This window comes from Salegentibacter profundi (assembly GCF_054121475.1).
Genome location: NZ_JBSYGG010000009.1, coordinates 1 through 57671, shown reverse-complemented (window position 1 = coordinate 57671; position 57671 = coordinate 1). Strand labels below are relative to the sequence as shown.

The 57671-nt window shown below is 38.0% G+C and carries 47 protein-coding genes (1 of these 47 running past the window's edge); 15 read left to right on the top strand and 32 right to left on the bottom strand.

Annotated features, from left to right (window positions below; genetic code table 11):
* From ACW6NC_RS11860 to ACW6NC_RS11830, 7 genes are all read left to right on the top strand, one after another.
* Positions 1-421, top strand: partial view of a sigma-54-dependent transcriptional regulator gene (locus ACW6NC_RS11860; RefSeq protein WP_457866292.1) — the end only. Its footprint begins 899 nt before the window's first position; only the last 421 of its 1320 coding nucleotides appear in the window; the start codon falls outside the window, past its left edge; its stop codon occupies positions 419-421.
* Between the two features lie 335 nt (positions 422-756).
* Positions 757-2037, top strand: coding sequence for a Glu/Leu/Phe/Val family dehydrogenase (locus ACW6NC_RS11855; protein ID WP_457866291.1), 1281 nt, complete (start codon positions 757-759; stop codon positions 2035-2037).
* A gap of 27 nt (positions 2038-2064) precedes the next feature.
* Positions 2065-2490: a GreA/GreB family elongation factor gene (locus tag ACW6NC_RS11850; RefSeq protein WP_457866290.1), complete on the top strand. Its 426-nt coding sequence runs from the start codon at positions 2065-2067 to the stop codon at positions 2488-2490.
* A complete protein-coding gene (locus ACW6NC_RS11845; RefSeq protein WP_457866289.1) occupies positions 2477-2896 on the top strand; it encodes a hypothetical protein in 420 nt (139 codons plus the stop codon). The genes ACW6NC_RS11850 and ACW6NC_RS11845 overlap by 14 nt, the downstream gene beginning before the upstream one ends.
* A gap of 267 nt (positions 2897-3163) precedes the next feature.
* Positions 3164-3664, top strand: coding sequence for a VOC family protein (locus tag ACW6NC_RS11840; protein WP_457866287.1), 501 nt, complete (start codon positions 3164-3166; stop codon positions 3662-3664).
* Between the two features lie 740 nt (positions 3665-4404).
* Positions 4405-4794 carry a response regulator gene (locus ACW6NC_RS11835; protein ID WP_457866286.1) on the top strand — a complete coding sequence of 130 codons (390 nt, stop codon included), beginning with the start codon at positions 4405-4407 and terminating at the stop codon, positions 4792-4794.
* A gap of 352 nt (positions 4795-5146) precedes the next feature.
* Complete coding sequence (locus ACW6NC_RS11830) at positions 5147-5950, top strand: response regulator transcription factor (protein WP_457866285.1); 804 nt, start codon at positions 5147-5149, stop codon at positions 5948-5950.
* A gap of 67 nt (positions 5951-6017) precedes the next feature.
* Here ACW6NC_RS11830 and ACW6NC_RS11825 read toward each other — a convergent pair whose 3' ends face one another.
* From ACW6NC_RS11825 to ACW6NC_RS11815, 3 genes are all read right to left on the bottom strand, one after another.
* The gene (locus ACW6NC_RS11825; protein WP_457866283.1) at positions 6018-6707 is read right to left on the bottom strand and encodes a M48 family metalloprotease; all 690 of its coding nucleotides are present in this window, start codon (positions 6705-6707) and stop codon (positions 6018-6020) included.
* A gap of 28 nt (positions 6708-6735) precedes the next feature.
* The gene (locus tag ACW6NC_RS11820; RefSeq protein WP_457866282.1) at positions 6736-7104 is read right to left on the bottom strand and encodes a hypothetical protein; all 369 of its coding nucleotides are present in this window, start codon (positions 7102-7104) and stop codon (positions 6736-6738) included.
* A 375-nt stretch (positions 7105-7479) separates the two neighbouring features.
* Entirely contained in the window at positions 7480-8955 is a 1476-nt protein-coding gene (locus ACW6NC_RS11815; protein ID WP_457866281.1) for an exonuclease domain-containing protein, read from the bottom strand.
* Positions 8956-9266: 311 nt separating this feature from the next.
* Here ACW6NC_RS11815 and ACW6NC_RS11810 point away from each other — a divergent pair, with 311 nt between their 5' ends.
* From ACW6NC_RS11810 to ACW6NC_RS11800, 3 genes are read left to right on the top strand one after another with little or no spacing between them, the layout of a single operon-like run.
* Complete coding sequence (locus ACW6NC_RS11810) at positions 9267-9587, top strand: ArsR/SmtB family transcription factor (protein WP_457866280.1); 321 nt, start codon at positions 9267-9269, stop codon at positions 9585-9587.
* Entirely contained in the window at positions 9584-10087 is a 504-nt protein-coding gene (locus ACW6NC_RS11805; protein ID WP_457866278.1) for an SRPBCC family protein, read from the top strand. The genes ACW6NC_RS11810 and ACW6NC_RS11805 overlap by 4 nt, the downstream gene beginning before the upstream one ends.
* A gap of 4 nt (positions 10088-10091) precedes the next feature.
* Positions 10092-10469 (top strand): DoxX family membrane protein, encoded by a 378-nt coding sequence (locus tag ACW6NC_RS11800; protein WP_457866277.1) that lies wholly within the window; start codon positions 10092-10094, stop codon positions 10467-10469.
* Positions 10470-10816: 347 nt separating this feature from the next.
* Here the strand turns inward: ACW6NC_RS11800 and lpdA are convergent, their stop codons facing one another.
* From lpdA to ACW6NC_RS11770, 6 genes are all read right to left on the bottom strand, one after another.
* Entirely contained in the window at positions 10817-12223 is a 1407-nt protein-coding gene (lpdA, locus tag ACW6NC_RS11795) for a dihydrolipoyl dehydrogenase (RefSeq protein ID WP_457866276.1), read from the bottom strand.
* 18 nt (positions 12224-12241) lie between these two features.
* Positions 12242-13615, bottom strand: coding sequence for a 2-oxo acid dehydrogenase subunit E2 (locus ACW6NC_RS11790; RefSeq protein ID WP_457866275.1), 1374 nt, complete (start codon positions 13613-13615; stop codon positions 12242-12244).
* A 10-nt stretch (positions 13616-13625) separates the two neighbouring features.
* A complete protein-coding gene (gene aceE / locus ACW6NC_RS11785) occupies positions 13626-16292 on the bottom strand; it encodes a pyruvate dehydrogenase (acetyl-transferring), homodimeric type (RefSeq protein WP_457866274.1) in 2667 nt (888 codons plus the stop codon).
* Positions 16293-17058: 766 nt separating this feature from the next.
* Complete coding sequence (locus ACW6NC_RS11780; protein ID WP_457866272.1) at positions 17059-17697, bottom strand: class I SAM-dependent methyltransferase; 639 nt, start codon at positions 17695-17697, stop codon at positions 17059-17061.
* 131 nt (positions 17698-17828) lie between these two features.
* Positions 17829-18860, bottom strand: a complete 1032-nt coding sequence (locus tag ACW6NC_RS11775) for a hypothetical protein (protein WP_457866270.1) — start codon at positions 18858-18860, stop codon at positions 17829-17831.
* Complete coding sequence (locus ACW6NC_RS11770; protein WP_457866269.1) at positions 18853-19824, bottom strand: ribose-phosphate diphosphokinase; 972 nt, start codon at positions 19822-19824, stop codon at positions 18853-18855. The genes ACW6NC_RS11775 and ACW6NC_RS11770 overlap by 8 nt, the downstream gene beginning before the upstream one ends.
* Before the next feature lie 500 nt (positions 19825-20324).
* Here ACW6NC_RS11770 and ACW6NC_RS11765 point away from each other — a divergent pair, with 500 nt between their 5' ends.
* Complete coding sequence (locus ACW6NC_RS11765) at positions 20325-21497, top strand: ATP-binding response regulator (protein WP_457866267.1); 1173 nt, start codon at positions 20325-20327, stop codon at positions 21495-21497.
* Between the two features lie 321 nt (positions 21498-21818).
* On the opposite strand, the gene ACW6NC_RS11760 is transcribed toward ACW6NC_RS11765, so the two are convergent.
* A complete protein-coding gene (locus ACW6NC_RS11760; RefSeq protein WP_457866266.1) occupies positions 21819-23363 on the bottom strand; it encodes a Fic family protein in 1545 nt (514 codons plus the stop codon).
* Positions 23364-24618: 1255 nt separating this feature from the next.
* Here ACW6NC_RS11760 and ACW6NC_RS11755 point away from each other — a divergent pair.
* A complete protein-coding gene (locus ACW6NC_RS11755; protein WP_457866265.1) occupies positions 24619-24828 on the top strand; it encodes a hypothetical protein in 210 nt (69 codons plus the stop codon).
* Between the two features lie 284 nt (positions 24829-25112).
* Positions 25113-25262 carry a hypothetical protein gene (locus ACW6NC_RS11750; RefSeq protein ID WP_457866263.1) on the top strand — a complete coding sequence of 50 codons (150 nt, stop codon included), beginning with the start codon at positions 25113-25115 and terminating at the stop codon, positions 25260-25262.
* A 1093-nt stretch (positions 25263-26355) separates the two neighbouring features.
* Here the strand turns inward: ACW6NC_RS11750 and uxuA are convergent.
* From uxuA to ACW6NC_RS11690, 12 genes are all read right to left on the bottom strand, one after another.
* Positions 26356-27537, bottom strand: coding sequence for a mannonate dehydratase (uxuA, locus tag ACW6NC_RS11745; RefSeq protein ID WP_457866262.1), 1182 nt, complete (start codon positions 27535-27537; stop codon positions 26356-26358).
* A gap of 18 nt (positions 27538-27555) precedes the next feature.
* Positions 27556-28404 carry an SDR family oxidoreductase gene (locus ACW6NC_RS11740; protein WP_457866260.1) on the bottom strand — a complete coding sequence of 283 codons (849 nt, stop codon included), beginning with the start codon at positions 28402-28404 and terminating at the stop codon, positions 27556-27558.
* Positions 28405-28665: 261 nt separating this feature from the next.
* The gene (locus ACW6NC_RS11735) at positions 28666-29952 is read right to left on the bottom strand and encodes a TRAP transporter large permease (protein WP_457866258.1); all 1287 of its coding nucleotides are present in this window, start codon (positions 29950-29952) and stop codon (positions 28666-28668) included.
* Positions 29952-30419 (bottom strand): TRAP transporter small permease, encoded by a 468-nt coding sequence (locus ACW6NC_RS11730; protein WP_457866257.1) that lies wholly within the window; start codon positions 30417-30419, stop codon positions 29952-29954. Before ACW6NC_RS11730 ends, ACW6NC_RS11735 begins: the two co-directional genes overlap by 1 nt.
* Before the next feature lie 6 nt (positions 30420-30425).
* Positions 30426-31421: a TRAP transporter substrate-binding protein gene (locus ACW6NC_RS11725; protein ID WP_457866256.1), complete on the bottom strand. Its 996-nt coding sequence runs from the start codon at positions 31419-31421 to the stop codon at positions 30426-30428.
* An 18-nt stretch (positions 31422-31439) separates the two neighbouring features.
* On the bottom strand, positions 31440-32468 hold the full coding sequence (locus ACW6NC_RS11720; RefSeq protein ID WP_457866255.1) for a sugar kinase: 1029 nt from the start codon (positions 32466-32468) through the stop codon (positions 31440-31442).
* A 21-nt stretch (positions 32469-32489) separates the two neighbouring features.
* The gene (locus ACW6NC_RS11715; protein WP_093411156.1) at positions 32490-33161 is read right to left on the bottom strand and encodes a bifunctional 4-hydroxy-2-oxoglutarate aldolase/2-dehydro-3-deoxy-phosphogluconate aldolase; all 672 of its coding nucleotides are present in this window, start codon (positions 33159-33161) and stop codon (positions 32490-32492) included.
* Between the two features lie 16 nt (positions 33162-33177).
* Entirely contained in the window at positions 33178-34218 is a 1041-nt protein-coding gene (locus ACW6NC_RS11710; protein WP_457866254.1) for a PfkB family carbohydrate kinase, read from the bottom strand.
* 36 nt (positions 34219-34254) lie between these two features.
* Positions 34255-35658 carry a glucuronate isomerase gene (gene uxaC, locus ACW6NC_RS11705; protein ID WP_457866253.1) on the bottom strand — a complete coding sequence of 468 codons (1404 nt, stop codon included), beginning with the start codon at positions 35656-35658 and terminating at the stop codon, positions 34255-34257.
* A 427-nt stretch (positions 35659-36085) separates the two neighbouring features.
* Positions 36086-36232 carry a hypothetical protein gene (locus ACW6NC_RS11700; protein ID WP_457866251.1) on the bottom strand — a complete coding sequence of 49 codons (147 nt, stop codon included), beginning with the start codon at positions 36230-36232 and terminating at the stop codon, positions 36086-36088.
* A gap of 589 nt (positions 36233-36821) precedes the next feature.
* Complete coding sequence (locus ACW6NC_RS11695; RefSeq protein WP_457866250.1) at positions 36822-38162, bottom strand: Gfo/Idh/MocA family protein; 1341 nt, start codon at positions 38160-38162, stop codon at positions 36822-36824.
* Positions 38152-39537, bottom strand: coding sequence for a 3-keto-disaccharide hydrolase (locus ACW6NC_RS11690; RefSeq protein ID WP_457866249.1), 1386 nt, complete (start codon positions 39535-39537; stop codon positions 38152-38154). Before ACW6NC_RS11690 ends, ACW6NC_RS11695 begins: the two co-directional genes overlap by 11 nt.
* Before the next feature lie 538 nt (positions 39538-40075).
* On the opposite strand from ACW6NC_RS11690, the gene ACW6NC_RS11685 reads away from it, so the two are divergent.
* A complete protein-coding gene (locus ACW6NC_RS11685) occupies positions 40076-41110 on the top strand; it encodes a LacI family DNA-binding transcriptional regulator (protein WP_457866248.1) in 1035 nt (344 codons plus the stop codon).
* A gap of 238 nt (positions 41111-41348) precedes the next feature.
* Here ACW6NC_RS11685 and nagA read toward each other — a convergent pair whose 3' ends face one another.
* From nagA to ACW6NC_RS11640, 9 genes are all read right to left on the bottom strand, one after another.
* Positions 41349-42533, bottom strand: coding sequence for an N-acetylglucosamine-6-phosphate deacetylase (gene nagA, locus ACW6NC_RS11680; protein WP_457866246.1), 1185 nt, complete (start codon positions 42531-42533; stop codon positions 41349-41351).
* A 113-nt stretch (positions 42534-42646) separates the two neighbouring features.
* The gene (locus tag ACW6NC_RS11675) at positions 42647-44149 is read right to left on the bottom strand and encodes a sodium:solute symporter family protein (protein WP_457866244.1); all 1503 of its coding nucleotides are present in this window, start codon (positions 44147-44149) and stop codon (positions 42647-42649) included.
* Positions 44150-44293: 144 nt separating this feature from the next.
* The gene (locus ACW6NC_RS11670) at positions 44294-45325 is read right to left on the bottom strand and encodes a Gfo/Idh/MocA family protein (protein WP_457866242.1); all 1032 of its coding nucleotides are present in this window, start codon (positions 45323-45325) and stop codon (positions 44294-44296) included.
* A gap of 152 nt (positions 45326-45477) precedes the next feature.
* The gene (locus ACW6NC_RS11665; RefSeq protein WP_457866241.1) at positions 45478-46218 is read right to left on the bottom strand and encodes a glucosamine-6-phosphate deaminase; all 741 of its coding nucleotides are present in this window, start codon (positions 46216-46218) and stop codon (positions 45478-45480) included.
* A gap of 103 nt (positions 46219-46321) precedes the next feature.
* On the bottom strand, positions 46322-47560 hold the full coding sequence (locus ACW6NC_RS11660; protein ID WP_457866239.1) for a Gfo/Idh/MocA family protein: 1239 nt from the start codon (positions 47558-47560) through the stop codon (positions 46322-46324).
* Between the two features lie 6 nt (positions 47561-47566).
* Complete coding sequence (locus ACW6NC_RS11655) at positions 47567-48880, bottom strand: Gfo/Idh/MocA family protein (protein ID WP_457866238.1); 1314 nt, start codon at positions 48878-48880, stop codon at positions 47567-47569.
* A gap of 14 nt (positions 48881-48894) precedes the next feature.
* On the bottom strand, positions 48895-50277 hold the full coding sequence (locus ACW6NC_RS11650; RefSeq protein WP_093411113.1) for a 3-keto-disaccharide hydrolase: 1383 nt from the start codon (positions 50275-50277) through the stop codon (positions 48895-48897).
* Positions 50278-50315: 38 nt separating this feature from the next.
* Positions 50316-51770, bottom strand: a complete 1455-nt coding sequence (locus ACW6NC_RS11645) for a RagB/SusD family nutrient uptake outer membrane protein (RefSeq protein WP_457866235.1) — start codon at positions 51768-51770, stop codon at positions 50316-50318.
* Positions 51771-51782: 12 nt separating this feature from the next.
* The gene (locus ACW6NC_RS11640) at positions 51783-54998 is read right to left on the bottom strand and encodes a SusC/RagA family TonB-linked outer membrane protein (protein ID WP_457866233.1); all 3216 of its coding nucleotides are present in this window, start codon (positions 54996-54998) and stop codon (positions 51783-51785) included.
* A gap of 301 nt (positions 54999-55299) precedes the next feature.
* On the opposite strand from ACW6NC_RS11640, the gene ACW6NC_RS11635 reads away from it, so the two are divergent.
* The gene (locus tag ACW6NC_RS11635) at positions 55300-56385 is read left to right on the top strand and encodes a LacI family DNA-binding transcriptional regulator (protein WP_457866232.1); all 1086 of its coding nucleotides are present in this window, start codon (positions 55300-55302) and stop codon (positions 56383-56385) included.
* Positions 56386-56921: 536 nt separating this feature from the next.
* Here ACW6NC_RS11635 and istB read toward each other — a convergent pair.
* Positions 56922-57659 (bottom strand): IS21-like element helper ATPase IstB, encoded by a 738-nt coding sequence (istB, locus tag ACW6NC_RS11630; protein ID WP_457866388.1) that lies wholly within the window; start codon positions 57657-57659, stop codon positions 56922-56924.
* Positions 57660-57671 lie beyond the last annotated feature (12 nt).

The window sequence follows — 57671 nt, the reverse complement described above, 5'->3', positions numbered from 1 at the left end:
TTTTTACAGGCTTAATGTAGTGGATATCAGCATTCCTCCATTAAGACAACGAAAAGAAGATATCATTCCACTTGTGAATATTTTTTTAAAAAAATATAAAGGAGAATACGGAAAAGCCGATCTGGAAATAAGTTTGCGTGCAATGCAAATCCTTGAGAAGTATGACTGGCCAGGTAATGTCCGTGAATTGGAGAATGCCATAGAGAGAACGGTAATCCTAAGTGAAAACCTCATTGATGCCACGCAACTGCCTTCCTGGGTCAAACATCAGTTACCACCGAAAGAAACCAGATCTTTAAAATTAAAAGAAATAGAAAAAGACCATATCCTAAAGGTCCTGGCCATGACTAAACAAAATAAAACTAAGGCTGCAGAAATTCTCGGCATTGATCGGAAAACATTACGTGAAAAGCTTAAGTAAATTCCGGGGTATTTCTCTCCACGTGGTACAAAACGTACCAGTGCTTTTTTAAGCATCAAAACAGAAATATTTCCTAAGAGTCTTATTTTAAGACAACTATCCCTTACCCCTTTCTTTATTTTTCCATAGGGCACAGGCTTTGAATTAAGTGGTCTAAATAATTAGACAACCTATGAATTTGACTGAAATCACCCGAGAAAAGCGTATAGAGAAGCCCCCAAAACCGGGGAATGACCTACTGAAGAGCTTATGTTTCAACTGTGACTTGAGACATCACTGCACCTGGAAAGAAACCAGGAAATTATACTGTGAACATTTTCAATAAATACTAAAATATGACAACTATAAAAAAAAGGAATAAGCAAAATATGTATGAGACGGTCCTCAACCAATTTAATAAGACCGCTGATATCATTAATTTGAATCCTAATATCCGAAAGATCCTGGGAATTACCAATAACGAAATTATCGTTCATTTCCCTGTCAAAATGGACGACGGAACAATCGAGGTATTTACCGGCTACAGAGTCCAACATAATAATGCCCTGGGACCATATAAGGGTGGGCTGCGCTATCATCCTACTGTAGATGTAGATGCGGCTAAAGCCCTGGCGATGTGGATGACATGGAAAACCTCTCTTGCAGGTCTTCCTTACGGAGGAGCAAAAGGTGGAATTCAGATCGATCCCAGATCTTACTCAGATGCCGAGCTTGAAAGGATCACCCGAAGATTTACCTACGCCCTGGGTGAGAATATCGGGCCAGAACATGATATTCCTGCTCCAGATGTCAATACCAATGCCCAAACTATGGCCTGGATTGCTGACACTTATATGTCTACAATCTCAACTTCGGAAAGATCTCAAAATCAACACGTGGTTACAGGAAAGCCTGTGGGCTCAGGTGGGCTTGAAGGAAGAGATCGTGCCACCGGATTTGGAGTTTATCTTACCATTAAGGAAATGGTGAAATCCCAAGGGGAAAACCTTGTCGGTAAAACATTCATTGTTCAGGGATTTGGCAATGTTGGATATTGGGCATCCAGGTTTTTAACCGAAGATGGGGCGAAACTAATTGCCGTTCAGGATGCCCACGCCACCCTTTATAACATTCAAGGCATTGCTGTTGAAGAATTATCACAACACTCCAGCCCCCGGAAAGGTTCCATAGAAGGATTTTCAGGTGCTAATGAAATTGATCCCGAGAGCTTTTTCGGTCTGGAGTGTGATATTCTTATTCCTGCAGCCCTAGGAAATCAAATTACCGATGACAATGCTTATATGATCCAGGCTAGTATCGTTGCTGAAGGTGCTAATGGCCCTACCACCTCTGAAGGAGAAAGAATTCTACTTGAAAAGGGAGTGACCATAATTCCGGATATCCTCTGTAATTCAGGTGGAGTCATTGGAAGTTATTTTGAATGGTTGCAGAACCGTAATGGGGAACTCTGGGAACTCGAGGAGGTGATGAGCAAATTGGAAAAAAAGATATTGCAGGTATTTGCCAAAGTACAGGCCGAGGTAAAACGCTCCCAAAGTGACTGGAGAACCGCTGCCTATGTAAAGGCTATCTCCAGGATAGAAACTGCCTACAAACAAAGAGGGATATTTCCTTAAAAGCGGATATTAATTTTAAAATAAAAAATGATGAAATACGGTGTTATAATTATTGAGAAGAGGGAGAAGGAACTACTTAACCGTATAATCTCTATGGCGCAATATTATAAAGATGAGAATTATAAAAATTCCATCCTAAAATTAAGTGAGGAATTAAAAAATGCACGGATTCTAAACCCTAAGGAAATGCCTGATGATGTAGTACGGTTTAACTCAGTAGTTAGCATCAGTACCCCGTTTAGTGTCCACAGGGAATACCAGATCGTCACCCCGAAAAAAAGCGATATAAGAGCGAATAAAATTTCCATTCTGGCCCCTATGGGATTGGCTTTATTCGGTTATGCCAAAGGAGATACCCTTACGTGGAATTTCCCAACAGGAGAAAATTTGATTACTATCGATGATGTACGTCAGGATGTAGTAAAATTAGAAACAGAAAATGATGATAGATAAATTTGAGGAACACTTTGATGACCAGGAAGTGCAAAAATTAAGCATTGAAACGGAGACTTTAGATTGGGAAGCACGTCTTAAAACGATAACTATTGAAGCAGGATTTTTTTTAAACCTCCTTAATACAGAACTCAGTGAAAATCTTAAGCTTAGGATTAATCTTGAAGACTCCAGATATCTAAAAAACCAGCTCAATAACATAAGAGAAATCAATGACTTACACCTTAAAACCCTTAAGGAGCATAAAATAAAACAAGAAGGCAAAAAGGAATGTGATGATGTGCAGTGTGAAAATTTCTATCTAAAAGATCACCTGATCTTCAAGCAAACCCTTTCCAAACATTTTAAGGTTTTTCGGGAATTGAAATTCCTGGTTTACCGATATATCGAATTTAATTTCCAGTAATCTGGTGGTGTTTGTTTTAAAAAGGTCGGTTAGCGTGCTAACAATCGGCCTTTTTTTATCAAATTGGATTGGCCACTGTCCCTGAGTAAGGGACGGTTGTTGGTTTTAAAGCCCAATCTCCACCCTGGCAGGGAACCTGATAAAAAATCCTTGGATGTTGCTTTAAATTCAACCTGGATCATTATGGCATTCTCGGGCCCGTTCCTCCCTCTAAGAATCCAAAAAATCCATTATATTTAAATATTCGTATGACTTAAAGCAGTAATTATGGATCTGGACACCACTTATACAATTCCTGGTATCACCAGGATCGGTCACGTCCACCTTAAAGTGGCAGACCTTCCACGCTCATTGGAATTCTACTGTGGACTTTTGGGATTCGAAGTTACAACAAGGTTTGGAAAAGACGCTGCATTCATTTCTGCGGGAGGCTATCATCATCACATCGGATTAAACACCTGGTACAGTAAAAATGGAGATCCGGCACCCAGTAACACGACCGGACTCTTTCATACGGCCATCCTCTATCCAACACGAAAGGATTTAGCAAGGATTCTTGATCGACTTCATAAAGCGAATTATCCATTAACAGGAGCCTCGGATCATGGAGTCTCCGAAGCCCTCTACCTTGATGATCCCGATAAAAATGGCGTTGAGCTCTACTGGGATAAGCCCAAGGAGCAATGGCCTAAAACCAGTGATGGCTCTATAGAGATGTATACAAAACCTCTTGATCTCCATGCGCTCCTAAAGGAATTAGAAGAATAACAAGAGCCTTAAAGGTATTTCTTTTTCCTTAGATGCAAATCAAGCAGGACAGACTAATCCAATGTTATGAAAACGCCAGTAACAATAAAAAATTCATGTACCAATGCCCACATTAATTATTCTATCCGTATTCAAAGACCAGTTCCAAATAAAAATTTTTGAAATTAGCATTTGCCTATCCCAGCGCAAACTTTTGTTCGGTCTCTGGTTCTAAACCATGAGCCAGGGCAGAGAAAGCTTCTGTACTTAAAAATCCAGACTCCAAAATTCATCAATGCCTTTAGCCCATACCAATACATCTCGTAACCTATAAGGAAATGCTCCTTAAATCACTGTTCGATTCGGAACCTGTAAAAAAACGTCAAAAATCCAGTATTGGGTAGAGCTTCGACTTGTTAAATAATCCTGAATTCATCCGTTCCTATAGTGTCAAAAAGCTCCTTAAAACGGTATCCAGTCCCAAACCTGGAATTTAAGACTGAGGGGAATAATATTGATAAAGTGACTTAATTCAATATGTTGATGTCATCAAGCCCTTCTCTCTACCAACCCCTGTTACCCACCCCTGTGTCCATATTATAGTTTTCCAGGAGGGTCGACTCGATAAAAAGAAAATTTTATCGTCAAAAAAAAGTTTTATTTTAAAATTGTAGGACTTATCTTATTTTTGTTAATTTAACAATCCGAATAAAAAATCTAAATTATTTACACCTAACCTTTATATCAAGCCCTAAATTTTTATGAAGATTCTTTTAGTTGATGATGATCCAGTATGTCATCTAATAAATAATAAAATAATCTCACTTACAGTTGATGATCCAGAAATTACAATTATTCCCTTCATTAAGGCAAGAGAAGCCTTGGCGTATACCTTAAGCCATGTACGATCAAATTCTAATGCAAGATTAAATATCTTTTTAGATCTCCATATGCCTGTTTTCAATGGTTGGGATTTCCTGGAATGTATAGAAGGATTAAATGACCAGAGAATCTCAGTTTTTATATTAACCTCCTCTGTTTCCAATGCAGATAAGGATAAAGCAGAGAGTTACAAATCGGTCAAGGATTTTATCGTAAAACCTTTATCCATTACTACCGCGGCAAAAATATTCTGTCAGGAAAAGGCCTAATATTCTTTAAAAATTTATTTCTAGCTAATTGGAGTATTGAATTATGGTAATCTCGTTTTAGCTAATGCAAGTAGCTATACCGTGACAATAATACTTTTTTGAATTATTAATTATGTCAATTAAGCAATGCTAATCAGGAATTATATGGGGGAAATCCCCCATAATTGAGAAAAATCTATTTATAGCAAAGGGCAACATTGATTATTCTTTTATTTTTTTAGGAAATAAAGGATAACATTTAATTAAAAAAGATCCGCATCCAACCTTTTTACAATTAAAATTAACCAGGAGTTTAAGGAAATTTCGCTTTTCCAATATTTTTATATATTGCACAAATCTTAAAATTATCTTAATGAAAAATGATTTCCGCAAAATTGCCAAATACTGGAGGGAGGAGTATTCCAGCAACATTAGGAAATATAATACCTATGAAGCAGGGAAAAATTTTGATCAGATTGCTTCTTTTTTTACACCAGGCGATTCTTTTTATTACGTACTCAATATGCATAACCTGGAACTAGAATTCATTTCCCAATCAGTAGAAGATTTTGTAGGAGATCCATCTGACCAGGTGCAAATGAGCGATTTATTATCTTTAGCAGAGCCTTCGGAGATAGGGTATCTACAACTAAAAGAAAAAGTGATTAAGGATTTCTATTTAAATTACCTTAGTCCTGACCAAATTATGGATTACAAGGTGATGTATACCTATAAACTAAAAGATTATAAGGATAAAATACGAACTATTCTTCATCAGGCTTCTGCACTTTCTGTTAGTGAAAACGGATTTTTTGAACATATCTTCAGCGTACATTCCGATATAAGCCATCTTAATTCAGGAACCTGTAACCGGATTTCCTTCATGCATTTAAAAGGGGGGGCATCCTATTATAACATAGATATTCGTAAAGGAAAATTTGATCCCGAAGCAACCTTAAGACAGGAAGATTTAAAGAAGTTATTTTCTCCAAGGGAAAAAGAGATTATTTCGAGGATTGCTAAAGGAGAGAATGCCCAGCAAATAGCCGAAAATCTTCATATTTCCATTCATACAGTAAAAACACATCGAAAAAATATTCTTCAAAAAAGCGGATGTAAAAATGCAACGGAATTAGTAGCCAATTGTTTAGTCGGGGGAGTTATCAGTATCAATTAATTGGCCCATTGGTAAAAAAAGTCTTAATACTAAACCAGTAAAAGACGTCAAGGAATTTGAACCATTTTCAAAAATCATCCTTTAATCGTACTCCAAAATCTTTTGCAACATCTCGGGCATCCCTTGCAAACATTTTTAAGCTCATTGATTTATCGATATAATCAGGATGGTACTCTAAATATTCAGCATTACTTACTGATAAATTCTCCCAAAAATCAGCAACCCCTGAAGGACTAAAACCGGCAATAGCCATGAGCTTCATTCCTAGTTCGTCCGCCATCAGCTCTTCAAAGTCAGTAAATCCATTATCGCTTTTTGAACCTGTTCCATAACTTTGTACTGTATTTTCTTCTCCTTCATCGATCAAAGTATGGGCCATACCATGAGCCATTAGCCAGGCAAGATCTAACTGATTGCTCACCACGGACCAAAGATTGTCATATACCAATACTTTTCCACCCGGAAAAACCAGCAAGTTAACATCGTCCCCTTTAACTAATTTAAATTCCCAATCAATATGATGTAGAAGAGCTGACTTCCCATTGCCGATAAGAAATCTTTTGGTCGCCTCTTCTATTTTTTTACCCGTCCCTATAATTAAAGCTAACTGCGAACCATATAATGGTTTGTGCTCATCTAAATATTGGGTGTACAATACGTTGGAGGCAGGAATGAGTTCTGTATTTCCGTCTAACTGAGCTCTAAGGGGAGCACAAAAGAAAATACTTAAAATCAATAGTACAAACGGTTTTAACATCCTAACGTCTATTTTTGGAATATACTTATCAATTAATTTCGGATAATTCCCAATGGGGTTTTAAGTGAGCATAGCTATTCTTTATCGATTTTGGGGTACCCTTTATCAAAATATGGGCGGAATAGGGTTCTTCACGAGTTGGGGGAACAAGGAGTTTCACAATTGAGCCTTTACCGTCTTTATTTCTTAACTCTAAATATACCACCAGCTCATGATTAAAATTATTCCGGCTTTCAAGATCGATTTTTACGCGTTCTTCATTTTGAGGAACTAATCTGTATCTTGTTTGTAATTCTGAAAAAATGGGATTTTCTTCCCATCCACTCCATTGATTCATTTCCTGAGCGCAAAGTTGGCTGCTAACCACAAAAAGAATAAAAAAGATTGAATTTTGCATTATCCAATTATGTAAAAAGAAACGGGTATACATTGGTGATTTTTTTTAATTTCTTTTAAGAGAATAAACCTTGTAAGATCATAAGTCAATAAACTGTAACAACCCTGGTTACAATAGAGTTTTAACGTTATACAGAAACTCATCTTGACTTTTTTATTAATAGTGCAATGTAATTTGAGGCAGCTAAAGTTGCAATACCCTTTTAGAGGTATTTTAAGAATTTCACCATAATGCTAATAAGGTCAAAGGCGGCAATAAACAGCTTTTAAAGGTGGTTAATTCCATTTAGAGGTCAGTACTAAGGTAATGTAAAATGATCAACTGTTAATCTAGTCAGTATAATTTTAGGAAAAGGCGCGACCAATTTAATTCCATCTAAAAATCAAGAGGCAGTGTCGCTTGACCAGAAATTTTCGGAAAACTCTTGTTTACCTTCATCCCAATTTGTTTTGGTTGGGAGTCCGGTTGATTTTCCAAAAAAATAAGCCTGGGCGATCCCTGCTTTCGCAGATAGTTACTGAGGATCTTATTAGTATGATAAGTGGCTATCTGTCTTCTTAAAAAAGGTTCATAATCCTCCAGATGACTTACCTGGACCTGAGTATCAATAAAACCGAAGCCCTGATAATTGCCATCCTTAATAAGAACAAAAGCCTCCTCCGTAAAGTGTCTACCCTTTTCCCTGATCACAAAAGTTGAAGATCCATCAGTAATAGAAGCTATTGCAGCTTTTACTTTCTTATTGTAAGTTAGGACTTCTTCCGTTTCAGCACAAATTCCTTCACAACTTTCAATACTATAGTGGGAGCATTCTCCCATCGTACTTTGCAGGCTACAGTATTTCGGACAGAGCTTAAATTCCCGACAAAGGATCTCCAGTTTTTCCAGGGCCAGGGCCCGACTGTAAAAAACCCCTATGGATTCCCTCCGCTTATGGGTCTTTTCAAGAGCCAGCTGCAAAATACCTCGTTGATTTGTATAACTTATTATTTGGTACACCGGTCCAGGCCTCTTTTGTGCCCTGTTGAATTTAGGATAATATTTTCTAATACATTCAGCCTCAAGCAGCAGAGCTATCAGCTCACTACCGGTGGTTTCATAATCTATATAGTAGGTCTCCTGCCCTAGCTGATATTCCTTGCTCATGCGATCATAGAAATGCGAGATAACGCGCTTTTTGATATCCTTGGCTTTCCCGGCGTAGATCACTCTATGCTTACGGTCCTTAAACAAATAAATTCCTGAACCATCAGGGAGATCATGAATCTGTTCAGAATCAATATGGGGTGGAATGGTAGCTTGTCGGGACCTGGGATGCAAGAAAGAATTAAAAATTGTGTAATCTTCATCCAAAGACAGAAGGCGCTGAAAAAGTATCACCGTGGCATCGGTATCCCCTTCTGCCCTATGGCGATTGGAAATAGGAATATTTATGGAGTCACACAACCGGCCAAGGCTATATGAAAATAATCCGGGGATCAGTTTACGCGAAAGGCGGACTGTACAAAGTTTCTTTCGGGTATAGTCGAAACCTAGTTCTTTAAATTCATTTCTTACCACATTATAATCAAAGTTTACATTATGAGCCACGAAGACTGCCTCGCGGGTAAACTCTTCAATTTGTTTGGCCACCTCAAAAAACTTTGGAGCATCAGCAACCAGCGCATTATCAATACCAGTTAAGGCAGTAATATATCGTGGAATCTCCTTTTCCGGATTTATGAGACTTGTATATTTATCAATTACCTGAGAACCCCGAAGAAGTACTATACAAATCTCGGTAAGACGGTTTCCATTAATACCTCCCCCGTTGGTCTCAACGTCTATAACTGCAAATAGTTGGTCTTTCATAAAGTGCTGAAAAGTCGGGTTAAAAATATAAAAAAAATGGCAATTAGGAAAATTTCCGTATAGACGGAAAAAATCCATTTATCAATAATAGCTAGATGCAATTACGATTTCAAAAACTATACAGTATAGGCAAGTCTTACATTTTAATGTTGAGAAATTTTTTGAGGTAGCATTATGCTTCTAAAACCTATTCAAATTGTAAGGGATTGCAGTAGTTAAATTTAAATTAGGATTAAAATAATTATAAAATATTTGCGAAACCGAAAAGTTGCACATATATTTGCAACCAAAAGGTTTCTTAATTAAGAGTAATGAGAAGAGATATATTCCAGGCAATTGCCGATCCTACCCGTAGGGCAATTATAGCGCTTATCGCTGTTCAAGCCTTAACACCAAATGCCCTGGCGGAGCACTTTGATACATCCCGGCAGGCAGTTTCAAAACATTTACGTATTCTCCAGGAATGTGAGGTCGTAAAAACGGAACAGAAAGGAAGAAAAATATACTATGCACTGGAAGTGGATAAAATGAAAGAAGTAGACCAATGGTTAGAACAGTTCCGGAAAATTTGGGAAACTAAATTTAATCAATTGGATAATTTATTATCAACCCTTAAAAAGAATGAGAAATGAAACCAAATCCATTATTAGAATTTACTGTAGATAAGGAAAATAACCTAATCAAAATAAGGCGTGAGTTCAATGCCTCTAAAGACCTGGTATGGCAGGCCTGGACCACTCCTGAATTACTGGACCAGTGGTGGGCCCCTAAACCCTATCGTACCAAAACCAAATCTTTGGACTTCAAAGAAGGCGGCCAGTGGCTATATGCGATGATTAGCCCAGAGGATGAAATCCACTGGTCTAAAGCTGATTATAAGACTATAGACCACCTACAGTCCATTACATGGCTTGACGCCTTCTGCGATGAGCATGGCAAGGAAAATTCGGGTAAACCCCGGTCCTTCTGGACCAATACCTTCAAGGAGCATAATGGAAATACCATTGTTCAGGTAACTCTGGAACACCAAAAAGCTGGGGATCTCGAGGTGATGATTAAAATGGGGTTTAAAGAAGGTTTTACAATGGCTCTGCAAAACCTTGCCGAATTATTGCCTACCCTAAAGAAGTAATAAAATGAAAACGAAGATATTGAATATGCTAGCCGCCCTCCTGGCTTTAATATTAATTAATTCCGGGTTAAACAAATTCTTTAATTATATGCCTGTACCAGAAGATCTTCCCAGTGCAATAATCAAAGATAATGAGGCTTTAAGGGAAATAGCTTGGTTGATACCTTTAATTGCTATTGCTGAAATTTTGGGTGGGTTACTTCTCTTGTTTCCCAGGACCAGGGCTTTAGGTGTTTTGGTGGTCTTCCCAGTCATGGTTGGGATATTACTCACCCATATTTTTGTAGCTCCCGAAGGTTTATTCCTCGCAGTTTTTCTTTGGGCTGTGTTACTATGGATAATCTTTGAATACAAAAAGAAATATTATCCTTTAATCAGTTAAGAAAAGTATAATTCTGGAAAAGATTAAATTATAAAGAAATTATCTTTTGATTTTACTTAGATGAGAAAGACAACACCATTTTAATTCAATGAGAATTTGATGCTAACTGGCAATTAATATGGGATTGTCATACAGAAAGGAGTTGCTGGACCAGTTTTCATCGAAGCCTTAAAAAAGCTCAGTTCATCTATTTTAAAGATGAATTTTGTAAGAAATTAGATTTGGTTCTAATATAATTAGGAAGTAAATCCCCTGATATTTTCCAAATCTAATTTGGCTTCTCATGCATGCCCAACATATGGAAAATTTCATCACTGTGTCATTTAAGGAAAATTCTCGAAAATTTATCACTTTTTAAAATGCGTAGCTCCATCATAGAATAATTCCGCACTCTCCATAATAGTTTCCGATAGCGTGGGGTGCGGATGAATGGTTAGGGACAAATCATTTGCGGTACTTCCCATTTCTATAGCCAAACCAATCTCTGGAATTAAACTACCAGCATTTTTTCCTGCAACGGCTCCTCCTAAGATGATTTCAGATTCAGGGTCTACTAAAAGTTTAGTGAACCCTTTATTTTCGCCAATGGCTGCTACCCTTCCTGAAGCTGCCCAGGGAAATTTCACAACCTTTACCTTCCTGTGTTGCTCTTTTGCCAGAATTTCAGTGAGCCCACACCAGGCGAGTTCAGGATTGGTAAAAACTATGGCTGGGATTACTTTAGGATCATAACCAGCTCCCTTCTTTCCGGCAATTGCCTCGGCTGCAATTCTACCTTCATGAGTTGCTTTATGTGCTAACATTGGTTCTCCGGTAATATCACCTATTGCGAAAATATGTTCTTGTTTGGTTCTGCGTTGTGCATCGACTTCTATAAATCCTTTTTCATTAGGTGAAATGCCTAGTTTTTTTAAACCCAAATTTTGGGTGTTCGGTTTTCTTCCTACCGCCACTAGCACACAATCAAATATTTTATTCTGTTCTTCTTTTTTATTTTTTAAGGAGACCTTTATACCTTTTTTGGTCATTTTCACCACTTTTACTTTCGTTTCGAAGAAAGCATTTTTGAATGGCGCTTCTTTTTCAAAAAAATCTGTCAAATCCCGATCTGTACCGGGTAAAAACCCTTGGGTCATTTCAGCTATAGAAACTTTACTTCCCAAGCTGGCATAAACGCTACCGAGTTCAAGGCCTATATATCCCCCACCAATGACCAACATCTTTTTAGGAATTTTGCTAAGTTCCAAAGCATCTGTAGAATCCCATATTTTTTTATGATCTATCTCAAAATGGGGTAATTCCATTGGAGAGGATCCCGTTGCAATAATCGCATTTTCAAAGCCTAGCTTGAATTTTTTTCCCTTTTTAGGACTTACTACTAATTCATTCTCACCGGTAAATTTAGCTTTTCCCTGTATGCATTCGATTTTTCTGGATTTGCTTAACTGACCTAACCCGTCTGTAAGTTCCTTAACTACCTTTTCTTTCCATCTGGCAATTTTTTTATGATCTATTTTAGGCGCTTTGAAATTGAGACCCCATTCCGTAGCTTTCATGGCTTCTTCTTTGGTTTTAGTTAAATGCAAAAGTGCCTTAGAAGGAATACAACCCCGGTAAAGACAAACTCCTCCAGGGTTCTCCATGGGATCAATGATCGAAACTTTAATTCCCAAATCTGCTGCACGAAAAGCGGCTGCATATCCTCCTGGTCCGGCACCGATAATCACCAGCTCTTTTTTATCATTGTTTGCCATCTTATTTCATACCTTAAGTTAACCTAATAGTGCTTCATATGGATCTTCCAACGCTTTAACTATCCAGTTCATGAAAGAGGCGCCTTCAGCCCCGTCAATTAACCGGTGATCGTAGGACAGACTAAGGGGGAGAATACTTCGAGGTTCAAAATTACCGTCAATATAAACGGGTTTAATACTAGCCCGGGAAACGCCCAGGATTGCCACCTGAGGATGATAAACAATTGGTGTAAAATTGGTCCCCCCGATACCACCTAAATTGGAAATGGAAAAGTTACCTCCTTCCATCTCATCATTGGAAAGCCCTTTTTCCCGAGCTTTCTTAGCTATTTTAGAAATTTCAACCGACAAGTCTTTAATACTTTTTTGATCAGCATTTTTTATAACGGGTACTAGCAAGCCTTTTTCGGTAGCCACCGCAATACTAATATTCACATACTTTTTAAGGATCATTTCTTTCCTATCCGGGTCTATACTAGCGTTAAACATAGGAAATTTATGTAATGCGGTGGCTACCACTTTGGTTAGTATAGCGGTAAGGGTAAGCTTTCCTCCGGCCTTTTCAACTTTTTCTTGGTGATCCTCTATATAACTTTCAATACCCGAAATATCGGCCTCCCCGAACTGAAAAACATGTGGGATAGATTGCCAGGACTGTAAGACATTTTCTGCAGTGATTTTTTTTATATTATTTAGAGGCTTGGTTTCTACTGGCCCCCATTTCCTAAAATCAGGTAGCCTAGGCGTCGCAGCACCGGGCTTTTTACCTTGCCCCTCTTTATGGTTTCTAACATCTTTTTCAGTAATTCTACCATTCTCCCCACCCCCATCTATATCCTGAATATTAACACCAAGTTCACGGGCCAGACGTCGTACGCCTGGGGAAGCATAAACTTCTATTGAGGACTTTTTGTCACCAGCCTTATCTTTTTCAGATTTCTCAGATGATTTTTTCTTCTTATCATCCTTATCCTCATCTTTAGCGGTATCTTTACTTTCATCTTCTTGCTTAGCAGACCTTTCGTCATCTTCTATTTTTTCTTTAGAATTGTCTTTTGTTTCTCTTCTCTCTTTTTCTTCTAAAGTTTTTTTCTGCTTTTTCTCTTTTTTCCCTACTGTGTCACCTGATTCATCGTTTTCTTCTGAACCCTCTTCAGCCTCTTCAAGGATGACAATTACATCTCCTACACTCACCTGATCTCCTTCATTTACCTTTATTTCTTTAACCGTTCCGCCAGAAGTGGAGGGAATTTCAGTTGAAGCCTTATCGGTTTCTACCACAATAACTCCTTGATCTTCTTCAATTTTATCCCCTTTGGAAACGAGTATTTCGGAAACGTTCGCGGTATCAACACCTTCTGATATTTGCGGTACTTTTAATTCTATTGCCATAATAAGATTTTTATGCCGTCCTTGGATTGGTTTTCTGCGAATCTATTTTTAATTTTTTAGCCGCCTTTTTTAATTCTTCAGCACTTATTTTTTCCTTTTTAGCCAGACCATAAATCGCTGCGTAGGCGATATGTGCAGCATTCACTTCAAAGAATCCGCGAAGAGCTTCCCTATTATCGCTTCTACCAAAACCATCGGTTCCCAAACTAATAAGATCATCTGGAAAATAAGTGGCTAAGCTTTCAGGAAGTGCTTTTACATAATCTGAAGCAGCAACGAAAGACCCTTTTTCACCTTCCAATTTTTGTTCTATATAATTTTTTTCTTTGTTTATCTGAGCTTTTAACCTATTGTTGCGCTCGGTATCAATAGCATTATCATATAATGCCTTATAGCTGGTTATACTCCAAATATCGGTGCCCACATCAAATTCTTCTTCCAGGATTCGTCCTGCTTCAATTACTTCCTTCATAATGGCGCCACTACCAAATAAATGTGCCTTTCTTGTTCTTTTACGTAATTTAGAGTTTTTGAATTTATACAGGCCATTAAGGATGTCATTCTCATCTAAATCCTTAGCCATTTTGGGCATTGAATATGTATCGTTACTAATGGTAACATAGTAGAAAACCTCTTCCTTATCTATATACATTGTTTTAATTCCTTCTTTTACAATAACCGCAAGTTCATAAGCAAAAGCAGGATCATAAGCCCTTAAATTAGGAAAGGCCAGGGCGTATAAATGACTTTGGCCGTCCTGATGCTGTAAACCTTCACCCGGTATACTTGTTCTTCCTGCAATTCCTCCCATTAAAAAACCTTTTGCACCGGCATCTGCAGCAGCCCACATGAGATCACCTGTTCGCTGAAAACCAAACATGGAATAAAAGAAGTAAAAGGGAATGGTATTGATGCCATGGGTAAGATAAGTTGTTCCTACAGCTGCAAACTCAGCCATACAGCCTGATTCAGTAATTCCCTCTTCTAAGATAGCGCCGTTTTTGGACTCCTTATAGTAAAGTAAACTTTCTTCATCTACAGGATCATATTTTTGACCCTGGGGGGCATAAATCCCAGCCTGTCTAAAAAGAGATTCCATTCCAAAGGTTCGGGATTCATCAGGGATAATTGGGACAATCAATTTTCCAATATTTTCATCTTGCATCAGTTTAGAAAGAATCTGAACCATAGCCATTGTAGTGGCAACCTGATCTTCCCCTGAACCTTTTAAAAAACTTTCAAAAATCTTTGAATCCGGAGCCTTTAATATGGGACTTTTATCTTTCCGTTGCGGAAGATAACCGCCCAGGCCTTTTCTTTTTTCCCGAAGATATTTTAATTCTTCACTGTCGTTCTTCGGCTTGATAAAAGGAATTTTCTGCAATTCCTCATCGGAAACTGGAACCTTGAAAAAATCTCTGAATTCTTTAAGTTGCTCCTTATCAAATTCCTTGGTTTTGTGAGACACATTACTAGCTTCGCCAGCACTACCCTGGCCATAACCCTTTATGGTTTGGGCAAGAATTATAGTAGGTTTTTCCTTAGTTTCTACAGCAACTTTATATGCGTTGTAAATTTTCTCTGAATCATGTCCCCCACGTTTAAATTTTTTCAATTCTTCATCTGAATAGTCTTCTACAAGCTTTTCCAGATCTTCATCATCACCAAATAATTCCTTTCGTAGAATTTCTCCATCGCTAAAGGCATATTTCTGAAGTTGGCCATCGGGAAGTTCATTTAATTTTTTAAGAAGTTTTCCGCTACTATCCTTTTCAATAAGAGCCTCCCATTGTTTCCCCCACAGCAGTTTTATAATATTCCAACCGGCCCCTTTAAAAAGTCCCTCAAGTTCCTGAATAATCTTGGCATTACCCCGTACAGGACCATCTAATCGCTGCAAATTACAATCTATCACAAAAATAAGGTTGTCCAACTTATCCCTGGAAGCGATATTAATTGCTCCCCGGGCTTCAACTTCGTCCATTTCACCATCACCTATAAAGGCCCAGACCTTACTGGTATCCTCATCTATGAGCTCGCGGTTAAAGAGGTATTTATTGAAACGGGCACGATAAATGGCCTGTATAGGACCTAATCCCATAGAAACAGTTGGGTTACACCAAAAATCAGGCATTAAATGTGGGTGAGGGTAAGAACTGATGCCTTCTTTAGACTGAACTTCGTGCCGAAAATCTTCAAGGTTCCTTTTAGTCAACCGTCCCTCGATATAGGCTCTGGCATATATACCTGGTGAGGCGTGGCCCTGGAAAAAAACCTGATCCGCCACCTGGTTTTTATCGATCTTAAAGAAATGATGAAAACCCACTTCCCAGAGTTCAGCGATTGAAGCATAAGTAGATATATGACCGCCAATTCCCGGATCCGCTTTATTAGCCTTTACTACCATCGCCATGGCATTCCACCTGATATAAGCAAGAAGTTTTTCCTCCAGTTCTAAATCGCCGGGATATTCTTCCTCTTTGTCTTTTGGAATTGTATTTATATAAGGAGTAGTACGTAGCTCAGGAAGATCAATATCATGTTTCTTAGCTTCTTCCTGTAAAATCTGAAGTAGCTCTCCCGCTCTTTTTGTAGATTTATTTTTAATGACCCAGGTAAGGGAATCTATCCACTCCTGGTTTTCCTGACGAGTATCATCTTTTTTGCGATCAGCCATGCGTTAATGTTATGAAATTCGAAAAGACCTTCTTTACGCTATTGAGAAAATGAAAACAGAAAGGATATCGCTGACCTTATCATTCTGACAAAGTTCCAAACCCTTAAATCTTACTGAGGAATAGCCAACTCTTACCATTAATCCCAATAAAAATTATTTGATGTTTCCCATGTTTCTTCCTTGTAATTTATAAAATAACAAGCCTAATCTCAACTGATTAACATAAGATTATACAGGGATGTTAAAGAAGGGAAACTGAAAATTGTTTGTTATTTTTTACACTCTAAGGCTGATCATAAATTAAACCATATAGACTCCAGGGGAAATTCACAAAACAGTTTTCAGTTAACATACAAGAACTTTCCCTCCCTCCTCTACTAAATAAAGACCTTTTTCCTTAACTTTCTTGTCCGGTCATTCGAAATCAAAAGTTCAAACTGGGAAACCAGAATCCTAATAGATACCTTTATCTAAAGGGATGAGCAACTGATTCATGTAGTGCCTATGGGTATAGAGACCTGGTATTTTAATTATGACTATATTTTATAAAATTCCCCAAACATGGCACCCGGTAAAAGGGATCGAAAACTGGCTAAGGCTTATAACCCTCATCTTCCAGACTGAATAAGTATTTAGGAAATTGATCGAATTCCCTTTCCTCTCAACTCAAATAGATAAACAATAAAATGGGCAAGAGTTCAATGACCTTTTGTAGAAATTGGACAAGGACCTCCACCAATAATACCAGGATTTAAATTTTTAGTATTTATTTTTTGGTTGCCCGAACTACTACAAAAGAACCTTCTCCAGTTCCTTCTTTTGGTTCTTCGGTTTTTTGAATATTTTCTAAATCTTCAAAAAGGGTTTGTGAAAACACCAGGTTTTTAAACCCGGAAGCTTTTAATAATTCTTCAACTTCTGAGGTTAAATAAAACCGGGCGTTTTTATAAAAAGTACTTTTCCCCTTCTTCTCCTCATATTCAGTCCCAAGCTTACTCCCCTTATCGATAAAAGCTATTATGACATGTCCACCTTTTTTAATCACCCTATTGGCTTCCTTGAGGGCTTTTGGAAAACTATCCAGGTGGCAAATGGTAACAAACAAAACAAAATCAAAATGTAGGTCTTTATAAGGCAAATGTTCGGCCTTAGCCTTGACTACTTCCAATCCTTTTTCTATGGCGAGATTGCGCATGCTTGTGGCCGGCTCCACTCCTTCTTTAATTCCCAATGCTTTAGCATACCTTCCGGACCCTAATCCTACTTCAATTCCCAAGATATTTTCCGGTAGTGCCTGAAAATGTCCTCTAATAGCAAGAATCTCTGATTCAAATACCGCCGGGAATCGATCAAACCAGGCCTCGTATTCTGCTACGTGTGTTTCAAAAGGTTCTGTCTTGGCCATTTTATCAATAGATTAAAAATTATTTATTCTCTAACATTTTCCTTCAATATATAAATATCTACTTCCTTAATCAATGATTTATATCATTCAAGACTATCATACAACTCCCCCTGGCACCAAACCGATTATTTTCATGTAAGTCGCTTGGCATATTTTTGGGCAATATCAAGAAAATTTTGAGCCCGAATTGTCCATTTCGGATCGTTCTTATAACACTTCTCTTTAATATGCCAAATGGCAAAGCGTGTCCTTTGGCTTGCTTGTATACTTTTATAAAAATTAATTAGAGAATCCTGGACCTTATCCTGGGTTATTTCACGGTAAATTTTAAAAAAAACCTCTCCAAGATCTTGGTTTGCTAACAATTCACATTCAATGGACAGAAAAGATAATTCTTCGGCTGTATCAAGGATTCTTAGATCCTTATTAAATTCTAAGCAATCTATTATTAGAGGCTCATCATTTAAGTATATATGTTCCGGTTTAAGATCGCCATGGGCTTCAATAACTTTTCCCTTCAAAACTCTTTGCTTAAAAACTTCAGTTTCCCTATTAAGATAAGCATATTGCAAAGAGAAAATGCCCTCTAATTGTTCATAGGATAAATTAAATTCAGGATCTAATAATTTCTTTTGATTTGTTGTTATTTTCTCTTTTATCTTTTTATAATAATTCTCGGGATTAATTTTGGCCGCAGCACTATTTTTATAAAACTCAGAAAGTTTCGTTATTGCTTTATTCAAATATTTTTCATTTAAGCTATTATTTTTTAAGGCGTAATCCAGCATCTGCTCTTCATTCAAGCGCTTCATCTTCACCAACCACTCTATGGTCTCTCCAGAGCCATCCAGTTCAAATTTCCCACCTGGAGTTAAACTTAGCGGTATCACACCCAGGTAGATTTCTTTTGCAAGTCTTTTATTAAGTCGGAATTCCTCCATACAATTGAAGTGTCTATTTTCCAAAGTCCTGAAATCGGCCAAATCATACTTCACTGGTTTTTTCATTTTATATACATGCCGGGTGGTAAGAAAGAGAAATGACATGTGGGTTTCCTTCACCTGGAAATTTTCTGTACTTTCTTTATAATTGTTCCTATCCTTGAGAAAATCAACCTTTCTCAAAGTACTTACAGCCGCTATATTACTGTGCTTTTTATTCATCTTTTAGAAGATCTACCAGGGAACCCCCCGTTTGAATTCTTTTAATAGCCTCTGCAAAAAGAGGAGCCACGGATAAGACCTTTATTTTTCGTTGCAGCTTACTTTGCGTGAAATTTAAGGGAATGGAATCTGAAATGACGATTTGCTCAAAGGCATCATCGATTAAAATTTCACTGGCTTTGCTGGAAAAACAGGCATGGGTAGCAACGGCATAAACAGAATGAGCTCCTAAGTTAAGACAGGCCTTGGCAGCTCGAAGCATGGTACTGCCTGAGGCGATGAGATCATCTATTATGATAACATTTTTCCCTTTTGCCTGGCCTACTATGGTCTCCCCACTTATAACTCCCTTACTCCGCATTTTTTCCATGATGAGTAAGGGCAGGTTCTTTCCCGAATGCCTTTCTAAAACTTTCCTGAATTCATCTGCTCTTTTTACCCCTCCAAAATCGGGGGACATTACAGCAATTTCTTCTCCCTTTAATTTTTCATGGAAATAAGCTGCAAAAATATTTTTTGCCTCCAGGTGCTCAGTTTTGCACCGGAAAGCATTCTGAAAAGCCTGAAGATTATGCACATCTATATTTACAATTCTATCGATTCCCATAGCCTCGAATAATTGAGCCACATAACGTATAGTGACTGGATCACGTGGTTTTGTTCTCCGATCTTTTCTTGCGTAACATAAATAAGGCACCACCACACTAATACTTTTGGCGGAAGCATCTTTTACAGCCCCTACAAAAAATAATAAGCGGCATAGCATATCGTTAACACTTCCCTGCCCTCCACCATGCAAAGATTGAATAATAAATACATCCTGATTTCTAACATTCTCAAGCGGTCTGCTTTTATGCTCCCCATCTTCAAATTCCCGCTCTTCATGAGCTGAAAGGGTAAGACCTAAATCCTGGGCGACTTTTTCTCCAAATTCCCGGCTATTCTCTAGAGCGAATACTACCATATTTCCTCTGCGTTTGAGTTGAAAGGAATTCCGTGAAAATTAATTATTCAGAAATACCCTTTTTTCTAAAATTAACCCAACCTGGTATAAGCTACAATGAGAAAAATCATTCTAATAAGGCAATGAGCATATCCCTTAATCTTTTCCGAACAATTTGCACAAGGAAATTATTGCCCAAATCAGCTTATGCTAAAAGTTCAATTGACGCAGCTTTCTTGTAAATAAATACAATGCATTAATAAAGGGGATTCCTTATAGAATAGCTTTTAAAAACCTGATATATAGGTTCAAGACAAAAGGCCCTTCTACTATCTTGAGTTTGTATCTAAAAGTAATTCACTCCCTCCCACTTCCATTAGCCTATTAATTTGTGTCCAAATTAAATTTGAACACCTCTAATTCTACATTTTATTATTACTTTATTATTCTTTTAATGTTCTTCGCAGGAAAGGACCTTTAGTTCCAGATTCCGATTATTTTTTTTGAATTACACAACACATATGATCCAACGTTATGAAGTCCCTGCCCCCTGCCCCAAGAGGGAAAATGCAAAATTCGATAGTGTTGATATATTGGCAGCGGTGGGCCATGAGATCCGTAATCCATTAAATGCCATCATCGGACTCTCTCAACTTCTCTATACTGCCAATTCCATGGAGGAGGTGAAAAACTACACCGAAGGTTTGATGCAAACCTCTGAGCATCTTAGGGAAATGGTGAATAACCTTCTTGACTTCAGCAAGTTCAGATCGGGTAAACTGGAAATGAATTTCAAATCTGTAGCCCTGAAAGAAACCCTTGCCTCACAATTAAGTGGTCATAGGCTGGTGGCTGAGAGAAAAGGTCTAAATTTTTTTATGGATATGGACAAGGCTATTCCGACCAGAGTGGTATTGGATTCCCTTAAACTAGGTCAGGTGATATTGAACCTCATTTCGAATTCCATTAAATTCACCAGTTCCGGTTCTGTAGGCCTAAGAGTGGTGCTGATCCGAAAAACAGATTCAGATGTTCAACTTTTATTCTCAGTGGAGGATACAGGGATGGGGATCTCTAAAGAACACCTTGAAAAGATTTTTAGGGCTTTTCATCAGGGAGATGGAGAAACCAACATAAACTTTGGAGGAACTGGGTTGGGTTTGGCCATTAGTAAACAACTTGTAGAAGCCATGGGAGGCAGCCTTGTTGTAGAAAGTGCACCCGGTTACGGTTCAAAATTCAGTTTTAAACTTAGGGCGCCAATAGAAGAGCAAGAGGACATCCGACCTCTTCCTACGAACTCTTGGAAGTCCTTAAAAGGACTTAAAATTCTGCTAGTGGACGACAGTAAACTGAACTGCATGATCGTTCAAAAATTCCTGGAATCCAAGGAGATGTTATGTACTACTGCTGAAAATGGGGCAGCGGGACTTGACCTTATACCTCAGCATGATTTTGATGTGATCTTAACAGATCTTAAAATGCCCGAAATGGACGGATATGAGTTTATCGAAAAATTCCTGGAGTTTGATCCAGTAAAACATAAAACGATCCCTGTGATTGCACTAACGGGTTCATTGTACGGACATGGAGGAGAAGAGTTAAGAAAAAACGGATTTTCAGATTATCTTTTAAAACCTTTTGGACCTGAAGAATTGTTCTCTACTATTCTGGCCAATAACAATAAAAAATGATATTTGGTCAATCGGAGGCTGGGAACATGCGTCTAATAATTTTATGTTAAGCCAGATTCATTTAGTTTGAGATGAAAACTCAGGGGCATACATATTTTCTAGGATTGTGATTCCATAAAAGAAATTTCCGGTGGCTTTATAAATTTTTAGGGTTCCATTTTTTAAATCCTTTCTCTTTTTGGAATTGTATTAGCTCAATAAAATCATTTCAGTAAAATTGGAGGGTTATTTCGATCTACCAAAATTCAAGGTAAATTCCGGAAAAGATCAGGGTCTATCCAAAATGTTTTTCATCAAAAAAAGGTAATGCCAGGTACGGAGTTAAGTAACGGTTTTAGCAACGGGAGTGCCTTTTAAGCCCGCCTCGACAAGATAGGCCATGAATTCAACAAAAGGTTTGATATTTTGGTGTGCACTAGCCTGTTCCAGACTCTCCATATACCGATCCCGTTCTTCATTAGGAATAATGGTCCAGGGATATCCTCCAGGTGCAAGCATCGCATTCATCAGGAATCGCCCCATACGGCCATTCCCATCCATATAGGGATGGGTATAGACAAAGATAAAATGTCCCAGGACCGCTCTAACACTAGCCTCTTCTTCTTCGGCTAATAATTCAAATAGCAGAGGCATGACATCACGGACATGTTCATGATCCATGGGTATATGTTTGGATTTTCCAATATATACCTCATTACTCCTATAACCCGCCAGGTCAGCCGGTTTTAATAGGCCCATACTCACACTCGGAGAGAACAATTCTCGATACCAATCCCGGTGGTCATCTTCTGCAACATCCCCCGCGTTTTCTCCTTTTAGAATACGAGAAATACTCTCTTTCACTACATTAAAAGCCTGCCAGTAACCGCGGGCAGCAATCGCATCCTTTTGTTGTCTATTCTCTTCAGCATCCCAGGTACCACTTTTTACTTTTTCTATGAGCTCAGGAGAAACTCTGTATTTTTCAATGGCGAGCGAATGATAGGCATCGGTCACGTAAATCTCTTCTATTTTATGAATATAGGCAGCAATATCTTCCGGTAAGCCAGGTGCTGCGGGAAAAACATCAATTACGGCCTGCTCCATATTTTGCCACATAAGCCGGAATCTATTTACAAAAGGGGAACGTTGGCGCCTGTCAAATTCAATGGATGTCGGTTCCTTAAAAGGATCCTGCTCTCTGACATCGTAACCTGCGGACTGCATCGTCTTTAGTATATTATCGGCGATTTTTTCCTGCCCCAAATTACGATAAGCACCAACTAATCTTCCGGCAATAGTTGAATGACCTCCTTCCAGTAAAGGTTCCAATAGTTCGGAAGCATCACGGATCATCATCAGTGCGGTTCGGGTATCAATTGCATGACTGGTATAAATAGAAGGAGTACTAAAAATAATGGCAGTAGTTAAATTCAACATACGAACCCCTTGTTTGATCTCTATTTGACCGATTTCCGAAAGAGGAGATCTCATGACAAAGATCGATGTCCCAAAGAGCAATTTGGTTAATGAATTGTTGCCCTTGGAAGATCTAACTATCAATTGTGATGGAACGGTAGTATTTCCGGAATGGAGCATTAATGATTGTTCTGCTGAAATACAGTAATCGTCTCCGTACCTATCTTTTAGATACCTGGAACAGAATTCCCAAAAGGAGGTATACCAGGAAGTACTGTTTCCTACTTCTTCATCAAGTGGAGTCCCTATGTACCATCCTTTTACAACTTCTCTGATAAAGCCATTATCTACTAATCGTTCCCGATGAAGTCGGGAAAGGTCATTAGCTTTGATCGCCATAACTCCTTTATCCTGAAGTTCCTTAAGTTGTTGCAAAGAAACTGCCAATTTTTCTGAGGGAGTAGCCATTTTAGATTATTTTATCACTGCCAGTATCAAAAACCTACTTTAATACTTTTAATGATTTTGCGTTAAAATTATTAATTGACGTTGTGCTAAAATTATTAATTGACGTTGTGTTAAAATTATTAATTAGTGCAAATTTAGCTGTAGAACTTGAATTATAAAAGCTTTTTGTAAATTCTAATCTTTTAAGATCCCTTTTATAAGGGATTTACTATCACAGGTAATTCGGGAATAAAGTTGACCAGTTGCTAGTTGATTTTTCTTTTATGGATGAAAAAAGAAATTGAAAAGGTTTGACTGGTACGCATTGCTTTGTTCTTTAAATAAAACAATAATTAAGTACGAAGTCAAATTGCCAATACGAGTTTTAGATCATCGGCTCATCAAAAATACAAAAAATGGACTCACGATAACTCCTATTTCCTTTAACATTATTTGTTGGATTTTGAGCATAAAAAAGGTAACTACATGAATTTCATATAATTACCCTTGTATGTATTTCTTTCTGAAATATTAAAAAGTCGGGATGACAGGACGACGTAACATCGTCTGGGACACCCCGTGTTTAAAGGGCTTTAACAGTTTTTAACACTTACGAACTCCCGATTAACTCAACATCTTTTAGATAACTTATTGAATTTCAGTGTGTTTTCGCACTCTATAAATATAATCAATTTAAGTCTAATTTGATCTGAAGCCGAAAATGTATTACAATAATTTGATTCCATTTTATATCAATTAACTATAAAAAAATGCTTGAATAGAATACCCCAAACTAAAATCTTGACCTATAATTTTCTAATGATATCAAAATTTCACGCTAATATTCCTCAATAAAACATTGATTTGAAGTAACCTAAATTTTCAATTCAGGAGACAGGCTAATCCAAAAAGAAATTTGATCTTTAAACAGAAGCATCAATTGTAGTACCCTTTCTATATTCCCATTGCCCTATAAGAACTCGTTACCCCAAAATGCGTTTGTAGAAAAACCGCCAATACCTCCTGCATCAAAAACCCGAAATCTCAGAATGGGGTTGAGAATCCCGGGTAACATCCTCTGGCAATTCAAATGTCTTTCGAAACCAAACCGTTCATCAAAATCCTTCAATGCCTCCAAATTCTTCCAAGTTTTTCCCGCAACTTCCATAGCCTTCTATCCCTGATATAGGTTGAATACTAAAGTCAACTATTTATGAAAGTAATCGTTTAATTAATTAAGAAGAAAAGGGAGTTTTCTGCTAAATTCAAACAACAGATGGTTGCAGATTTTAAGAGTGAAAAATACAGTGTTCCGGAATTATGGCCTCTCCATAATATCTATCGATGGATTTATGAATTTCCTGACTTTAACGAGAAAGGATTTAGAGTTGTAGAAATGAAAGACAGTAGCTATGCAAAAATAAAAGAAATGGAAGCCCGGATGAAAGTAAGTGAAGCGGCCTTGGGCCGCAACAAATCCAGGTAGATTATTTCAAAAAAATGATCGAGTTAGCTAAGACTGAGCTTGACATCAACTTTTAAAAAACTACAACACTCCATAATCAACTGGTTCAGGGAAAACAAAGAAAAAATAAATTATTCCATGAATCAGCTCTATAAAAGTGCCGGTATTAGTAAACAGGCTTTACAGTAATATGCTCGTAGGCAAGCTGTTTTTGATCACCAACTGATACAGTTGCTGGAAGAGACCGATGATCTTAGTAGAGTGTAGAAACCTTTATACAGTTAGCCCACCGCTTAAAGAAAAAAATGAAATATAGGCGAACTATTATTGCAGAAAAGATCTATTATCCTGACCAGATAAAAGGGCTGGAGATTAATGCCCTTTCCGTAGTGTGGCAATCTGATATTACTTATTATAGGGTAAAAGACAAGTTTTTTTCCTTTATTTATCATTGATGTCTACTCCCAACAAGTGGTAGGTTACCAAGTCAGATCACATGAAAGAAAGCTTACACCCTTAGGATGGCTCTAAAAGGGCACAAAGCTTTAGAAATTTATTATTCAGACAGTGATTACCAAACCCTGTACTGATTTACTAAAAGCTAATTCTACAACGATAAGTACGGCTCTTAGCGCATAGAATAATTCCAATGCAGAAAGAATAAACAAGAATATTTGGATCACTGGAAATCATAAACTTTTAATCATTTAAAAACTCAGGTAAGGAAGGCCGTCACAAACAAATATTAAAAGGTCCCATTATTATTTAGGGAAAAAGAGTCCGAAAGAATTTATCAATTATTGGTTAACTATTAAACCTGAGAAAAGACCAGTAATTACTATTCTTAATAATGAAAATTAATATCTAAAACCGGTCCACACTAATCAAGGAAGAGCATTCCAATAGCCAACGGTTGAAAAGCCTCATCATTCAGTGTCTCGGCCTCAGTAAAAAAATGTCCAGCTGATTTTATGATTATTAAATGCTTTTAAAAGCTAACTATTTTCATATTGCTTCATAGCTTTTTCCAATATGATATGCTGCTATTTCAAGTGAATCAGTGGGAACTACATTAGAGATGAATTTTCTGAATTCTTCACCTGGCTCCTGTAACAGCTTTTTTACCTTTTCAAATGCTGGCAATCTTCACCTAATATGGGTAAAAGTAAAATTAGCAAAACTTTTTAAGAGCTTCTAAAAATACCTTTGCCGTCTTTCCAAATTTAGGGCCTTCGGTTTTCCAAATAAACGTTCCTACCTTGTTAAGTGATCTCAAGATGAGAGTAATGAAACCTAGCTATAAATAGCGTTTATCTGCAGATTACTTAGAAGAGATACTCTGCATTATCAAACCACAATGGATCTAATGCTTTTTGCAAAATCCTTTGTCTTTTCTAAATTCCTTCGCATTACCGCTCTTAATTCTGGGTAGGCTTTTACTTGAATACCATGGACATTCTTATTTTCAGAACATTTTAGCAATTTAATATCCCCCAAATGACTTTATCATTTGGTCTGTCTTACATTCTCTTAGATACCTGGTCTTATTTAATGGCTTCGGATGATTCCAATTTCCAAACCTCTTAATTCTGCAAGCCCTCTTAATCTGCCTATAGCTGAATAGCCGGGATTTGTTTTCTTTTTAAGATCATCCAGCATCTGATGTCCGTGGTCGGGACGCATTGGTAGCCGATGATCTTTTCTTCCCTTCCCAATTCTTTTCTGTTGTTCATTTATCAAAGCTTTCATTACCGCATACATATCTACATCTCCATATAAATGATCAGCTTCATGAAAATTCCCTTCTTTGTCCCTACTGGTACTTCTCAAATGAATAAAATTAATACGGTTACCAAGCCTTTCTATCATCCCGGGCAAGTCATTCTCTTTTATTACACCGTAGGATCCGGTACAAAAACATAGTCCATTGTTAGGACTGTCAAAAGCTTCCAACAGCATTTCTGCATCTGCTTCGGTACTTATAACCCGGGGAAGTCCCAAAATTGGGAATGGGGGATCATCGGGGTGAATGGCCATAAGCACTCCTGCTTCTTCAGCTGTAGGAATAATTTCTTTTAAAAATGCATAAAGATTCTCTCTGAGTGCCTGTTCTCCTATATTCTGATATTGATCCAGCACAGCCTGAAACTGATCCAGGGTATATCCTTCTTCTGCTCCCGGCAAACCTGCTATTATATTATTTACCAGTAAATCTTTTTCCTTTTCAGATAACTGCTCCAGAGCGGCCTTTGCGGCCTGCTTTTGTTTCTCAGAATACATCTTTTCTGCTCCGGGCCTTTTCAAAAGAAATAATTCAAATGCGGCAAACTGAGCCGCATCAAAACGCAAAGCTCTTGAACCATCGGGCATTTCAAAAGCAAGATCTGTACGAGTCCAGTCCAACACCGGCATGAAATTGTAACATACAGTATCAATTCCGCAGCTACCCAGATTCCTGATGCTTTGTTTGTAGTTCTCTATGTAATCCTGATATTTTCCTGTACGCTTTTTGATATCCTCATGCACCGGAATACTTTCAACTACAGACCAGGATAAACTAGAAGCTTTCACCTCCTGTTTTCGTTTATTAATATCTTCTACCGTCCATACTTCCCCATTAGGGATGTGGTGCAACGCGGTAACAATTCCTGTAGCGCCAGCTTGTTTTATATCTTGAAGACTTACCAGGTCCTTAGGTCCATACCATCTCCAGGTTTGTTCTAGTGCCATAATTTTGGTTTTAATATTTTATACTCCGCTAAAGCTGCTAAAACCTCCATCTACAGGAACAACAATTCCTGTGACGAATTTGGATCCGTTACTACAAAGCCACAATAAAGTTCCTTCAAGATCTTCGGGTTCTCCAAATCTCCCCATTGGAGTATGATCGATAATTATTTTTCCTCTTTCAGTAAGATCTCCATTTTCGTTGGTCAATAAACTACGATTTTGTTCTGTAAGGAAAAATCCCGGTGCAAGGGCATTTACTCGAATGTCTACCTTAGAAAAATGAACCGACAGCCATTGAGTGAAGTTGCTTACCGCTGCTTTTGCACCGCTGTAGGCAGGAATTTTTGTTAATGGTCTTAAGGCATTCATGGATGAAATATTGATCACTGAGCATCCTTTTCTTCCTATCATATCTTTGGCGAAAATCTGGGTGGGAAGCAATGTTCCAAGAAAATTAAGATTAAAAACAAATTGAATACTGTCGTAATCAAGATCAAAGAAAGTCTTCAATTCTTCATCCGCTTTAAGATCCTCTTCAAATAAATGCGTTTTGGATGTTGTTCCTTTAGGATGATTTCCTCCTGCACCATTGATCAGAATATCGCACGGCCCTAAATGTTCATTGATATCGCGATGTGCCTGTTGCAAACTGTCCTTTTTTAGGACATTAGCACTAAAGGCTATGGCATTTCCACCTTTTTCTTTAATGTTCGAGACCACGGTTTCCGCAGCATCTAAGTTAAGATCCACAATTGCTAGTTTTGCTCCCTGTCTTGCCAAAGCTTCGGCCAGGGTACTACATAATACTCCGCCTCCACCTGTTACAACAACCACTTTATTTTTTAATTCTGTAAATTTAGGTTCCATTAGTTAGTTTTCTTTATTTGATTTTTTGATAATAAATAAATTAGGCTGAAATTATAATTCTCCTTCTTCCTCCAATTATTCAAGCTTAGCATCATTTGCCACATATTCTTTTTGTGAGGGCAATCCGTTTTTTCCGGTTCCCAGCCAAAATAAATTGATTCGTTACTGATCAAAATGATAATTAAGGACAAAGTTAAAGTAACAATATTAGGAAAAATTTTATGAATACAATCGATTGTACAATTTTTGTTTAAAATTCTTTTAATCGAAAAGGCCTGGCAACCACAAACTGATTGCTGGGATAAAGGTTATCAATAAAAGTACGATTACCATCACTACATAAAGTGGCAGAAGAGGCTTAATCACTTTCTGTATGGTAGTTTTGGCTACACTAACCCCAATGAAAAGCACCGAGCCCACTGGAGGTGTGCTAAGACCCACGCACAAGTTCATCACCATGATAATCCCAAAATGCACGGGGTCGATCCCTAAACTATGCATTACCGGTAAAAATATAGGAGTAAAAATGAGGACGGCAGGAGTCATATCCATAAATGTTCCAACGAATAATAACAACAAATTAATAATAAGTAGGATCATAAATTTATTATCACTTAACCCCAGTAGTACTTCACTTACGGACTGTGGAATATTCTCGAAAGACATCACCCAAGACATACTCATTGATGTGGCAATTAGGAGCATTACTATAGCTGTAGTACCCACGGAATTGAGGAATACCTTGTAAAGTTTTTTCCAGGTTAACTGCCGGTAAATGGCAGATAGAATCAGGGTATACAATACGGCGATTGCAGAAGCTTCGGTCGCCGTAAAAATTCCTGAAACGATCCCACCAATTACAACGATCAAAAGGAAGAGACTTGGGAAAGCGTCAAAAAATGTATAGAGAATTTTTTTAATACTACTGCTTTCTCCTTGAGGATATTTCTTCTTTTTAATCCAGAAAGCGGCGGTAAGCATAAGGGCAAGGCCCATTAAAATACCGGGAATATAACCTGCAAGGAAAAGGGAAGCAATAGAAACCCCTCCGCTGGCAAGGGAATAAACAATAAGAACATTGGACGGTGGTATCACCAACCCAGTAGTGGAAGCTGTTACATTTATTGCAGCACCAAATTCCCTGGAATAATTTTCTTTTTCCATTCTTGGTCCTAAAATTCCTCCAATTGCCGAGGTAGCTGCTACTGCAGAACCAGAAATAGCCCCAAACAACATCGCGGCAATTACATTCACATAAATCAAACCTCCAGGCAGTGCACCGATCAAAGCTTTGGCAAAATCAATTAATTTTGTAGCAATTCCGCCCTGATTCATAATCTGTCCTGCAAGAATAAAAAAGGGAATGGCAAGCAACGAAAAGCTATCTAAGCCTGTGGCCATACGCTGGGCTACTGTTGTATAGGCCGCCATAGAATCTATGGAAACCAACATAGTGAGCACACAGGAAATTCCAATAGACCAAGCGACCGGCACTCCAATACTTAGCAGGATTAAAAAAGAAACAACCAGAATTAATATTTCTAACATTATACCAAATACTGTTTAGGGTTCAAAAGCTCATTAATTTTATAGATGATCACGAGCACCCCGCTAATAGGCATTACCATGTAAACAGCTCCCAGTGGAATATTAAGTGCAGCCGAGGTTTGGCCCAGCAAATAATTTAAATACACCAGGTTGCTACCTCCAATTACCAATACTACAAGACAAAAAAGAATTATAAGAATATTAATCCCTATTCTAAGCTTAATTCGGTTTTCCGGCTTTAATTCCGGCGCTAAAATATCTATAGAAAGATGTTGCTGCTGTCCAGAAACATAGGCTGCTCCTAATATGCCTATCCATATTAATAGGTATCGAGCTATTTCTTCAGTATAAGAACTCGAGGCTTGTAGGATATATCTGGAAAACACCTGCCAGGAAACGGCTGTAACCATTACAATCATTAAAAAAACCAGGAGCATCCCCAAAATTTTATCCAGAATAGGTTTCATAATCTTTTATTTTATAGCCTGTATAGCATCAATGATTTTATTCATTTCCGGGTCTTTGGAAAATTCTTCATACATAGGCTGAACCATTTCCCTAAAATCTTCCTTGTCAGTATAGGTTACCTTCACACCTGCTTTTTGAATTTCTTCCAAAGCTTCCAGTTCAGCCTCGCGCCATAATTTCTTTTCATGTTCCGAAGATTCCATAGCAGCCTCTTTGAGCCATTCTTTTTCCTTTTCTGAAAGTTTATTCCAAACAAGGGTGCTTATAAGCAACTCGTCCGGAGGGGCGGTATGTTCATCTACCATATAATATTTACACACCTCATAATGCCTGGACAAATAGAAACTAGGCAAATTGTTTTCGGCCCCATCTACTATTCCCTGTTGCAAGGCAGTGTAGAGTTCGCCCCAGGCAATTGGTGTTGGGGAGCCGCCAAGCATTTGCACCATATTCATTGCAGTGTTGCTTTCCATAACCCGTAGTTTAAGGCCCTCCAAGTCTTCCGGACTGTCCATTGGTTTTTTACCATAAAAGCTTCTACTGCCGGCATCGTAAAACGTGAGACCTTTCAATCGTTTTCCTAATCCATCATTTAAAAATTTTTCGCCTAATTCACTCTCAAGAACTTTAAAGCGATGCTCACGATCCCGAAATAAAAAAGGAAGTCCGAAAACCTTTAAACTGGGTACAAAATTCTCTAAGACTCCTGTAGATACCTTTGTCATTCCCAAGCTTCCAATCTGCAGAAGCTCCAAAGCCTCCCGTTCAGTACCTAATTGTTGATTCGGGTAGATATCAATCTCTAAACTCCCGTTTGACTTCTTTTTTGCGCGCTCTGCCATAAAGAGCATGGCCTCGTGCACAGGGTGAGAAGTGTCGAGACCATGGGCCAATTTAATTACAGTTTTATTACCTATGAACTCCCCACATCCGGTAAAAATAAAAATCAGAGTTATACATAACCCAAGACCAATAATTCTATTATAACCTGCTTTTATCATTATCCTTTTCTTACTGAATTATCTCTTTATCCTTCCACTCACGTTACCGTTAACTACTTCCTGAACCTCTTCGACATTCACAAGGTTTACGTCTCCCACATGGGTGTGTTTTAAGGCACAAGCTGCAATGGCAAAATTCAAAACCTGGAGATCATCCTCAAAATTCCGCAATCCGTATAAAAGTCCGGCGGCAAAGGCATCTCCAGTTCCTATTCGGTCTATTACATCTGTCACCTCCAGTTCGCTGGTAGTAATAAACTTTTCCCCGGTCCAGGCTCTCCCATAAACCTTCTGCCAGGATGCACTAACACCGTTTCGAACTTTATCAAACACCTTCGTAATTCCAGGGCTGGCCCTTATCAAATTTTCACTGGCTTTAACAAAGCCCTTATCATCAGATGAATGATCGGTGTCCAGAATCTCATTTATTTCATTGACTCCCCCAATAAAGATATTAGACAGGTCGACTAAATTTTTTAAAACCTCCGGACCACTTTTGCCATATTTCCATAGATTGCTACGATAGGCGGGATCTGCCGTAACGTGGATCCCTTTTTGCTGAGCGATCTCTAAGCCTTCTTTTAAGGTTAAGTATGCACTCTCTGAAATAGCGGGTGAGATTCCAGACCAATGTAGATAATCACAATTTTCCAGAATAGTATTCCAATCAACCTGCCCGGGGGTTATGTTGGCAAAGGCACTATGCAACCGATTATAGGCAATTTGACTTGATCTCATAGCCGATCCAACTTCCAGGAAGTATAATCCCAATGGGTGAGCAACCTTGTTTACTGCTGAAATATCTATTCCAAACTTTCTCAGGCTAGCCAGGGCAGCATTTCCAACAATATCATCTGAAACATTTGCAATGTGTTGCACCTCAAGGCCAAAGTAAGCCAATGAAGCTGCCACATTCATTTCTGTTCCTCCAAAAAAGAAATCCAATTGGTGCGCCTGTTGAAACTTCCTGTTATCTGAGGGTGATAAACGCATCAGAACTTCTCCAAAGGTGACTACTTTAGCTTTTTGATTGGGATTACTTTTCATGTTGGCATACAGGTTTTACACTCATTTCTTCCGAAGAGTTTTAATCATCGACAGGGTTTCCCTAACAGTTTTTTTCAGCTGATCAAAATCTTTATTTTCTAGGATATCTTTGGAAATCAGTTTTGACCCCATTCCTACACAAGTAACTCCTGCTTCAAACCAACCTTTTAGGTTGTCCTCGGTAGGAGAAACCCCTCCGGTGGGCATTACGCTGGTCCAGGGTTGAGGCCCTTTAATTCCCTTAACAAAGGAAGGTCCGTAAGTTCCACCTGGGAATAGTTTTACTATCTCACAGCCCAGTTCCTCGGCACGGGCAATCTCTGTAAGAGATCCACAGCCCGGGGACCAAAGCACCTTGCGGCGATTACAGACAATAGCAATGTCTTCTCTTAAGACAGGGGTAACGATAAAATTCGCTCCCAGTTGCATATAAAGAGACGCAGCGGCAGCATCGGTTACAGATCCTACCCCCAGTACCATTCCGGGTAAATCCTTTAAAGCATATTTATTAAGTTCTCCGAAGATCTCAAAAGCAAAATCCCCTCTGCTAGTAAACTCTAGGATGCGTCCGCCCCCATCATAGCAAGCCTTTAGAACTTTTTTTCCCAATTCCACATTTGAATGAAAGAACAAGGGAACCATCCCATCTTGCTGCATCACAGATGCTACTTCTAATCTTGAATACTGAGCCATTTTTTCTTTTTTCTTGTTATCTGGCAACCCGCCCTGAAGCATCGCCGCCCATTAATTTTTTAACTTCATCAATAGTCACCAAATTCGCATCTCCCTTTATGGTATGCTTTAAAGCTGAAGCAGCTACGGCAAAATTCAGTGCATTCTGGTCATCATCAGGATAGGTCAACAATCCATAGATCAAACCAGCCATAAATGAATCTCCCCCACCTACTCTATCTACGATATGGGTGATATTATATTCCGGGGATGTAAACATGGTTTCTCCATCATACAACACTCCCGCCCAGGTATTATGAGAAGCCGAAAGTGAACCCCGAAGTGTGGTAATTACTTTCTTAGCATTTGGAAATTTCTCCATCATTTGCTGGCAAACCGATAAAAAAGCTTCTGCTTTTACATGTTCACCCTGGGTGGTAATATCCAGACCTTCCGGTTTTATTCCAAAATGTTTTTCAGCATCCTCTTCATTTCCTAGAATGATATCACAATAGGAAGTAAGCTCGGTCATTATAGCCTCCGGCTCAACTCCGTATTTCCATAACTTAGCGCGATAATTAAGATCGGTGGAAATGGTAATTCCCATTTTCCTAGCCACCTTTACTGATTCCAGGCAGGCATTTGCCGCTCCCTGGGAAATAGCAGGGGTAATACCGGTCCAATGGAACCATTCTGTTCCTTCAAAAACTTTTTCCCAGTCTACCATACCCTCATCAATTTCGGACATAGCAGAATGAGCACGGTCATAAACAACCTTACTACCACGGCTTACAGCTCCGGTCTCCAAAAAATAAATCCCAAGACGATCTCCTCCAAATACAATTTTATCAACACCTACGTTTCTTTTACGCATTTCCATTAGTGCGCAGTCACCAATATCATTTTTAGGTAAGCGTGTTACAAAATCTACAGGCACGCCATAATTAGCAAGGGATACTGCCACATTAGATTCTCCACCTCCATAGACTACATCAAAACTGGTGGCCTGGGAAAACCTCAGATGTTCCTGAGGGGCCAACCGAAGCATGATCTCTCCAAATGTTACTACTTTTTTCATATTTAATTGTTATTCAATTATTTATATTTTTTTTATCTAAAATTTAAAATATTCTTTAGCATTATGGTAACTAATATTCGCAACGGTCTTACCTACCAGATCTAAATCTCCTGGTAATTCCCCACTGGCGATTTCCTGGCCGAACAAATTACACAAGACTCTTCTAAAATATTCATGTCTTGGATACGACAGAAAACTCCTGGAATCTGTCAACATCCCAATAAATGTACTTACCAGTCCCATATTCGATAATGCGTTAAGTTGTTTGATGATCCCGTCTTTTTGATCTAAAAACCACCAACCCGATCCAAACTGAACCTTTCCTTTAATACTTCCATCGTTAAAATTCCCTGTCATACTGGCAAAAATCTCATTATCTGCCGGATTCAAATTATAAAGGATGGTTTTGGTCAATTTATTTTTTCCATCAAGTTTATCAAGGAATTTAGAGAGGTTTTCTGCTTGCTTATAATCGGCAATGGAATCCCAACCGGTGTCGGGCCCTAATTGCTTCAGCATTCGTTTATTATTGTTACGCAAAGCACCGAGGTGATATTGCTGAACCCATCCAAACTCATGATAAGTTTCACCCAAATAAAGTAAAATTGCACTCTTAAACTTTTCAGCTTCTAAATCGGAAATTGATTCTCCCTTTCTTCTTTTACTGAAGATCTTGTCAATTTCATTTTCAGTGAAATCTTCTGCTGAAATAAAATTCAGACCGTGATCACATAAACTACATCCGTTAACATTAAAATATTCAATACGCTTTCGCAAGGCATTTCGAAGGTCCTCATAAGAATCTATTGAAATTTCAGCTACTTCTCCCAGTTTGTCCAGGTAATCGTTATAGGTTTCAGCCTCAATAAGTATAGCCTTATCAGGGCGAAATGCTGTACTCACTTTTATTTCGAAATCGCTTTTTTCAAGTTGCTGGTGGTATTCCAGAGTATCAGTTGGGTCTTCAGTAGTGCAAACAGTTTCAACATTCATTTGCCTAAGCAACCCACGACATGAATTCTCAGGTTTTTGCAATTGTTTATTTACTTCTTCGTAAATACGTTCTGCTGAATCCTCATTGAGCAATTCATCGATCCCGAAGTATCTTTTCAATTCCAGGTGCGTCCAATGGTAAAGGGGATTTCTTAGGGTATTGGGCACTGTTTTAGCCCAGGCCATAAATTTTTCCTTATCGGAAGCATCTCCGGTAATATAATTTTCATTGACACCCATGGTGCGCATCGCACGCCATTTGTAATGATCTCCGGCAATCCAGACCTGGCTTATATTCTCGTAAACCCGGTCTTCGGCAATTTCCTTAGGAGATAAATGACAGTGATAATCTATAATAGGCTGGTTGGCCGCATACTTATGAAAAAGTTCTTCTGAATATTTGTTTTCGAGAAGAAAGTTTCTATTTAAATACACATTTTTTTTCATATAAATATTATTAATTCATTGCAAAATACCCATCAAATTCGTTTTGCCATTTAATTACGTTTCCACTAGGCAAAGCATGTGGACCGATAGAGCTGATTTTATCCAGTTAAAACATTTGAAGCAAGAGTTGAGTTATTTAGAAGTCTTCTGCAAAGTCTTTCAGGGCTTTTTCTGAAGATGGTATATGTTGTAATCTAATAGAATTTCCTTGCCCTCTTCCCATGCCATTATTGCGACGGAAACACTATCAAAATCATATGTTATTCTCTCTTCGTTCTTAGTTTGTAGGTAGAATCACACTTTTTCGTAATCCAAAATAATAGTTCCCTTATTACCTAAAACCTTAATTTGATAATCATATAACCTGCTCTAAATGGGTCATTTATATTTAATCCCGCTTGGATATAAATAATTAAGTTGGATATTATCATAGACCCCCGTTCCATCCTTCCAATAATCTATGATCCCAAACCTCTATAACTTGTTGGGGAACGGCATCTAAAACCCAGTTTACTGCATCACTCTGATGGGAACACAATTCAGCTACAAGACCACCAGAATATTCCTTATACATTTTCCAGTTAATCAAACCTTCCAAATCTGAATGAGGAACTGGCCTCCTCCAATCACTAAATCAATTCTATTGACATTCAAAAACTGTAATATTTTCCACCTTCCTCCTTTCTTTAAACCAATTATGTGATTCTATAAATGATAAATATGATAATAATGTCCTCCTTGATGAACTTTGGAACTTAATTTTTTTTTCTATCGAATCCCTTTGCCATAGTCTTATCTTCATAAACATGTTTTACCGGCATCCAGGTCGCCATTTTTTATTGAAGCAAGGGTATTGATAGGAATCACTACCAAAACCGCATCTATATTTCTATCATCTCAAATTCCTCTGTAATAACTATTATCTTATACCTTTTTCTTTGATTTGAACAATGCCTTTTCAAGTCGGAAGGATAGTATATCACAACAGGCTATCAAATTAAACTTGGCAATTTTTCAATATTAGGAATAAGTCCACTTCCACGGTCTCCTATTCTTTATATTTATAATGTCATTTCCAGAAAAGGAATTAAGTGGATACTTAGCAGATATCATTCCCACAGCTCCTATCCCACTTTTTATTACAACGCTTATTCTTTCCATAATTAAATTTTGGGCTTCCACCCGGGTTCATATTCCCGGCTCCAAAGGCCCATGGCCTCACGGTCGTACATACGACCGGTATTTTCATTTATATCAAAACCTTTACCTAGGCGAGCAGCAATGTTGGAATAGTGTACCATAGCCGTACTAATATTAGCATCTGCTATTGGTGAATTAAGCTCTGACTTTCCGCGTATACCTTCAAAAAGATTCACTACATGGGCGGTCGACATATTGCCCCCACCCCCAAGGGCGGTGCCGCCTTCGTTACTTTCCGAGTTAAATTCTTTTACAACTTCTCCTTGGCGATCGGTTAATTTGTAACGTTGCCGGTCTACATACACTCCGCCTTCGCTACCATAAATTACCGTTCCACGGCCACCGCCGTATGTGTCATAAGCGTTTCGACTTTTGCCATCCCACTGAATAATTTTATCATCAGCATATTTAAAAGTGGCTTCCATGGTATCGTACATTTCCCAGCCATCATTTAAAAAGTGTCGTTTGGCAGCTTCTACCTCTACACGTTGCGGATATCCCACCTGAAGAGCCCACCGGGCAATATCAAACTCGTGAGTGGCATTATTTCCGGTTTCGGCCGTACCATGATCCCAGCCATACCAATGCCAGTTATAATCCCAGGTTTCAGCGGTGTATTCCCTCCTTGGTGCCGGCCCCTGCCATAACTCCCAATCGAGTCCATCGGGAACTGGAGCCTTTTGCTGCACTGGAGTTTCACCCCGAGCATTAGTATAAAAAGCGACAGCTTTATAAGGTTTTCCTATTTTTCCTTCATGGATATCTTTAATAATTTCAATAGTATGTAACGAAGAGCGTTGCTGGTTGCCCATTTGCACCAATTTTCCGTATTTTTTCTGGGCTTCTATCAGCAATTCATTTTCTTCCATATTATGGCTGGAAGGTTTTTCTACATATACATGTTTTCCGGCCTGTAACGCCATAATCGAACCCGGCGTGTGCCAGTGATCGGGCGTGGCATTGATTAACATATCCACTTCTTGATCTTCCAAAATTTTTCGGAAATCGGTTTCCAGTTTGGGCTTGTAATCAATATGCTCCGAAAAACGCTCCAGTGCATTTTCCCGCTGACTTTTCATCACATCACATAAATAAAGTAGTTTTACATTGGAAGATTCTGCGGCAATTGGTTCAAGAAAAGCACCTAATCGTCTCCCCAAACCGGCAATGGCAATGTTGATTCGATTGTTTGAACCTATAATATTCCGGTAAATGCTCGCCGGCATTCCCATAGCCGAACTGCTAAGGGCAATTCCTGTTCCGGCCAAACCTGTTTTCTTGATAAAATCTCTTCTACTGCTCATATTGAGATGTTTTTATTTTTATATTTTTGAAACTTACACGGTTGCCGTGATCCTGCAAAAGAAGGTGTCCCTCCTCCAGTTCCCCGAAATTAGGCCAATCTTCGTATTTACTTTCAGCAATCAATTTTCTGAATTCTTCTGTTTTTCTTTCATATTCCAGAACTTTTTCACCGTTTAGCCAATGTTCTACGTGATTTCCTTCTGAAATAATTCGTGCTGTATTCCACTCCCTAATGGGATTTACAGGCTTATCGGGATGGGCTTGAATTAAATCGTACAGGGAGGCCATAGTTCGGCTACCTTCGTGGTTACCTTTTTTGGCATCGGGATGCCTCTCATCATCCAAAATCTGATATTCAAGTCCGATAGCTGAGCCATCACCTTTATTGAGTCCTGTATCTACAAAATATTTGATGCCGCTATTAGCACCTTCGGTGATTTTAAAATCTAGTTTCAATTCAAAATCGCTATACAGTTTTTTAGTCACAATATCGCCACCTGCCGCCGATTCTTCTCCGCCACTGGCTAAAACGGTTAATACGCCATTTTCTATTTCCCAGCCTTCTTCAGGAAATTCTTCAAGCTTCGCACCACGCCATCCTTCAGTAGATTCCCCGTTCCAAAGCATTTCCCAACCAACTTCGGCTTCCGATTTAGTAAGTTGGTTTTTAGTAATTACAGGCTCTAGTGGACTTTCCTTTGAATATTCTTCCAAATCTTCCGTCAAAATTTTAATATTTCGCCAGCTGATTTCAGTACCTTCTTCGCTATCTTCATTGATGCTGTGTACCTGTAGAGCAATAAATCCGCTGGCGGTCTTCTCATCTATAAGATGAGCAGCCGGCACACTGTTTACCCAGGTTTTTATGGTATCGCCGATGGCTTCAACGCGATAGGTATTCCATTCATCTTGTTTGAAAGCCTGTTGAGCTTCAGGATTCCCTTCTAAATTTACCAGCCAGCCACGTCGGGCTTCATCGTAAATTCCCCCACTCCAGGCGCGATCACTGGGATCGATTTCAACTTGATAGCCGTGAACCCTACCATCCATATAACTATGAATGCTGTTACTGCGAATTTGAATTCCCGAATTCATACTCGGGTGAACTTTAAATTCCAATTTTAAAATAAAATCATCATAATTCTTTTCGGTACTCAAAAAAGTATTGGCCGTCCCGTGCACAGTTTTACCGATCACTGTGTTATTTTCCAGGCGGTATTCCGCCTCACCACCTTTTACTTCCCAGCCCTTTAGTCCTTTTTCTGGAGTGATGTCCTGCCATGGCGTATCTTTATCTTTAGCATTCTGCCCGCAAGCGATGACTAAGAAAACGAAAAAGACAGAAAATGAAAATTGTACAGTAATTTTATTCATAATACTTATTTCAGGTTAATGCTTTAAAATTATAGGATAAATATGGTTTATCTTTCCATCCGGCAACCGTCAACCAGCATAAGAGCCATTCATATAACCACCTGCAGCCGAGACAAATAGTTTAGTTATTCTTTTAAAATTTTCAAGGTGATCATCTTCTTGCCGGAATTCTGATTTTTATCTACCGGAAAAGCGTGTGCGGCTATAAATCGGGCATACATAAGATTAAGTTAATCTCATTTTCCTTAAATAGCTCCAAAATTTAAAAGTGGCTCCTAAATTATTGAGTATTATATGTTTAAACTTTATCAGGGTGATGCGAACTGAATTCGTCATAATTTCCATGATTTTTGGAATTTGAACTTTGTTATGGTCTCTTTTCTTTCCAAACTTAATAAAAATTATACAATCGATTGTATTTAATCTCAGAAAATCATCATTACCTTGCCTAATTAAACATTCTGTGTTTAAAATTTCTCAGCCTCCTAACATTTAGAAAGCTTAAAAAAACAGATATTTGTCCCAGTTAATTAATGGAATGAAAAAAACAACGATTTATGAAATTGCTAACGCCTTGGCTATTGATAGCTCCACTGTATCCCGAGCATTAAACGATAGTCCTCGAGTATCTAAAAATACGAAAGAAAAAGTTCTAAAAAAAGCTAAGGAATTGGGTTATAGCACTAATTTATTAGCCTCAAATCTGAGACAAAATAAAAGTAACACCATAGGAATTGTTGTTCCCAGGATCTCCAGATTTTTCTTTTCTACCACAATAGCCGGTATAGAAGAAGCTGCTTTCACTCAAGGATATAATGTAATTATTTCCCAGTCCCTCGAACAGTTGGACCGGGAGAAAAAAATAATTAACAACTTTGTCGCAAACAGGGTGGATGGTGTATTAATTTCGATTTCCTGGGAAACTGAAAATTGTAAACATTTAAAACATTTACAGGATTTAAATATTCCTCTTGTATTTTTTGACCGTCATTGCGCCAGTATGACAAATACCAATAAAATTATTACAGGCGATTATGAGGGAGCATATCAGGCAACAAATCATCTAATAGAAAAAGGTTGCAAAAAAATTGCACATTTCGCCGGTCCCCAAACACTTGAGCTTTATAAAAATCGTTTAAACGGTTATAAAATGGCTTTAGAAAATAACAAAATGAAATTTGATCCTGCACTTGTCCAGGAATCAAGCCTTATGAAAAACTATGGTTATGAAAGCATGAAAAGCCTTATGGAAAAAATTGATGATATTGACGGCGTTTTTTCTGCTAATGATGCTGCAGCAGTCGGTGCAATGAAATATCTATCAAGGATCGGCAAAAGAATTCCAAACGATATTGCATTCGTAGGTTTTAGTAATGATCCTCTTTCTGAAGTGATAGATCCTCCGTTGTCCACCGTGGACCAGTTTGGATTCGAAATGGGGAAAAAGGCATGTGAACTACTAATAGAGAATATAAATGCAAAGGGGAAAAATCCATGGCAATATAGGACTGTTGTCTTACAGCCTAATTTGATTGAAAGAAAATCTAGTCAGAAACCAGTAAAAATAACTTAGGACAAGAAACGAAAATAAAAAATAAATAAATAGTACTTATAGCAACCACAAATAAAATACGATGTGGGTCTTAAAATTTCCTAACAAAGAAGGTTGTTATAGCACCGCCATTATGGGAAAAGTGCTGGCTGTCGCCTTCAATTGGATTAATAATTAGATATAATAACAGCCTAATTTGATAGCAAGGTATCCTTAAAAAGCATTATTTCTGTTTTTATAGAAACTCTTTCTATTTTAATTAAGATTTTTTATACACTCTCTTTCCTCCAATAATGGTTTCCTGAATTTGTATGTTCCGATCAAATATGACAATATCTGCATCTTTTCCTGTTAATAAACTTCCTTTTCTATCTTGAATTCCCATTATTCTTGCGGGGGTTGTACTCATCATTAAAATAGCATCTCGCAATGGAACATCGGCCATTTCGATCATATTCCGAACCAATCTATCTGCAGTAGAAACACTGCCTGCAAAAGCAGTTCGATCTGGAAGCTTGGCCACATCATCTTCGACAATAACTTTTAAGCCATTTTGTTTATTACCCAATATACTTTCTCCTGGTGGATTGCCCGCTGCCCGCATAGCATCGGTAATAAGTGCAATTTTATATGGCCCCTTCACTTTGTAAATCAATTTTAGCAAAGGAGCAGGTAAATGAATACCATCAGCGATAATTTCTACATCTAATTCATCCATTAACAGGGAACTCTCTATCACCCCAGCATATCGAAAAGCATTCTTGCGACTTACTCCAGACATACCAGAATAGAGGTGAGTAGAGAGAGAATAGCCATTTTCAACCGCCTCCACAACTTCTTCATACACAGCATCTGTATGAGCAATAGCTGCCAATACACCTTTTTCTTGAAGATGACGTCCAAAAGCCATTGCTCCATTTCTTTCAGGTGCTGCACTCCACCGGGCAATTAGATTTGATCGTTGAAGAATTTCCATATATTCTTGAGGGTCCGGATCCCTAATATAACGGGGATCCTGAGCCCCTCTTTGATTCATAGCAAAATACGGTCCTTCTAAGTGAAGCCCCAAAAATTCGGCACCATTCTTATTATTTTTGTGAGCTTGCTCATAGAGGTCTAAAGTTTTAATCAAATGCTCCTTTTCACTAGTCAATGTGGTAGGAACCATTGCAGTTGTACCATATTTTGCATGCAATTCTGCTATCTTTAAAAATCCTAGCTCGTCCCCGTCCATAAAATCAAAACCTCCACCACCATGAACATGAATATCTATAAAACCCGGTGAAACATAATGTCCCTTTGCATCAATTATATTAGCATTACCAACGTCAAGCTTTCCCTCGCAAACAGTGGTAATTTTACTTCCTGTTATAACCACTGTTCCTTCAGGAATTATTCTAAACGGGGTAATAATCTTTCCATTGGTTATAACTATCTTTTTCATAGGTTTTATAAAACTTAAGTCTACGGGTTATTTTCCCTTATTTAAAACCATAATTAAAATGGCACAAATAATTATTCTTTCGAAACACTATTATATTCTGGTTTCAATATTAATTAACCATCTGATTTCACAGCTATTGCAGCCTCTAAATCCTTTACCTCTTTTGTCACAGGCTTTCTTCTCATCCACCCAACGAAAGAATAGACAATCATACTAACAATCACCGGCGAACCTATCTCTAGTGCCATACTTTCAACTGCTAAAATTTCTGTTATACCATCCATGGTTAAAATTTTTGTTATACTAAAGGTAACTAATCCCGCCGCCACGGAAGAAATAGCTGCAACCGGACCACAATTTCTAAAAAAAGGAATCAAACCAAACAATAATGGCACAGCTATAGGCCCAATTAACGCCCCGAACCATGTAACAATAAGTCCTAATACTCCCCCAAAATATTCATACTGAAAGGCAATTACAATTGTCAAAAAAGTAAACACAAAAGTTGTGATTCGGGCTGTTAATAATGATGTTCTTTTATTTTTGAATTTATCAGATACGACGGGAAGTATGTCTCGTGTAATGACAGCAGAGATAGTATTAATATCTGACGAAGTCATCGACATAGTATTGGCAAATAAAGAAGCGATAACTAAACCAATTAGTCCATGTGGCAAAAGTTCTTCAATCAAAACACCATAAGATTGCGAGGGATCCTCCATATCAGGTAAAATAAGAGGAGCTGCCCACATAGGAAAAAACAAGATCAGGGGCCATATCAAATAAAGTATCCCTGAGAGATAAGCTGCTTTTGAAGCAGCCTTCTCGGTATTAGATGAAATGTACCGCGTTGCAAGAGGCCAGCTACCCCCATTATAACTCAAAAAGTTAATGAATAGAAAAACCACAGCAAAACTTATAGTATAAGGATCATGAAATAACTGGCTATTTTCAGAGGGAAGCTGGTCCCAAATTCCGGTAATGGAACTCCATCCTCCAAATCTGGTTACCACCACCACAAACATCGTGATACCCGCTATAAGCTGCACAAGAAATTGCGCCAGATCTGTAAAAATCACAGCCCAAAGTCCACCTATAGTTATGTAAATCAGGGAAATACCGCCTGATATTAATATCCCATATTCGAATGGAATTCCTGTAGTGACGTTTAGAAGAATGGCAATTGCAGCCCATTTGGCTCCAACATCAAAAAGCTTAAGTGTAACACCAACCCACGCTATAATCTGCTGAGTTAACACATTATACCGAATAGCTAAATATTCCAGTGGGGACTGAATTTGAAATTTTTTTCGTAAACGAACCCAATAGACAGGGAAAATTTTAGCAGTTGCTATTATTGCCACTCCTATAGTAAATGCCCACCATACATATAAAGAAAATCCATGAGTATAGGCAAGCGCCGCATAAGCCACAAAAACAGCACCACTATAACCTGAAACATGGTGAGAAATTCCAGATAACCACCAAGGCAGATCCCCCCCTGCAATAAAAAAATCTTCAGAACTTTGGTTTTTAAAATAAGCATAAATCCCGATGATGATCATTGCTAAAAAGAAAATAGAAATTACTATAATATCGATATTGTTTACCTCCATTGTTTAATCATTTATTGTTACTAAATTATCCACTTTTACTTTTGCTTACAGAGGATGGTATTTCTATGTTTGATGCACGAAATGCTGGCGGCCTTTATGAGTTTTTACCTTAATACACTTCTATTAACTAGCAGCATAATCCTTTCATTTTAGATCGATTAATTTTTTCTCTTTAGAAGATTGATAGATTGCTGATATCAATTCCAAAGATTTAATGGCAGTTTCACCATTTACCAAAGGTTCTCGGTCATTGTGAATTGCGTCCACCATCTCCTCTATTTGTAACTTATGCAATCGATAATCCACAGACATAGGATTTGAAGCCCCACTTGATGAAAATTTTGGAGGGTCAATCGCTGAATCTTCTTTTCCTTTAAAATCGCAATTAACTATTTTACCCCCTTCATAAATAATACTTCCATATTCACCAAAGATTTCCAAACGTTCCTCGTAACCAGGATACAGTGATGTGCCTCCTTCAATAGTTCCCATAGCTCCATTTTTAAAGTTTAATAAAGCAATTCCAATATCTTCTCCTTCAATATCGTGTACCATCGTCTTTACCTGTCCAAATACGTTTTGTACATCTTGCATAATATCCAGCAATAAATCTATTGTATGAATGCCCTGGTTGATTAAAGCTGCACCCCCATCTCCTTTAAGGGTTCCCTTCCAGTTGCTCTTGTTGTAATAATCTTCCTGTCTATACCATTTGATATAAGCATTCCCTAAAATCAATTTACCCAAAGAACCCTGTTGAACAATTTGTTTCAATTGCAGATAACCTGGATTGAACCTATTTTGAAAAATAACACTTAATTTTACACCCTGTGATTTACAAACAGATATGATTCGGTTAGCCCTCTTTAGGCTTACCTCCAGAGGTTTTTCTGTTATAATATGTTTTCCTGCCATAGCTGCAGCAATTATAGGTTCCATGTGGTTTCCACTCTGAGTACAAACAGATACTATATCTAAATCTTCCCTTAACAGGAAATTATCAATATTTGAATATGCCGGAACTCCAAACCTTTCAGAAGCTATTTTTGCTCTTTCGGTTGTAGAACTACAAACTGCAACTAATTCACAATTTTCAATTTCCTCAAGACTTTTCACATGGTGAGATGCAATAGAACCTGTTCCGATTATACCAAAACCAAGCTTTATTTTCTTCATAATTAATTTACTAAAATGGTGATGTGACTCTAAGGGTCAAAAAAATAGGATGATTTTATAAATTTCTTTTAATAGCTGAAATTCTAAATGCTTTGCTGCTAACCATGGAGTCATAGTCTACAAAACGAATTTTCATTGTCTTAAAATCTTATTTATTTAATTGTTAATAATGCAGCCGAAGCCGTATCTAAAAAAATGTGGCAATTTGGGTGTTGCTGTAAAATACTCGCCGGATGAAAGTTACTCACTTCTTTTTCCAAACAATCTTTAACTGCCTTGGCTTTCCGTCTATCTGGCACAGAGCAGAAAATATGCCTTGATTTCAATATCTGCTTGATAGACATGCTGATAGCCTTCCGAGGCACTGCTTCAATGTTTGGAAACCAGCCTTCATTAAATTGTTGCTTCCTACATTCTTCATCCAATTCCACTACAATAAACGGATCATCGGTTTCAAAATCGGCAGGTGGGTCATTGAAAGCTAAATGTCCGTTTTCTCCAATCCCAATTAGAGCAACATCAATAGGATGTTTGTGAATGGCCTCCCCTAAACGTTTGCATTCATCTTTAGGATCGACTTCTCCATCAATAAAAAAAACAGATTGCAAGGTGTCAACTTTTTCTACAAATCTTTCTTTTAGATACTTCCTGAAACTGGCAGGATGTGTTATTGGCAGGTCTATATACTCATCCAAATGAAACACCACTACCTTACTCCAATTAATATCAGGCTCCTCTAATAGCTGATTTAAGGTTTCAAATTGACTGGTACCTGTAGCCAATATTATATTACAGGCACCCCTCTTGTCAATAGATGCACGAATAAAATCTGCTGCAGAACTCCCTGCTAATTTTCCGAGTTCCGCAGGATTTTCACTTATATTTATTGTCATATAAAATTAAAATTTACTCTGATTGTTGTTATCGAATTATCAAACTCAATTCTAAACAATACCTGAAGTGATAAAATATTTTAGTAAAAACCCGAATTGGTTTTTATCTAGAAAGTCCACCAGATAAGGAACGTTTATGAACATGTTTTAAAACATCATCGAATTCCGACTTCCAATGAACAATCTCATTATTGTGCATTGCGTCTAAAGCCATCTGAACACAGATAGCAGTCTTAGCCCCAGAAACTATATCAGAAATGGGATTTTTTTTATTTACAATACTTTCCCTGAAATCCATTAGAGCTTGCTTACTCGGGTCGTTGTGATTTATTTTAATGGGTATCCCTTTACCTTGTTCCCAAGAAATGGTTGCTCCAGAAACACCATCAACTTCTCCAAGTTTTTTCTCAGGTTGACCTTCAGGAAAAAGCCAGGCCTCTGCAAAACCTAATAGTATTGTGCCTTTTTCTCCGATAACCTTAATCTGATAACCATCTTTTGCGTTGGTACTTAAACAGGTGAATTTAGCCTCTACTCCATTTGGATAACTATAGATAAGATGAACATTGTCATATATTTCTCGGCCATCTTTCCAGTAATCTAATCCTCCTGTCCCCATAACCTGGGTGGGAGTGGAATCCAGTAACCAGTTGGCAAAATCAATCTGATGGGAAGAAAGTTCAGCTACAAGTCCGCCAGAAAACTCCCTGTACATTCTCCAGTTGATAGCTTTCTCCAGTTCAGGACTCGGCACAGGTCTTCTCCAACTACTATCCCGGTTGTATTGGCATTCAATAGCCTCAACTTGTCCAATTTTCCCATTTTTTATTAGATCCACCACGTGGACATAGAGCCGTGAACTACGCAGCTGATGCCCTGTCTGAAATACCATGGGCGAAGCTTTAGCTTGCAGCAGTAAATCTTTGATTTCCTTATAGCCTTTTGCCAGGGTTTTTTCTCCATAGACATGTTTCCCCGCCTGCAATGCATCAATCTCTATTTTAGAATGAGAATAAAAAGGGGTCGCGACCAAAACCGCATCAATATCTTTGTTTTCAAGCATCTTCCGGTATTCTAAATAGCCGGTAACTTTCCGATTCGCCCTTTTGAGGCCATCCTCCAATCTGAACGGGAGATTATCACAGAGCGCTACAAGGTTTAAATTTTCAACTTCCTCAATAAAAGGGATTAAACCTCCACCTCTGCTTCCCGTGCCGATTATGCCAATATTCACAACATCTTTGGAACCTTTAGAGGAATAAAAATTCCCTAACATGGAAGTTGAAGATGCCACTGCCAATGATGCCATAGTTCCTTTTATCACAAATTCCCTTCTCTTCATTTTTTTCTATAATTTTGGTTCCCATCCTTCAGCATATTCTCTCTTCCAATGTGACATAGCTTCAGCATCCTCTACTATTTTACCTGTTGATTGATCTATACTAATAGTACGGCCCGTAAATTGGGCTATATTCCCATAATGAGTAAGCATGGTCGAAATAGCTCCATCAACAATAGGTGAATTTAAAACTTCATTTTTACTGATAGCATCGAAAAAGTTGGCTACATGAAGTACAGTAGTAGATCCTCCTCCCATAGTATCAGTGCTATCCATTTTATCTATTTCATTTTTTCCTTTAACTAAGTTTCCGTCAAGGTCGTGTACTGTATAATCATTTGATCCAAAAATTATAGCTCCTTTGCTTCCATAAACTATAGCTTCGGGTTGGTCAGGCACTACTATTTTTCCACGGCTATGTCCTTTATAGGTAATAAGCTTATCATTGTCAAATTGGTAGGTTACCTCCTGGTTATCCGGAAATTCCCAATCATCATCATAGGTATATTTACCACCAAAGGATGTTACACTTTTCGGTAAATCAACTCCGAGTGCCCAACGTAGAATATCAATTTCATGAAGTCCGTTATTTGCGACTTCGCCCGTGCCCCACTTACGAAACCAATGCCAATTGTAAGGATGAATGTTGTCCTTATAATCCTCTCTCGGGGCAGGCCCCTGCCATAAATCCCAATCCAATGTTTTCGGCACTTCAATTATTTTCCCTTTCCCTATTGAAGGTCTGTTATTGGTATAGTACGCTTCACCTTTGTAAACTTTTCCAATGATACCATCATTGATTTCTTCAACAGCTAATTTATGTTGGCTGCTAGCGCGGGTTTGGTTTCCCATTTGTACTTTCTTTCCATACCTTTTTTGTGCGGCTACCAAGACATCATTTTCATAAGGGCTATGACTGCAAGGCTTTTCAACGTAAACATGTTTCCCAGCTTGTAAAGCCATAATGGCCATTGGCGCGTGCCAATGATCGGGTGTGGCTATAAATACAGCATCTACATCCTTGTCTTCAAGCATTTTTCTAAAGTCCTTTTCCTCTTTAGGAATATAACCTATATTCTCTTGGCACCACGTACTATGTTCTTTTAATATTTCACTGTCAACATCGCAACTATAAATAATTTTCGCATTAGAATAAGCATTAATCCCCCCAATAAGTGCCTTCGCTCTGCTATGAACCCCTACAACTGCAACATTAATACGTTCATTGGCACCAAAGATATTTGCATATCCTACTCCTGGAAGTAAAGTGAACGCAGCACCTCCAAGGGAGGTCTTCTTAATAAAATTTCTTCTTGTCGTCATTGGATTAATTTAATTTAAAGTTTTTTTATTTTAATATTTTTAAAAGCAACGTGGTCCCCATGATCCTGTAAAAGGATACGGCCTTTTTCTAATTCTCCAAATTCAGGCCATTTTTCATATTTACTATTTTGCACTAATTTCCGAAAATCATTGCTTCCTCTCTCATATTCAAGAACTTTCGCACCATTCAGCCAATGTTCCACATAATTATCCTTTGAAATGATATGTGCAGTATTCCACTCTCCAACAGGATTAACAGGAATAGGATCGGCTTCTATCAGGTCATATAAAGAAGCCATCTTCCTACTTCCGGGATGACTTCCTTCTTCATAATCAGGGTGATCTTCTCCCAGTATTTGATATTCCAAACCAATGGAAGAACCGGGTCCTTTGTTGATATCTGTATCCACATAATATTTAATCCCACTATTAGCGGATCCTTCAAAAATTTTAAAATCAATCTTCAACTCAAAATCGCCATAAAGTTCCGTCGTTACGATATCCCCTCCCGCAGCAGATTCTTCTCCTCCACTAGCAAGTATCACTAACTCGCCATTTTTAACAATCCATCCATTGTCTGGAAATTCATCCAACCGTGCCCCACGCCAGCCATTAGTGGTTTCACCATCCCAAAGCATTTCCCATCCATTTTCCTCTTCATTATAGGTCAATTGATTTTTGGTGTTAACAGGTTCTACAGCCATTTCTTTAGAATACTGATCAAGGTTTTCTGTAAGTATCTTTATATTTTTCCAGCTGATCTCCGTTCCTTCCGGATCATTTTCGCCAATACCGTGTACCTGAAGAGCAATAAAACCTTTATTCGTTTTATCATCAATCAGGTGCGCGGCTGGCACGCCATTAATCCAAGTTTTAATAGTATCACCAATAGCCTCAACCCTCACATTATTCCATTCATTCTGCTTAAAAGCATCCCGAGCTTCAGGGTTATCCCTTAAAGGAAATAACCAGCCCCGCCTACTTGAATCATAAATTCCAGAACTCCAGGCCCTCTCTGACGGATCAATTTCTATTTGATAACCATGAACTCTTCCATCCATATAATGTTCAAGGCTGTTGCTCCTAATCTGGATACCTGAATTCATGTTGGGATCCACCTTATAATCAAGTTCAAGAATAAAATCATCATACTCCTTCTCAGTTATTAAAAAAGTACTTGTATTTTGGGTATCAAATACTGTTGAACCAACTATAGCTCCATCTTCAATTCGATAAGAGGCATCTCCACCTTTTGTATACCAGCCATCTAAAGTTTCTCCGTCGAATAATTCAACCCACGGTCCCTCGTCAGGCGAAGTTTCTTTGCAACTTATAAGAAAACACAAAATAAAAACTAATAGTCCTGTTTTGTGAATTAATGAATATTTTGATTTCATGAAATTTTCGATTTTTAAGTTTCTTTAAAATAAATTTTTTAATATCCCGGGTTTTGTGTCAGACCCGGATTTACATCAATTGCATAAAGTGGTATTGGAAATAACAATTTGTCACTATCAAAACTGGGCACCTTAACTTGCATCACTTCAACTGCACGTCCTGTTCTAACCAAGTCGAAAAAACGATGCATTTCCATGGCAAGTTCCATTCTTCTTTCATGTTCTATTGCCAATTCTAATGTAGGATATAAAGCTGAAGGATAATCAGGTGATCCATAAGGAGGCAAATCAACCCTATCCCGGACCATATCCAGGTATTCGGGATCACCTGTAACTTCAGCATACATCAGTAGAATATCAGCATAGCGGATAATTTCGAAGTTTTGGCCGGGATTCCACCAGTTTGGATCAAAATATTTTAAGGTAAAAGCATCCTCCCTAAAAATGCCTGAAGCATTTTCGTAACCAGGAACTACTGTAATTTCCTCTCTTAGATCTCCACTTTCAAATTCAGATGCTAAATCATCTGTAGGGATATTAAACCCCGTTCCTCGAACAATACTTTCATCGATCCATGGATGCCTCCAATCTTCTGCATAAGGTGAAAAATCCGTTTGATGTCTGGAATTAGCGGCATTTACCCCAGACATATATTGGGCTTCCAGAATTGAAGATTTACTATTTTTGGTATCTGATTTGAAGAGATATAAATAATCTTCCACATTCACTGTTCCATCATTATTAGCATCCAAAGAAAATTCTCCACTGTTAATTATAAATTCAAGTTCCGTTTGTGCAGCCGTGATTTCCCCTCTTGTTAAATGTATTTTTGCTAGAACAGCAGCAGCACTGTATTGCGTAACTCGGCCAACATCTCCACCAGAATAGTTTGCTGGTAGATCATTTTTAGCTAAAGTAAGATCGTTTATTATTTGTTCATATACTTTATCAGGATCTTCCCTTAAATAATCATAAGCTTCAGCTGCGGAAATACTCTCAGTAATAAGAGGTACTGCACCAAAAGCTCTAACAAGGTTAAAATAAGCAAGTGACCGTACTAATTTGACTTCGGCGATCATTCTCTTTTTATAACCTTCACTGATTTCCACTTCAGTGGTTTCCAGCTGCTCGATTAGATTATTAGTAATGAAAATCGCATTATAAGCAACGTCCCATGCCTCCTCTATTAAAGGATTATCTGCCGTTATTTCATGGTTATCAATTGGTTGATAAACAGGAGTTCCAGCAAGTTGAGCAACGACCTCTCCATTATCAGAATATAGTATTCCATAAAGCGATGGTATACTACGAGAATCATATAGCCGTCCTATTTGACGGTATACATCATCCACAGCCGATTCAATCTGAGATAAGTCCTGGTAAAATGTTCCTTCTGAGAGGGTCGTTAAAGGATAAAGGTCAAGACGATCTTCATCACAAGAACTAAGGAACAAGATGAAAGGAACAATTAATAGATATTTATTTAATTTCATAATCATTTCATTTTAAAAGTTAATATTCAAGCCAAGTGAAATCGTTCTCGCTGTAGGATAAGAATTAAATTGTACTCCTGAAACTGCAGCGTCACTATTAGATCCAGTGGTATTTTCCGGATCACCAATGGTTTCCGCTTCCTGCCAATTTAGTAAGTTTACTCCGTTTAAATATATTCTTGCACTGGACACGCCCAAACTCTGAGCATGATTATCACCTAAGGTATAGCCTAAAGTTACATCTCTTAAGCGCAAATAAGTAGCACTCACTAACCAATAATCTGATGGTTGTTTTTCCATACCGTCAATATCCACATTGAGCTTATAGTGGTAGCCGTCTCCAGGTTCTTGTTCAGATCTCCAACGGTTTTCAAGAATTGCGAAATAATTACGCCCTTCATGATTAAAAATCGATCTACGGGCATGAGCATTATATATTTCACCGCCGACCTGGCCTCCTAATTGAAAACTGAAATCCAAGTTCCCGTAATGAAAATTATTATTTAACCCCCAAATAAAATCTGGTTGATTATTACCAACAATAGTCCGGTCATTTGCCGTAATACGGCCATCACCATTTACATCCTTATATCTTCCATCTCCCGGATGGACTGGGAAATTGTATTCAACTCCATGAGCATCAATTTCAGCCTGATTCATATAAACCCCGTCATAATCATAAGCAAAAAAGCTAAAAGGAACTTCACCAATAGCATTACGGATATTCATATTACTTCTCGAAAGGGTTAATGGAGCGTCATTAGGACCTAATTTCGTTATAAGACTTCTTTCCGTTGAAAATGTAGCATGTGTTGTCCAATTTAGGCCATCTTCAAGGCTAACGAGATTTCGTGATGAAACCCCTAATTCAAATCCATGACTTTCCAGTTCTCCAATATTTCTGAATATAGAACCGAAACCTGAGGTAGTAGGAATAGGGACATTTAAAAGTAATCCGTCTGATACTGATTCGAAATAATCTGCTTCAAGCGTAAAACGGTTATCCATAATTCCTAAATCAATACCAAGATTAACCTGTCTTGTTCGCTCCCATGCCAAATCAGGATTTTGCACACTTGAAGGGAAATATGATGTAGATGTATTATCTCCAATAGCCAGCGGTGTCATTTGCATCCGACTCACCCACGCATAATCAGGAAAACCGTCATTACCTGTTAAACCATAGCTTGCTCGGAATTTTAAATTAGTTATTACACTGGAATTTTCCATAAACCCTTCTTCACTAATTATCCATCCCGCAGATACCGAGGGGAAATTACCCCATTTATTATCGGGTCCAAACCGAGAAGAACCATCACGACGAAAAGTAGCTGAAATCAGATATCTCCCACTATAATTATAGTTTACACGCCCTAAAATGGACATTAAGGCATATTCAGATGCATTATCAGTTGCATTGTTTATTGTTGCACCACCTGATAGATATGGCACTTCATCGTTATCATAATCACTTCGCTGGCCCTGCAAATAATAATAGTCGCGTTGATTAAATTCATAACCCGCCACCGCAGCAAAATTATGCTCACCAAAGCTCATATCATATATAAATAGGTTTTCAAGTGTGTAATTCAAAGTACGGTCCATATTACTTGACACATTACCTCTGTTTAGTGATTCTACCCCCGCATCCACTTTTTGCACAAATTTCTGGTCGTTTCGCGTATAAGACGCATTCAGTGAGCTCCTAAATTTTAAACCTGGTAATAAATCTATCTCCGTAAATAAATTACCTAAGGTAGTTACACTATGTCGATCATCATCATACCCGTAAAGATGCCAATAAGGATGCCCTGCTGCATTGGCCCGCATTAAAATGTTATAGTGATTTTCAAAACCATCAATGGACATAGGACCTCCCAAATAACCATTATTCCCAAACTCAGGATATATTTGTGGATATTCACGGATAGCGTTCATTGCACGACCTTCTAATGCACTTCGGTTGTCGTAGGCAACGTTTAGCATCCCCCCCACCTTCAACCATTCTTTAACTTTTGTATCAGCATTCATATTCAGAGTATATCTCTGATAATCTGTAGTTACTATCATCCCTTCTTGATCAAGAACTCCGGCGGATAAATAATATCTTGATTTTTCGTTACCTCCTGAGGTACTCAAGTCTACTTTATGCATGGGTGCCACACGACTGTAAAGCTCTTCCCAATCCGTATCCCATAATGATTCTGGATTCTCCAATGCTTCGGGCCAAGTATATTTGTATTCTCCCCGGGCTTCTATAGTATTAGGAGCATTTGGATCACCACCACTGTCAACCCATCCATTCTGAGCAGCATCAATAGAAGCTCGAGCATATTGAGGGCCGTTCATCATGTCAACTTTTGTCATTATATTTTGCATAGAATAGGTGTAATTAACAGCTATATTAGGCTCCCCTGGCTTACCCTGTTTCGTAGTAACCAAAACGACACCATTAGCTGCTCTTGATCCGTAAATAGCAGCCGAAGCAGCATCTTTCAAAATTTCTATTGAGGAAATATCCGCTGAATTTATGTTATTTAGATCAATCGAAGGCATCGGCACCCCGTCAATAACAATTAAGGGTGCAGAACTACCGCTTAGAGAAGTAATTCCCCGAATCTGAATTCTAGATGATGCCCCCGGGGCACCACTTGTATTTTGAATCTTCACCCCAGGAACTTGTCCATACATAGCCTGTCCAAAGTCCCCTACAGGTCGACTTATTTCCTCCATATCAATGGAACCTACCGATCCAGTAAGGTGTCTCTTTTGCTGAGTACCATACCCGACAACAACAACTTCATCTAAGGCAGCAGCATCAACTACGAGCGCTATGTCTATAGTTTGCCGTCCTTCAACCCCTACTACCTGTGTCACGAAACCTACAAAAGACACCACAAGAACCGCATTTTCATCCGAGACTGATAAAGTGAAATTCCCATCAAAGTCAGTTTGCGTTCCATTATTGGTACCTCTTTCCAAAACAGTAGCTCCAGGCATAGGAAGACCAGAATTATCTACAATAGTTCCCGTAACTGTAAATTCCTGAGCATTTAAAAAATTACCCTCATTATAATCTGCTTCAAGTTCAAGGTATAAACTGCGTTCTGCACTAGTCTCTGGATTACCATACATAAATATGGATACACCTAAAGAAAAAAACGTTATCAGGAAAAAGCGCCCGAAACTCATTGATCCCTTAAAAATAGATCGTCTTATTAATTTCATACTTGGTTGTTTAATTGGTTAACATTTATAATTTCTCTTACTAAATCGTTTTCGCCCATTAATAAAAGTTTTAAAAAAGTTTTGCTTTGTGTACACGTTCTTTTGTGTGCACGTTAAATATTTCAGGTTTCTTTCTTTCTTTCATAGGTTTAGTTAAAAAATTAGTTAAACAAATTACTGAATCAAAACTATGTTAAGTTTTTAAACTATGCAAACGTTTGCATAATAAAATAAAAAAAATCAGGAAATAACCCTGTATTTAGAGGAGTATTAGCTTATATTAGAAGAAAAATATGTATTTTTGATTTTTAAATTAGCATTATTCAATGCAAACGATTGTATAAAAATTATGTTAAAAAAAAGAATTACGATAAAGGATCTAGCCAGAGAATTAGGATATGCTCCTTCTACTATTTCCAGGGCTCTAAATAACCATCCGGCAATAAGCAAGAAAACAAAGGAAGAAGTCCAAAAAGCAGTGAAAAAATTGGGTTATACTCAAAACTCTATCGCCTCAAATTTCCGGAAAAATACTATGCTTTCGATTGGAATAATAGTTCCACGTATAGGTATTCATTTCCACTCACTGGTGATTAGTGGGATTGAAGAAATGGCTTATATGAGAAAATATAATGTTACAATATTTCAGTCGCAAGACTCTTTAGATCGAGAGAAGGAAATTGCCAAGATTCTTCAAACAAAAATGGTAGATGGAATTATAGTATGTTTAGCCCTGGAAACAAACAATTATGACCACTTTAATCAACTAAAAGATAATAAAGTTCCAGTTGTATTTTATGACCGGGTTCCTGAAAACTATGAGGCAAGCAAAATTGTCATTAACGACTACCAATCAGCCTATAAGGCCACCGAACATTTAATTTCTTCCGGCTGCAAAAGAATTGCTCATATATCTGGAAACCCGGAAGTCAGCATATATAAAGAAAGGTTAAAAGGATATAAAGCGGCCTTGGTGAAACATAATATCCCTTTAGATGAAAAGCTGATTGAATATACAAAAGATCTTAATTATGACGAAGGTGTCTATTCTGCAAAAAAATTTTTAAACCTTGAACACAAACCGGATGGTATATTTTGCGCTAACGATTACACGGCTGTTAGTACCATACAGGTATTTAAAAAGGCTAACTATTCGATTCCTGGTGATATTTCTGTTGTTGGGTTTAGTAATTACCCTATTTCAAGAATTATAGAACCAACCTTGACAACGATTAATGACAGGGCATTTGAAATGGGTCAAGCTGCCGCTAACTTACTTATACGACAGATTGAAGAAAAAAGCGAAATTATTTCTTCCGAAACTGTAGTTCTAGAAACAGAACTAATTATTCGTGATTCAAGCAAAAGTTTTAATTCCCATAAATAAAAACAAGACTATTTTATATTGTATTCCCAATATTTCAAAAAAACAGAAAATGAAATTAATATTAAAATCAAGTACATAAAAAACCCAACCAGCAAGGGACAAATAAGGAAACCAATTTTCAGTCCAACAGTCTAAAAAATATCTTAGACCTGATCTTTAAATTTAAATGGTGTTAATAATTCTACTGGATTTAACAAAACACTAAACTTCCCCTCCCATAAGAAAACGAACTGTTAACCTTTGTTAATATTTAATCAAAAAAAATCGTATAACAACGTGTGCGCACCGGAAAAACAATCATAAGATAAGAGGATTTTAACTTAATTAATTATACCAAATTATGAATACCTTAATTCTTTTGAGGCGCGCTCTGTTCTGGTTCTTTTTGATTTGCTATATATTAGCAACCTTTTGCGCATTAGATGTATTCGATTTTCGCACTTCCTACCATTTGGCTATTTCGGAGTGATGGTGCCACCTGTTTCGGTCAAACAGTGCCACTTTGAAAGATACTGCAATTATATAAAAAATTAATGTTATTCATTCTTTAGAGCTCCTTTTCTTAGTGATTCCCCTTTGAGATCAATCCGGTGTGAGGAGTTCACGATCCTGTCCAAAATAGCATCCGCTATAGTTCCTTCCCCAATAATATCATACCAGGCCGATACGGGTATTTGTGATGATATTATTGTGGAGGCTTTGTTGTACCGATCGTCGATTATATCCATAAGGGTTTCTCTGGCGTGGTTATCAAAACTCTGCAGTCCAAAATCATCCAGGATTAATAAATCTGCTTTGATGAGTTTCCCAAGTTCTTTTAGATAAGTACCATCCACCTTACTTAGTTTTAATTTTTTAAAAAGGCGGGCAGTATTGGTGTAAATGGTTTTGTATTCCATCATACACCCCTGATGTCCTATAGCTTGGGCTAAATAACTTTTACCAACCCCGGAAGCCCCAGTAAAAATGATGTTTTCCTTTCTGGAGATAAAATCCAAAGTGCCTAAGCGCGTAAACATATTCTTGTCCAGGTTTCGGTTTTGAGTGTAATTCACATCCGCTAGGTTAGCCTCTTGTTTAAAGCGGGCCTGTTTTAAGAGCCGTTCTATCTTCCGGTTCTGCCTGTCTTCCCATTGGTGGTCGATTAGCAGTGCCAGGTATTCATCGGCAGTGGTATTTTCTATGCGGTTGTCTTTTATGTGTTGCAGATGCAACTGGGCCATAGCCCCCAGGCGCATTTGTTTTAGTTTTTCAATAGTCTGATTGTTGTTCATATTCATTGGATT

Bases quoted from the DNA above. Each gene is read 5' to 3' on its own strand.
- ACW6NC_RS11855 (WP_457866291.1), top strand. From the start codon at position 757: ATGACAACTATAAAAAAAAGGAATAAGCAAAATATGTATGAGACGGTC.
- ACW6NC_RS11850 (WP_457866290.1), top strand. From the start codon at position 2,065: ATGATGAAATACGGTGTTATAATTATTGAGAAGAGGGAGAAGGAACTA.
- ACW6NC_RS11845 (WP_457866289.1), top strand. From the start codon at position 2,477: ATGATGATAGATAAATTTGAGGAACACTTTGATGACCAGGAAGTGCAA.
- ACW6NC_RS11840 (WP_457866287.1), top strand. From the start codon at position 3,164: ATGGATCTGGACACCACTTATACAATTCCTGGTATCACCAGGATCGGT.
- ACW6NC_RS11835 (WP_457866286.1), top strand. From the start codon at position 4,405: ATGAAGATTCTTTTAGTTGATGATGATCCAGTATGTCATCTAATAAAT.
- ACW6NC_RS11830 (WP_457866285.1), top strand. From the start codon at position 5,147: ATGAAAAATGATTTCCGCAAAATTGCCAAATACTGGAGGGAGGAGTAT.
- ACW6NC_RS11825 (WP_457866283.1), bottom strand. From the start codon at position 6,707: ATGTTAAAACCGTTTGTACTATTGATTTTAAGTATTTTCTTTTGTGCT.
- ACW6NC_RS11820 (WP_457866282.1), bottom strand. From the start codon at position 7,104: ATGCAAAATTCAATCTTTTTTATTCTTTTTGTGGTTAGCAGCCAACTT.
- ACW6NC_RS11815 (WP_457866281.1), bottom strand. From the start codon at position 8,955: ATGAAAGACCAACTATTTGCAGTTATAGACGTTGAGACCAACGGGGGA.
- ACW6NC_RS11810 (WP_457866280.1), top strand. From the start codon at position 9,267: ATGAGAAGAGATATATTCCAGGCAATTGCCGATCCTACCCGTAGGGCA.
- ACW6NC_RS11805 (WP_457866278.1), top strand. From the start codon at position 9,584: ATGAAACCAAATCCATTATTAGAATTTACTGTAGATAAGGAAAATAAC.
- ACW6NC_RS11800 (WP_457866277.1), top strand. From the start codon at position 10,092: ATGAAAACGAAGATATTGAATATGCTAGCCGCCCTCCTGGCTTTAATA.
- lpdA (WP_457866276.1), bottom strand. From the start codon at position 12,223: ATGGCAAACAATGATAAAAAAGAGCTGGTGATTATCGGTGCCGGACCA.
- ACW6NC_RS11790 (WP_457866275.1), bottom strand. From the start codon at position 13,615: ATGGCAATAGAATTAAAAGTACCGCAAATATCAGAAGGTGTTGATACC.
- aceE (WP_457866274.1), bottom strand. From the start codon at position 16,292: ATGGCTGATCGCAAAAAAGATGATACTCGTCAGGAAAACCAGGAGTGG.
- ACW6NC_RS11780 (WP_457866272.1), bottom strand. From the start codon at position 17,697: ATGGCCAAGACAGAACCTTTTGAAACACACGTAGCAGAATACGAGGCC.
- ACW6NC_RS11775 (WP_457866270.1), bottom strand. From the start codon at position 18,860: ATGAATAAAAAGCACAGTAATATAGCGGCTGTAAGTACTTTGAGAAAG.
- ACW6NC_RS11770 (WP_457866269.1), bottom strand. From the start codon at position 19,824: ATGGTAGTATTCGCTCTAGAGAATAGCCGGGAATTTGGAGAAAAAGTC.
- ACW6NC_RS11765 (WP_457866267.1), top strand. From the start codon at position 20,325: ATGATCCAACGTTATGAAGTCCCTGCCCCCTGCCCCAAGAGGGAAAAT.
- ACW6NC_RS11760 (WP_457866266.1), bottom strand. From the start codon at position 23,363: ATGGCTACTCCCTCAGAAAAATTGGCAGTTTCTTTGCAACAACTTAAG.
- ACW6NC_RS11755 (WP_457866265.1), top strand. From the start codon at position 24,619: ATGGTTGCAGATTTTAAGAGTGAAAAATACAGTGTTCCGGAATTATGG.
- ACW6NC_RS11750 (WP_457866263.1), top strand. From the start codon at position 25,113: ATGAAATATAGGCGAACTATTATTGCAGAAAAGATCTATTATCCTGAC.
- uxuA (WP_457866262.1), bottom strand. From the start codon at position 27,537: ATGGCACTAGAACAAACCTGGAGATGGTATGGACCTAAGGACCTGGTA.
- ACW6NC_RS11740 (WP_457866260.1), bottom strand. From the start codon at position 28,404: ATGGAACCTAAATTTACAGAATTAAAAAATAAAGTGGTTGTTGTAACA.
- ACW6NC_RS11735 (WP_457866258.1), bottom strand. From the start codon at position 29,952: ATGTTAGAAATATTAATTCTGGTTGTTTCTTTTTTAATCCTGCTAAGT.
- ACW6NC_RS11730 (WP_457866257.1), bottom strand. From the start codon at position 30,419: ATGAAACCTATTCTGGATAAAATTTTGGGGATGCTCCTGGTTTTTTTA.
- ACW6NC_RS11725 (WP_457866256.1), bottom strand. From the start codon at position 31,421: ATGATAAAAGCAGGTTATAATAGAATTATTGGTCTTGGGTTATGTATA.
- ACW6NC_RS11720 (WP_457866255.1), bottom strand. From the start codon at position 32,468: ATGAAAAGTAATCCCAATCAAAAAGCTAAAGTAGTCACCTTTGGAGAA.
- ACW6NC_RS11715 (WP_093411156.1), bottom strand. From the start codon at position 33,161: ATGGCTCAGTATTCAAGATTAGAAGTAGCATCTGTGATGCAGCAAGAT.
- ACW6NC_RS11710 (WP_457866254.1), bottom strand. From the start codon at position 34,218: ATGAAAAAAGTAGTAACATTTGGAGAGATCATGCTTCGGTTGGCCCCT.
- uxaC (WP_457866253.1), bottom strand. From the start codon at position 35,658: ATGAAAAAAAATGTGTATTTAAATAGAAACTTTCTTCTCGAAAACAAA.
- ACW6NC_RS11700 (WP_457866251.1), bottom strand. From the start codon at position 36,232: ATGTATAAGGAATATTCTGGTGGTCTTGTAGCTGAATTGTGTTCCCAT.
- ACW6NC_RS11695 (WP_457866250.1), bottom strand. From the start codon at position 38,162: ATGAGCAGTAGAAGAGATTTTATCAAGAAAACAGGTTTGGCCGGAACA.
- ACW6NC_RS11690 (WP_457866249.1), bottom strand. From the start codon at position 39,537: ATGAATAAAATTACTGTACAATTTTCATTTTCTGTCTTTTTCGTTTTC.
- ACW6NC_RS11685 (WP_457866248.1), top strand. From the start codon at position 40,076: ATGAAAAAAACAACGATTTATGAAATTGCTAACGCCTTGGCTATTGAT.
- nagA (WP_457866246.1), bottom strand. From the start codon at position 42,533: ATGAAAAAGATAGTTATAACCAATGGAAAGATTATTACCCCGTTTAGA.
- ACW6NC_RS11675 (WP_457866244.1), bottom strand. From the start codon at position 44,149: ATGGAGGTAAACAATATCGATATTATAGTAATTTCTATTTTCTTTTTA.
- ACW6NC_RS11670 (WP_457866242.1), bottom strand. From the start codon at position 45,325: ATGAAGAAAATAAAGCTTGGTTTTGGTATAATCGGAACAGGTTCTATT.
- ACW6NC_RS11665 (WP_457866241.1), bottom strand. From the start codon at position 46,218: ATGACAATAAATATAAGTGAAAATCCTGCGGAACTCGGAAAATTAGCA.
- ACW6NC_RS11660 (WP_457866239.1), bottom strand. From the start codon at position 47,560: ATGAAGAGAAGGGAATTTGTGATAAAAGGAACTATGGCATCATTGGCA.
- ACW6NC_RS11655 (WP_457866238.1), bottom strand. From the start codon at position 48,880: ATGACGACAAGAAGAAATTTTATTAAGAAGACCTCCCTTGGAGGTGCT.
- ACW6NC_RS11650 (WP_093411113.1), bottom strand. From the start codon at position 50,277: ATGAAATCAAAATATTCATTAATTCACAAAACAGGACTATTAGTTTTT.
- ACW6NC_RS11645 (WP_457866235.1), bottom strand. From the start codon at position 51,770: ATGAAATTAAATAAATATCTATTAATTGTTCCTTTCATCTTGTTCCTT.
- ACW6NC_RS11640 (WP_457866233.1), bottom strand. From the start codon at position 54,998: ATGAAATTAATAAGACGATCTATTTTTAAGGGATCAATGAGTTTCGGG.
- istB (WP_457866388.1), bottom strand. From the start codon at position 57,659: ATGAACAACAATCAGACTATTGAAAAACTAAAACAAATGCGCCTGGGG.